This window comes from Flavobacterium sp. (assembly GCF_043722275.1).
Taxonomy (GTDB): domain Bacteria; phylum Bacteroidota; class Bacteroidia; order Flavobacteriales; family Flavobacteriaceae; genus Flavobacterium.
Map to the genome: position 1 here is coordinate 1 of NZ_JAYSPC010000119.1, position 57,671 is coordinate 57,671.

Sequence of the window (57,671 nt, forward strand, 5' to 3'; positions counted from 1 at the left end):
CTATTAACTTTATGGAAAAAAAACTACTGGATTCTTCATAATTGGTATTCAATACATTACCAATCATACTTTCATCTATTATTACACTATAGGTGTTGATAAAGTAAACTGCAATTGCATTGATCATAAAGAATAAGACCAATAAAAATTTCCCAAAATAACGTGAGAGAGAAAATATCAGAAAAAAAACAAAAGCATTTAAAACCAACATTAGAATTACCAAACTGGCAACCAAAATTATACCGTTGAAACTTTTATAATCAACATTATTAAAGACATATGTGTAAAATGGTAAATGAAAGAATAAAAAGTTCAAAAAACTCATCAGTAAAGCAAAGTGAGTTATTCTTAAGTTATTTTTTAACATAAACAGTGATGATTTTATAAAGTGATACAGCTAAACTAGTGAATGCAAAATAAAAAATTATTAAGTTTTCATGAATTATTCTGTTGATTAATGAAATACCGCAAATCACAAACAATAAAATAAAAATGGGATAATATTTTTTATTATTAATCCAATTCCAGATTTTGTATTTTCGGCTGATAAAAATACCTGAAAGCCCTGAAATATACCCAATAATAGCTCCTATAATAACATCAAGCGGATAATGTGCTCCTATACCTACTCTTGTAAAGGCAACAATCAATCCTATAATAACGATTAAAAAGATCCATAAAATTTTAAATTTTAATCCTCTGGGCATAAGGGCAAACAATAAAACGGTAAGTATTGTAAAAACGGTTATGGAGTGTCCCGATGGCAAACTATTATGCCCGCACAATGCTTTCCCGACGATAATGACATTATCATTATTAAACACTGCGTCGGGTCTTGGTACTGCAAATACACTTTTTAGCGGACAAGAAAGCAGTATCGAAACCAGTAGAGATGATAATAAAGCTTCCCAAATTTTAGGGGCATAGAGAATCAAAATACTTAAAAAAGATAAAAAGATTAGCGCATCTCCTAATTGGGTAAGATTATATTCAAGATTTGGATATTGACCCAAATGATAATTGATAAAAAAGAAACTAGTCTTCTGAATTTGAATATATCCGTCAGTGCATAAGGCACCTTTACTATACAAAAATAAAACAAGGACAATTAAGAGAAACAGAGGTAAAAAAAACAGAAACGGTTTAAGCTTTGAGTAATTATTAATAACACGTGTATTCATTATTTTCTTTATTGATGTTTTTAAATTTCAAATTGGTTCTCAAACAATTGATCTGCCTATGAACCAATCCATCTTTTTGGGAAAATCGTTAATAATACATCAAATTTGCCATCTGCAAGCTCAACTAATCGTTTCCTGGTGTCCATGTTTTACTTTTTAAAAACAGGTAAAGCAATTGATGAATTCTGAATAAATTTAGAATTTATATTGGTGTAGCATATTTTTTTAAGCAAAGCTTAAATTCGAGTAAAAATTTAAACAGCGAATAATATTGACTTAACATTTACTTAATTTCCACCTCATTAGAGATAAGATTAATCTGTTATTTTTAAGAATTATATAACTTTAAATCATTACTTTAGATTTGTTAGAAATAAATGTAAATCATCTAAGATTCAACTTTTCTTCAAAATTCATTCATAAACTTGCCGCATGAAAATTTTAATTATAGAAGATGAGCTTGAAATTGCTCAAAGCATCAAAAATTATTTTAGAACTAATGGAATCCAGTGCGAAACCGCTGAAAACTATGATTTGGCGCTAAGCAAAATTGATTCTTATGACTATGATTGCATACTTCTGGACTTAATGCTCCCTGATGGAGACGGGTTTGATATACTAAAGGAGCTTAAAAGAAAAAACAAAACTGATGGGGTTATTGTGGTTTCTGCCAAAGAAACACTCGAAACACGTTTGGAAGGATTTAATCTTGGCGCAGATGATTATTTAACCAAGCCTTTTCATTTATCGGAGCTTCTGGTTCGAATGCAGGCGCTCATCAGACGAAAGAATTTTAAAGGAAGCAATAGCATTACTTTCAATGAAATTGTAATTGACATATTCTCCAAATCAGTAGCAGTAAATAATACAAAATTAGACCTGACAAAAAAAGAACTGGATCTTCTTCTGTTTTTAATTGGTAATGAAAATAAAGTCCTGTCCAAATCAGCCATTGCAGAACATCTCTCCGGAGATATGGCTGATATGCTTGACAATCATGACTTTATCTATGCGCACATCAAAAATTTAAAAAAGAAACTTCATCAGGCAGGAAGCGGCGATTATATCAAAACAGTATACGGCCTGGGATATAAATGGGAAAATGAATAATAAAAAACTGCTTAACAAAACTACAAACAGCTTTCTAGCTTATGCTATCGTCATTTTATTGATAGCGGCACCATTATTTTATTTCATTAGCCAGCAGCTTTATATTTATGAAACTGATGAAGTGCTGCATTTTCATAAAGGCGCTTTTGTAAAGGAAAGCCATCAGGATTTTACACAAACTGATATTGACTTATGGAACAAATACAATCATGAAGTAATGATTGTGCCTGATATGGGTGTTAGCCGTGATTCGATTGTTGGCAAAATGCTGTATGATTCTATTGCAAAAGAAAAAGAACCTTTCCGCGTACTGTATGCTCCTGTTACTATAAATGGAAAAAGATATACCTATACAGAGAGAATAAATCTATTAGAAATGGAAGGAATGGTTTTTAGTATTGCTGCCATGTTTTTATTTATCATCATTGTACTTTTGATTGGAATTATCTGGATCTCAAAAGCCACTGCCGCTAAAATCTGGAGTCCTTTTTATAATACGCTGAATCAGATTCAGGATTTTGAAATCGATAAAAATAAACCGCCCCATTTCATTACTACTGATATCGACGAATTTGACCGCCTAAATAAAAGTCTTGAAAGGCTTATCGAAAAAAATACAGCCATCTATAAAAGCCAAAGAGAGTTTGTTGAAAATGCGGCCCATGAGCTTCAAACTCCTTTAGCTTTGTTCCAAAATAAAATTGATACTCTTAGTCAGCTTCATTTAAATGAAGAACAATCTTCTCTGGTTGCATCTTTAAATATGGATGTATCAAGGTTAAACAGGCTTAATAAAAACCTGCTGCTGCTCTCTAAAATTGACAACGAGAGTTTCCTTGAAAAAAATACGATTGTCCTTAATGAATACATTAAAAAACATTTGGACTTTTTTACCGAACAGGCAGATGCTAAGAACCTGACGATTATCACCGAATTTACTTCCACTTTAAGTGTAACAGGAAATACGGCGCTTACCGAGGTACTTATCAATAATTTGTTTTTAAATGCGATTCGTCACAATGAAAAAAACGGCAAAATTATTATTACAATCCTTGAGAATGAATTGATATTTTTAAACAGCGGTCAAAATACTCCTTTAAAAATTGAAAAACTCTTTAATCGATTTTCAAAAGCTAATCCTTCATCTCCGGGAAATGGTCTTGGTCTGGCAATCATCAAAAAAATAACGGAACTTAATCATTGGAAAATAAGCTATACTTTCCATAATAATTTACATAGCTTCAGCGTCAAATTCTAAAAAATTCAAACTTCCTACAGATTCGTATTTAAAATTTGTATTAGATTTTTTATCCATTAAAAAAAATAGTACTTATGAAAAATTCAATCCTGACATGTTTAGTCCTGCTTTTTTCTTCCTTTGCCATAGCGCAGAGTGTACGTGAAAAAGACATTCCTAACATTGTAAAATCAACCTTTTTAATATCCTATCCTAACCAGACCAATGTGAAGTGGGAAAAGGAAAAAGAAAATTATGAAGCCAGTTTTACCATTGGTAAAACAGATCGCTCCGTGCTTGTAGATTCTAGTGGTAACATCATAGAAACCGAAGAAGAAATCAGCGTAAAAGAACTTCCGGCCAAAGCCCTGGCTTACATCAGACAAAATTACAAAAACACAAAGATCAAAGAAGCTGCAAAAATAATCGACGCTCATGACGTTGTTTCATTTGAAGCTCAGGTAACCTCTATTGACCTGATTTTTGACAAAGAAGGTACATATATAAAAAGCATAGCAGACTAAAACCATAAAAATGAAATTAAAAATAATTTTGGTGCTGTCATTCCTTGTAATGAAAATTTTTAACGTAACAGCACAAAACAACTCCGCAACACTATCAGGATTAATTAAAGACAAAACTTCTAAGGCTCCTCTGCCTTATATAAACATAGTTTTAAAATCAGCCAGGGACCAAAAATTTCTTTTTGGAACTGTTACAGCTGAAGACGGCCGTTTTAATTTGGCAGCCGTTCCTTCCGGAAACTATTTATTGGAAATTACTGCCACAGGCTACAAACTCAAACTGCAAAAAGTATTTGTAGGTACGCTATCAGACTTTCTGGACTTGAATACCATTGATCTTGAAGAAGATATTAACGCCTTATCTGAAGTTGTAGTCACTTCAAAAACTGCTGAGATAAGTGCGAAAATGGATAAAAAAGTATTTTCCGTAGCCGATAATATTACCCAAAGCGGCGGTTCTGTTTTGCAATCTATGCAAAGTCTTCCGGGCGTTACCATTAATGACGGAAAAGTACAGTTAAGAGGAAATGATAAAGTAATGGTTTTAATTGATGGAAAACAGACTGCTTTAACAGGCTTTGGAAATCAATCCGGTTTGGATAATATTCCGGCTTCGGCAATCGAAAAAATCGAAATTATCAATAATCCTTCTGCAAAATTTGATGCCAATGGAAACGCAGGAATCATCAATATTATTTACAAGAAAAACAAACAGGAAGGATTAAACGGAAAAGTAGGCATTAGTTCCGGATATGGGGCATTATGGGAACGCAAAGCAAATTTACCTAGCATACGTCCGCAATATCAGATGACTCCAAAAATGAATCCTTCGTTTTCCTTAAATTATCGCAAAAATAAAATAAATGCTTACGTTCAGGCAGATTATTTATATACGGAAACGCTTAATAAAAATGAATTTGTAACGCGTACTTATGATGATGGAACTATCATCAACCAACAAACGGTACGAAACCGCGATACTCATTTTACAACACTTAAATCCGGTATAGACTGGAATTATAACGAACATAATACATTTGCTTTTTCAGGACTTTTTGGAAGTGAAAAAATTATTGATAACGGAGATGAACCCTTTTTTAATCAGGATTATTCAGAGCGTTTACGTCTTTGGCGTTTTCTTGAAGATGAGCTTAAAACAACTGTTATGGCAAGCGCTTCGTACGAACATAAGTTTAAGGAAGCTGGACATAAATTAAATGCCGGAATTAATTATACCTATCACAGAGAAGACGAAAAATATTTCTTTACCAATATTTTACCAACATTTACAGGACAAGATTCTTTTAAATTACTTTCTGATGAAAAAGTGATTGATATTAATCTTGATTATGTTCAGCCATTGAAATATGGTCGTTTTGAAACCGGTTTTAAATTCAGACACAGAGAAATCCCGACCAATATGCAATTTTATCCGGGGCAGAATTCTCCAATTGATGCCAATGCCGGCGGATGGGCAAATTATAAAGAAATCATTCCGGCTCTCTATTCTAATTATATCTACGAAACCAATAAAATTGAGGCAGAACTTGGACTTCGTTATGAATATGTAAAATTACAATATGATGTAAACCCATATCATCCTACTTATAAAAGTAATGGTTATCATTATACAGAACCTTTTCCGAGCGTTCGTTTTGGGTATAAAATAAATGAGAAAGATAAAATCACCGCTTTTTATAACCGCAGAGTCGACAGGCCAAGCGAAGTTGACATTCGTATTTTTCCTAAATATGATGATGCTGAGATTATAAAAGTAGGAAATCCGGCACTTCGACCTCAATTTACCAGCGCTTTTGAAATTGGCTATAAAAAGAATCTTGAAAAAGGATATTTTACTTCTTCTCTTTATTACAGAGTAATCAACGGAACTATAACACGAATTGCGACAACTGTTCCCGGAAGTACATTAATTTATAATGTATTTCAAAATGCAGATGAAAGCAGTTCATTTGGAGTTGAAGCTACTTATTCTAAAGAAGTTACTTCGTGGTATTCTTTCAATATCAACGGAAATCTGTATAAAAATACCATAGATGCTTTTACAGTTACCAACTTATATCCTGTACCAACCACTTATTATGGTAAAAGTCAGGAAATGATTTCCGGAAATGCAAAATGGAACAATACTTTACAATTTGATAAAACTCTAAAAGCTCAGGTATCAGTTATTTATCTCGCTCCGGATATTATTCCGCAGGGAAAAGTATCTTCAAGGTTTTCTGTTGATTTAGGATTAAAAAAGACAGTTCAAAAAGGAAAAGGAGAAGTTTTTCTAAATGCTACAGATATTTTCAACACATTAGTCCTGGAAAAAAACATAAAAGGACAAGATTTTAGTTATATAAGTAAAGATTATTATGAAACACAAGTAGTCCGATTTGGCTATAGTTTTAAATTTTAATTCTCTTAAATGGACAAATATAAAAAGTAAATCATAAATGTGCGCATCTTGCTCAAAGCTTTGAAGGTACTGATTAATTATAGATTTAATTTATCTCTGAATAAATCCTTAGCAGGAAACTTATTCAGAGATTTTTTCTGAAATTAATTCAATAAAATACGGTCCATTTCCAGTATGTATAAATTTTTGTTGACCTTGATATTAGTATCAATTCCAATGCTTCCGTCACCGTAAGGCTCATATTTTTTACAATTAGAAACCGAAAAAAGCCCAACTACCGGTACATGAACCGATTTTGCTAAATGCATAATACCACTATCGGCACCAATAAAAATTGCCGTATTAGCTATTACTGAACCTATATCACGAATGTCCTTACTGTAAAAACTGGTAGCCTTAAATCGAATTTGAGAAGCATTTTCCAAAGGCAGAATTTCAATAATATTATAATCCCTTTCATATTTTCTTTTTAACAACTCATAAAAATCAGTCCACCATAACTCCGAATAACATTTATCACTTGTTGCATAAGTAAATATGGCAATTGTCTGCTTTTGGTTTTCAAATTTTCCGTTAAGAATTTTTCTGCCATGAGCGATTTCTTCCTTACTTAATTCAAGATCGATAGTAGCAACTGGATTAGAATTTGTGTTAACACCCAAAGCCTTTAGATATTCCCTGAAATTGTACACCGGATATTTGGCAATATGATGATAATCGTCTTGCTTTACCTCATCATCATTTATTGTATCACCATAAAATTTATAAGCTGCGTTAGAGATTTCTACAGCTAATCTACCTGATGAAGAATCTTTATCTACATTTAGCACCATATCATATTTTTTGCCCTTAATGTTTAACCATACTTTTAAATACGCAAAAAGGTGATTAAAAGGCTTTTTTGGAAGCACAATAATTTCTCCAATCTGCGGATAATTTTTTAAAATTATCGGCATTAAACCTCCTTTTACAAAAAGATCAATTCTGGCATTGGGAAAAGTGCTGCTGACTTCTTTAATTAAAGGCGTAATGAGCAAAAGATTTCCTAATCTGGCATTTGGTCGGCAAATCAGTATTTTTTTTATTTGAGCAGGATCTTCAATATTCCTTGAAGAAATTTTAGAGGTGCTCATATTTTTGGTGAAAAAGCGCATAATACTTCTTCTTATACTATTTATGTTTTTCGAAATTTTCATTTTTGCAATAAGGTTTTAAATGCTACTGTTATAGCTTGTGGTATTTTGTTTATTGTCTAAAATCAAATAATTAAATTATCTTAAAACTGTACTACCATTCCGCCTCCAAATTGTTTTCCGTTATAAAACGGCATCACCATTGAGGTAACTTTATTTTCTTTTGAAGGGAAAATGCTGTTTTTTACATAAGGAAAAAGCCAATAAGCTGCTTTAGTACTTAATATTCCAATCCCGGCTCCGGCAGCTACATCAGTAAGCCAATGTCTGTTATTATACATTCTGAAAAGCCCTGTTCCAGTCGCTACGATATAGCCGCTTATTCCGTACCAGATTGACTTGTCTTTGTATTCCTGCCAAAGAAATTCGGCACCGGCAAAAGCATTTGCGGTATGTCCCGAAGGAAAAGAATTATAAGATGTGCCGTCCGGCCTTTGCACATGTGTAATCTTTTTTAGGGCAAAAACCGTCGTACTCATCATAAGATAAGAAGTAGCCAAAATGATCGATCTGTCCTTAAGATTGTTTTTACCTTTTATACCCATCGCATTAAGCGCATATACGGAGGCTGCGGGCGCATATTGAGAAAAATCATCAATTGTGATTTTGTTATCAATATCCTCTTTTACCTCATCACGAATTTGAGAATTAAAGCCTTTAAGCCAGTCACTTTCCAAACCAATAAAACCGTAACCAATCAATACGCCGGGAATAATTAGCTGTTTGTAATTAAACTTTAAATTGTGCACAGTATCCTTAACCATAAGAGTATCTGCCACATGTTTTTGTGCCTGAACTACTGTATCTTTAACTACTACAATAGAATCTGCTACATGTTCTTGTGCCTGAACAGCAGAAATACCCAGAACGAATAATAAAAAAGCTTTTAGCATTTTAATAGAGATTAGAAATTAATATTACATTGACAATCAAACAAGTAGTTTTCTCTCATAGTAAATAAGTATGGTGTTTAGGGTTTTTATAGACTATTGCCAAAAGACTCGGCAGCACAATTAATAATAAAGGCATGGCCACAATAAATCCTCCAATTACCGCAATTGCTAATGGCTGATGTAATTCTGAACCAGTTCCAACTCCAATAGCCAGAGGCAGTAAGGCAATTATAGCCCCAATAGCTGTCATTAATTTGGGTCTTAATCGTGTTGATATCGAATAAATTAAAGACTGATTAATATCAGAAGTCAGTTTGTAGGTTTCGCGAAACTGCAGAAAAGTAAAAATGGCATTTTCGCTAATAATCCCAACAATCATAATGATTCCGGTATAACTTCCCACATTCAGCGGAACATTGGTTACAAAAAGCAATAAATAACTGCCTGAAATTCCCAATACAGATATTAAAAGAATAACCAAAGCGGCTCTGAAATCTCTGAATAAAAATAAAATCACACCAAAAACCAAAAGCGATGAAGCAATCAAAATCAATAATAATTCGCTAAAAGCCTGTTGCTGTTCTTTATAAGCGCCGCCGTATTCAATATAATAACCTTGGGGCAATTTGATATTCTGATCTATTTTGTTCTTAATTGCTGTCATCACACTTCCAAGACCTCCATTATCGAGCCTTCCCGTTACAACGCTCATCATTTGCAGGTTTTCACGCTGTACTTCTGCGCTTCCTTTTTGTGGTGTAATTTTAACCAGATTTGAAAGCGGTACAGATTGCCCGCCCGGAAGAAATACCTGCAATTGCTTAATTTCTTCAAGACTTCTTTTATCTGAATTTTTATAGATAAGACGAATTGCCGTGCTTTGCTCCTGCTCTAATAAAGTTCCAATAATATTGCCTTCCAGCTGAGTTTGCATCTGAAACTGCAAGTCAGCAGGCGTAATACCATATTGGGCAAGCAAAGTATAATTGGGCTCAATATTAATGCTTGGACCAGCCAGAACGATTCCATCAAAAACATCCGCCGTTCCTGCGGTATTCTCCACAAGTTTACTTATATGTTGTGCGATTTCATTGAGTTTCTTTTGATCGTTTCCGTAAATTTTTACTTCAATAGGAGAAACTGAACTCATCAAATCGCCCAGCATATCCCCTATAACCTGTCCAAAATCAATTCTTAAAGCAGGCTGGCTGTTTTCGACTTTGGCTCTTATATCGTCAATAACATCATTTGTAGTTTTGGTACGGTCTTTTTTTAATTGAATTAAATAATCTCCTGTATTGGGTTCGGTAATAAAAAAGCCCATTTGAGTTCCTGTTCTTCGGCTGTAAGCTTCTACATCAGGGTTTTTAATGATTATTTTCTCTACTTCGCGCAACATTCGATCTGTTTCTTCAAGAGAAGTTCCCGGTGGCGATTCATAATCCAAAACAATACTTCCTTCATCCATTTCAGGAAGAAAACCAGTTTCAAGATTAGGCAGAATAAGAAAAATAGACAACACCAAAACGATACAAAATCCTATGCTCAAAATAGGTTTTTTAATAAAAAAAGAAACCCATTTTTGCTCTTTTACATCGTGTGCTTCGTACTGTTTTTTCTTAGAAGATTTTTCGTTTTTGGAAAGCATCAGATAAATTACCGGAAGCAGCAGCCATGTTACCAAAAAAGAACAAACTAAAGTAATGATCATCGTATCTGTCAAAACTTTAAAGTAAGAACCCGCTACACCACTCATCAAAACAAACGGAATAAAAATTACAATGGTACTTATCGAAGAACCCAGCATTGCAGGAAACAAATAATTAACAGCCTTTTGCAACAAGGTTTTTACAGGTTCATCCGGATTTTCTTCATGCGTACGATGAATTTGTTCCACCACCACAATCGCATCGTCTATAATTAATCCCAAGGCAGCCGCAATAGCACCAAGAGTCATAATATTGAATGTTTGTCCTGTAAAATACAATACAATAAGGGTCAAACTTAAAGTAACAGGAATCGTGATTAATATGGTTGCACTTGCTTTTACCGATTTTAGAAAAAGTACCGCAATGATAATGGCCAAAAACAATCCGATAAGCAAACTATCTGTTACGCTTTTTACGGCATCGTTTACAAAATTTGCCTGCTCATAAAATGGTTTTATGGTAATGTCTTTAGGCAATATTGCCTTAAGATCTTCCATTTTCTGATTCATCGCATCAGACATTTCGATAAGGTTGGCATCCGGCTGTTTTATTACTACAATGAGTATACTTTCTTTGCCATTTGCATTGACTTTAATATATTCTTTTGCCTCTCTTATTTCTACCAGACAAATATCACTCAGCCTTACAATTCCTTTACTGTTATTGCGGATTACCAGATTCTCCAGTTCATCTTTTTTATCAAGCTGAGCATCCGTAATAGTTAAATATAAATGGTGATAATCTGCCAGATAACCGTTTGATTTTATAAAGTTGGTTTCGCTCATTGCCTGGGTTACCATTGCCGGAGTAATACCGTAAGCGCTCATTTTTTGATAATCGAGTGAAAGCCAATATTCTTTTTCCTTTCCTCCTACTACACGAATTTCACTTGTTCCCTGAATCTGGGAAAGGAATGGTTTTATTGTGTAATTGGCTATTTTTTTCAAATCAACAGCAGATCTTTCTTTACTGTTAATGGCATACCCAATAACGGGAAGTATCGATGGATTCATCTTTTCGACCGTTACCTGCAGATCCGGCGGAAGATCATTTTTAATTTGATTGATCTGGGCTTCGATTCTTGTTTTACTAAGATCAATATCCGCTTTCCAGTCCATAAAAGCCGAAATTTCACAGCTTCCTCTGCTTGTTGTACTTCTTACAGTTTGCAATCCCTGCACTTTTTTAATAGCGCTTTCAAGGGGTTTGGTCACGGTAATCATCATTTTATCTACAGGCTGCTGACCAGCATCGGCAATGATTTTTATTTTAGGAAATGTGATTTCAGGAAATAATCCGGTCTGCATTTTAGAATAAGAAAATATACCTCCTAAAATAATCAGGAAGATAATCGTACTTAATCCGTTTTTATGGCGGGCAAAAAAAGGCAGCATAACGGCTTATTTATTTGTTATTTTTATTTTGATCGTATCTCCAACTCCATAATTTCCTGTTAGCAGAATTTTATCGTCAGGTTTTAATTTTGGAGATAAAATCTCTACTTTATCAAAGGATTCAATTCCCTTTTTAATGGGAACTTTAACGGCCATATTTTTGCCTGTTACTTTCATAATCCAGAAATCAGTTTGTGTTTCATCGCTCAAAACAGCTCCTTTAGGAAGGCTGATCATTTTATTTGCAGCCGTTTTATTGATTCTAACTTTTACAATTAAACTCTCTGGTATATTTGAGTTTTGCAGTGATTTTAAAATAACATTCTGCGTTTGTGAAGCCGGATCAACCGTAGGCATGTATTTTTCTACCTTTGTTTTTATTGTCGTCCCGTCTGGCAAAGACACATCCAGTAAATCACTTGGTTTTACATATCTTTTTAATTCATAAGGAAGGCTCAGTACAATCGAAAAACTCGCCGCGTCATTAATAACCGCCAGAGCATCACCTTCTTGTACATAATCTCCTTTTTGAACATTAACCGCCGTTACAAAACCATCACAAGTTGCTCTCAGATTTATGGCACCGCCAAAATGCAGATTCGGATCTATTTTATTAATGGTGTTTCCCAGCACTTTTGCTTCACGCGTTTTAAGAGAAAATAGAAGCTGATTCTTTCTCACAAAATCATTCGATGCCGCATTTACAATTTCTAAATACCCCGTTGTATTGGCTTTAATGGTATTTTTAATCAAATAAGTTGTTGTTGCATTCAGGTCAACATAATTCTCAATTGCCGTAGTATCAATACTTGTTACTGTAACCGGAACGCTCACTTCTGCCGGAGCTTCTGCCGGAGCGGTTTTGTTGCAGGAATTTAAAATAAGTGCAATTGCCATTAAAGGCATTACTATGGTGGATATCTTATTATTCATTTGCTTTCCAGTAATTTATTTCATTAATAATCTGCAGTTTATTTACCGTGTTTTGTGAAATGGCATCCTGAATCGAAATAATATTACTTAAGGCAATAATGTATTCGGTAATTTGCGCATCTCCGGTAAGCAGTAATTTTTTATTGGCTTCGATTAATGTTTCTGCTACAGCTAATTGTGATTGCAATACTTTATATGTTTCTGTACTTTGATTGAATTTTTGATTCAGCAGTAAAAGTTGTTGGTCATACTGTCTTTTAAAATTCTTGTTATAACTGTCGATCGTAGCCAAAGCCATACTGTTTTTTTGATGCTGAAGGCTTCTTTGGTTTCCGTCATAAATAGGAATATTTAATCCAAGACCAACACTTACTCCAAAGTTTTTATATCCCTGATAAATAAAACTAGAATTGTAACCTGCATCTCCCAAAAGTGATAATGACGGTTTATAAGCATTATCAATAAGTTTATCTGAGTTTTTTATCTTTAAGCTGTCAACTTCAAATTGTTTGAAGAAAATACTGTTTTGTTCCTGATCTGATTTAATGGTCAAATCCGGCGTTTTTAGTTTTACAAAAGTGGTATCTGTTTCTCCCGTCAGGTAATTTAACAAAGCCAAATCATTCTGATATTGCTGTTTGAGCTGCAAAGCTGTTAATTCCTGCTGTTTCACCGTTGCATTAAAAATGAGATAATCTGTTTGTTTATAGATCGAATTTCTGGCTAGTTTTTTCAGAATAACTTCTTCTTCTTTTAAAAGAGACGTTATTTTGTTATTGTACGTCATTTGCGTTTCAGTACCAAAAGCAGCAATATATTGTGCAATAATGCTTTTGTCTAAATCCTTAACTGCAATTTTTTTATTGATAACCAGCGCGTCTTTAATCAGTTTAAAAGAATCTGCCTGTGAATTGATTTGATTTTTTCCTAATATTCTTTTATTCACGCCAACTAAAGCCGAAACCATTTGCCCGTTACTCAAAGCAGTATCATAACCATATCCGTTAATTACGGGCGCATAATTTGCATTTAAATTTCCTGCTATTTGTGTTTTATAAGCAGCTCTGTTAAGAAGACTGTCAAGTGTTGAAATCTTAATTTGATTTTGATAATCAGCCAATAAAGGAGAATTTGTTCTGGCCTTCTCAATGAAGTAAATCAAATCTTTCTCCTGCGAGAAAGACCGGATACCAATCAAAACAAGTATGAAAAAAAAATACTTTTTCATTTTATGAAGATTTTCAAAATTGATGTGAAATTATTTTACCGTCAAAACTTTAAAAGTCCCGGGAATAATGACAGCACGCGGATTCGGGTTTTCTTTCGTTGCATCAGGTGTTTTTCCAAAAGAAGCTGTTGGCATATAAATCGTACCGGTCGCTTTACTCATTGTAATTGTTCTGGCGCCTTTTATCGTAGGAACAGTTTCTAAAACAGCATAGCTGTCTTTGTTTTTTTGCTTGATTACGGTTAAAGTTCCTTCACCATTTGAACTAAAGATCAGTTTTCGTTTTTCATCATAAAAAACACCGTCAGAGCCTTCGCCTATTGGCAGAGTTGTAACAACTTTTCCTGTAATAGCATCTGTTACCACCATAATTGAGTTTCCGCAAACGCTGAAAAGTCTATTATTAACCACATCAAAAGCTAATCCTGAAGGTTCGTCTCCCGGACTTATATCAAAAGTTTTTACGACTTCAAGTTTGATGGCATCTATAACTTTTATTTGATTTTTATCTTCAATGTTTACATAGATCAAACCTTTTGCATTTGTTGCAGAAAATTCAGGTTTTCCGTCAAGCGGAATTGATTTTAGAACTTTATTAGTAACAGCATCTATAACCGTTGCATCATTGCTTTTGGCATTATAAACAAAGACTTTTTTAGAAAATTTATCATATAATATAGCATCCGGTTTAACGCCCTGAATAGCTACTTTTTCGATCAGTTCAAAAGTGGTAAGATTAACGATTGTAAAAGCATTATCAGCTCCGTCAGATATAAAAGCCTTATTAAGATCATTAGCGATAGTAATACCGTGAACTCCTTTTGTATCAGGAATTACAGCTATTGCCTTATCCGTTTTTAAATCGATAACATTAACAACATTGCCATGAGATACAAATAATCTCTGGGCCGGTTCATCAACAGATAAATAATCCCATCCAAGATCTCCCGCAACGGAAATTTCGCTGGACAATTTTAGATTTTGAGCTTGTGAAAAAGAGACAAAAAGCGCGAACAAAAGCACAGATAAACATTTCATAATAAGCAATTTAAATTCTAAACAAAGTTGCTTATCAATCCTGAATTAAATCTGAATTATTCATTTGCCGATGCTTAATATTGCATTAAGAAATGCTGTGCTTTTGATTAAATTGTTGGTAATTGCGGTTCATTATTATGATCTGATTCTCCTTTTTTGAATTCTAATTTTCCAAATTTATAGCTAAGCGAAATCCCGAATGACTGAACAGGAACTTCCCTAATATTGACCTGATTAAAACTTTCGCCAAATTTGGTAGCTTTTTGATTCATGTATTTATTAAAAGGATTTGCCATTGTAACTCCTAAACTTGCAGCCTTATGCCAGAACTGTTTTCGAACTGCCAGATTATAGAAAAATGAAGACGGACGCTCTCCCTGCAGGTTCTTTTGAGAAGAACGGTAATTTCCAAAAATTTCTGCCGTCATAGTAGGTTCAAACTGGTAACTTAAATTCAAATTCGCCCTGTAATTAAAACCACTTACACTTGTAAAACCAGGATTTGTAGTTGTTCTTTCTCCAAGTTCAATAGTCGATCTGATATTTAATTTTTTATTTATGGACAATGATCCAAAGATGCTGGCGCCAATATCAGTTTGAGAACCAAAATTATAACGCTGCGTTAAGGTTACATCTGTATAATCTGTTCCGTTGATATTTAATGTTGGGTTAAATGTGGTAAAACTCTGAATATCTTGCGTATTACGGCGATAATATCCTGAAAAATAAACATTTGCTTCATTAGTAAACGTTTTACTGTATCCAAGTTCGAAACGATTACCAATTTCAGGTTTTAAAAATGGATTTCCTGTACTGATATTATGTGGATCACTAATGTTGAAAAAAGGATTCAACTCTTCATAATCAGGTCTTTCGATACGATAACTATAGGCAAATTTTATAGACTGGTCTTCACTAAATTTATGCTGAATCATAAAAGATGGCGCAAAAGTATCATAGTCCGGTATGCTCACACCAACAAAATCTGCTGTTGTATTAGTCCGCTCATAACGAAGTCCTGCTTTACCGTTTAAAAAACCATTAAATAAAGCAAAGGAACTTGAAAAATAAGCCGAATAAATATTTCGTTTATAAGTAAAACCATAAGTCTGACCTACATTATTTATATAAGAACCATCCATGTCCAAAGTATCTGTAACAACATTACTGTTTATGGTTTCTAATGCTACTTTAGATCCTGTTTCAAGCGTAAATCCCTTTGCAATTGGGGTTACAAAATCTAGCGCTATTTCTGTTTGATGATCTTTTCCGGGGTTGTAACTTCTAAGTCCTGAAACAGGATATACATCGTCCTGATAAAGCGTTTGCTGTCCGGCATCATTTTGGCTTCTGCCGTAACTTGATGTCACTAAAAAATCCAATTCCTGATCTTCTTTTTCGAAAGTCTTTTTATAACCTAAACTCCAGTCAACAGCATTGTTTTTAAAATTACTTGTTGAGTTTCTTTCGCTGTTAATTTGGGATAAAATAGTTCCATCAGACAAAGACGCTATTTGATTTTGCAGCGTCATTCCGGATGAATTATTTTCAAAATGATTATAGCCAAAAGTTCCCGTCAATTCATCTTTTGGGGTGATGCTCCAGTTTAAATTGATTCCGGTTTGATATCCGCTTCTGGTAAACGGACTTACACCATTTTGATATAATCTATTAATACTGTCTCTTGCAGCATTATAAGAAACACGGTCACTTATACTTTTCGTTTTTGTATTTAATTGTTTGTTGCCGCTAAAATAAATTCCCATTCCAAAATTTCCCTTGCGCGCATTTAGATTAAATGAACCATTCTCTAAGCGTGTTCCGGCAGACAAATTAATACTGCTGTTAATTCCCTGAACTTTGCTTTCTTTAAGAATAATATTGATAATTCCTCCTGTTCCCGAAGCATCATATTTTGCACCAGGACTTGTTATCACTTCTATACTTTTAATCTGACTCGCTGGTATAGCTTGTAAGGCATCTGAAACACTGGCTCCAAATATACTGGAAGGTTTTCCGTTAATTAAAAATTTAATATTTGGATTTCCCTGTAATTCAACATTTCCATCAATATCAACGCTTACCATCGGAACGCTTTTCAAAACATCAGTCGCAACACCGCCCTGACTTGTAAGATCGTTCGCGGTATTGTAAACCATTTTATCAATTTTATTTTGAATTGTTGCTGTCTTTGAAATTATTTTAACCTCATCAAGCTGATTTGTTGACGGCTGAAGTGAAACATTTCCTAAATTGACCGCATTTTGACTTGCCGCAATAGCTACATTATTTAAAATAATTTCCTTGTAACTAATAAATTCTATGGCAATTCTATACGATCCTTCGGGAAGGTTATCTATCAAAAAAGAACCATTTTGATTTGTTGTAATTCCGTTAAAAGCTTTGTTCTCACCCGTTTTATAAATACTGATGATTGCCATTTCTATAGGTAGTTTTGTTTCGGCATCCATCACTTTTCCTGTGATTTTTCCTTTATTGGAGTTAGATTGTGCAACAGTAGCAAGTGAAATAAAAAAAGCCAGAGTTAATATATAATAGCGCATATCAAAAATTTATAACGCCAAAATAAGATCTTAATTCTGAATATATCCTGAATCTGTGATTTGTAATTATTTCTTAACATTCAGATCAGAACTTAGCAAAGAAAAAAAAGATTTTAACCTGAATTACTTTAAACAAAATTCAGAAAAAATTCAACTTTTATCACTTAATTGCATAAATTAGATTTCATCGATATCATTTGAATAGTTTATGAATTAAAAAACAAAAATTATGTGGTGGATATTTGCTCTGCTTTCTGCTTTTTTTGCTGCGTTGACAGCTATTTTCGCAAAAATAGGAATCAAAGGCGTCGATACGGATTTAGCAACCGCAATTAGAACTGTAATTATCCTGATTCTTGCCTGGGGAATTGCTTTTTTCAGGGGCGGAACTAATAGCATTCATTTATTAACGAAGCAAAACCTGATTTTTCTCGGTTTATCCGGAATCGCCACCGGACTGTCGTGGATATTTTATTTTAAAGCTTTACAAATAGGAAAAGTTTCTCAGGTTGCACCGGTAGATAAAATAAGTGTTGCCATCGCAATTATACTTTCTGTGGTGTTTTTAAATGAAAAGATAAGTCCTCTGGGTATTGTTGGCGTCATTATGATTATTGGCGGTACGATAATCATCATATATAGTTAAAAAATAAACACTATATATAAATTTCTAATCCTATTGGTAATGGCAGTCGTCTTGTCATCACCCACAAGTACTCAGGTTTTTATTTGTACCAAGAGCTAAGAATTGTAACGCAGAAGCTTGTAAAGATTTTTTATGATAAAAGTAAACCAAAATTGAAGCGTTTTTGTTCTTTGCTTTTGTAAAGAAAAGATTTCGGATTGAAATTTTTCCCAGGAAGCCATTTTTATATCATTGGTATGCACAGGATAACTGTCATCCCATATTTTTTTCAATTCTACTTCAACTCTTTCTTCATTCATCATCTGAAAAGCTAGATCTGTCCATAATTCTAAAACTTCAAAGCAATATTTTTTTTAGAAAACATGTAAAAACAGCATAAAATTAAACAGACATTCTGAATTAATTTTGAACTTCAGCAATATGGGTATAATTAAAATTCTTAAAAGTAAGACTTCCTTTTTATAACTATAGCAACTATTAAATATAAACATTAATATAGGAATTAGGTGTTCGATTGTAATCCTGTCAGTTCCACAAAAAAAATCCTGTAATTTTTACAGGATTTTTTTGTTTGAAGTTATTTTGAGAAGTTATTAAAGTCTACATTTCCTTATTGTGTTCGGTAGGATCTATTTGATCGTAATTATTTATTTTGGCAATTCAAAAGTGAAATAAATTCTTTGTACAATACTTGACAGTCTGCGTTCTTCACTTCCATCGCCTTTTCTTTTCAGATCTCCAATATTTAAAAGAAGCACTAAAGATTCTCTTGATGTTTCATTGTAGATATATCCTTCCAATTTTCCGTTTCTAATTCGTACCAAAGCAAAGGCTCCGCCTATAAATATTTGTGCTAAATTAGAATCAAAATGTTTGTCAAGACTTTCAATGGCATAAGTTAGAGTTGGACTAAACTCTAAATCAATTTTTAATTCCTGACTATCAGGTTTATTAACAAAGTCGTAATTGGTTTGTCTCAATAATTTTAAAGTTTCCTCCATGATTTCCTTAATCATTCGGTCTTCTAAAATCGCTTGTGCAAATTTATGTTGGCGAAAATCAAAACTCCTATCTTTCGGTCCTTTACCTGTTGCAAATTCATAAAGCAAAATAGCAACTGTAGCTTCGTAACTTTTTCTAAATAATGATTGTTTTTCCCCTTCAACTTCATTTTCATCTTTATTAATCAGTCTTCTAACTTCGGGATAAATACGGATTGCTGTTTTAGCTAATACATTTCCAGCTATTTCATTGGGTAAATCAGTAATTTCCTGTGTGATTTTTTTCCCTACTTTGATTCTTTTTTCTTCTATTTTTTCTTCTATTTTTTGCGTTAATCTATTTTTAATTGCATTAATTTCGGTTATATCATCATATAAATTTTTAATTTTATCAACATATGTTTTAGTATAATAATGATCATTTAATGTTGTTCTTTCAAATTCTTCCTTAATTTCATAGTAAAGTCCTACTAAGTCATTAGTAACTTCTTCTCCAATATCAATTATTGAGTATATTATTTCTTCAATTGTTGCTATTTCGGTATGCAAAAAAAGTATGACAACTTCATCTAAATTTGATAATATATAGATCGTTTTTTCAGCAAGTTTATTTTTTATTCTTGATAAGCGCTCTAGTAATTTGTATTCCTTTAAGTGTTTTGACTCTTCTTTTACTGCTGTTTTTTGGTCAATCCTAAAATAATTGAAAGTCTCTATGCTATTTTTCATAGGGTCTTTGATTATTTTATCAAGAGTATCACTTTTAAAAGTATCGCTCAGTTTTAAATAATACAATTCTTTAACCATCACTTGCCCAAGCTTTACCCTGTCCTCATATTTCGCAAAATTGAAAGTTGATTTTCCATTTGTGGTAAAATATTTACTCATGATATCTTCCGCCAAATCCGGAGCCATCCAAAGTGTAAAATTGTCATTAATTTGTTTAATAACAGCATCAAATTCCCGGTTCCAAGTAATTTCAGTTACTTCATCTAATGATTTTTTAAGAAAACTGTGATTTAAATTACTAAAAGAAGATTTTATATAATCCTGAACGATAGTTTGTTCAAATTCTACTAATTTAAAATCTAAGTCTTGTTGAGATAAATCTTTAAAACTTTGCTTATTTCCTTTGGCATCTATAAATTCTCCACTTAATTTTCCTTTTCCTTCTAATAGTAGTTTTACATTATTCATATTGTCAGAAAATAAATACCTGTTTCCTCCTTTTAAAAACTCATCAGTTTCATTAGATAAGAACCAAAGATTGAAACGCATTTCTGGGGCTCCTAATGCCATTTCACCATCTATCGCAGTTTTAATCGACCCCATTGTTACTCTTGCCGCAGCATCAAACCACTCAGATATAATACCTACAGTTTTTAAATAAGCATCAACGAATTGATAATAAGCGTGACGTTGTGCAATGGTATGATAAAAATAATGCTGTCCATTTATAGTATTATACAATGAGGCATTCCAAAAAGTAGATCCTTCTTTTGTTGGATTGTCGATTCTGTCATAATCATACCATTGACCTTTTTTTAATGTGGGGTAAACACCATATATATCACTTTTTATTTCACCTTTACCATACTTAATCTCTACGTTATCCAATAAGGTTTTTGACCAAATAAAGTACATACTTTCTACCCCAATGTCAGGATACATTTTTTGAGGACTTAAATCAGGATATAGTACTTTTTTAGTTTGTATGGTTATTTTACCAGGCAAATTAGGAAAGAGGGATTTTAGCAATAAAAACAATTCATCATGTTCCGAAAATAGTTTTTGAATATTTACGTCGGGATTTTTAATTTCCCGAATCATTCTTTTGAAATATCCTTTCAAATCTTCATTTGATTCTTCTTTGGATAATTGCAATAGTTTCAAAATCATCAAGTGACTTGCTTTAGTCCAATTTATATTATTAATTGACTCATCAATTGTAGCGAGACGCCATTTTTGAAAATCAAAATACATTTTTGAAAAAAGTTCCTGGCCATCTTTACCATTAAAATCCTGAACCTTTGCTCCTTCATCAAAAGCTTTTGAAATATTTTTCCAATATGCTATTTCTGCAGTAACATTCTTTTTAATAGCAGCATCTAATTTTTTCCTGATTGCTGCTTTAATAACTTTTATAGTTGGTTCAACATTATTTCCCTCAAGTGTTTGAGGCACAGTTATGGTTTGTTGTGATGCAACACTAGCATAAGTTTGAGATGTTGTGCCACGGCTAAAATTCAGAGTATTGTTTTCCACTCTTAAATTCGAAGGGGTATTATTGACTAATGTCGAAGAAATCGTTTTTGTTCCTGCATTGTTATTAGTAACGCCTCCTTCGATTAGAGTGTTTGAAGTTAAGCCATTAAGGTTTGGAATTTTTGCCTCAGTATCCGAAGAAGTATTGCTAATTAATTGAATTGTTTCAGCAGAGGTATTGATAGCGCCTTCCTTAGAAAAGGTATTGAAATTGTTTACAGCCGGAGCAGCATTTTGATTTTTTTGCTCCTGCCATTTTTGCACTATATCTTTTTGCTGGCTCATTTCTTTTGAAACTTTGGCTAACTCTTTTATGATCGCTTTAGTTAAGTCTTCTGAGCTTTTTATATCAGCACTATTTTTTATTGAAAGATTGAAATTGTGAATTGAATTTTTACTCATTGCTAGTTGTTTTTCTGAGTGTAAAAATACGATGCAAACTTGTGATTTTAAAATTTCAACTCCTTTGTATTCAGTAGTTTCAGCAAGTTATCTTTCTACTGAAACTACTGAATAGTGAAGTGTTTTTTTGGTGCTTTTTCTATAGTTCTGTTCTACTTTTACACCCTCAAAATAAAATAGCGAAGTTGCTTTTATATACTATTAAGGTGCAAGATTCTCCTCTTATTTTCACAAAAACAATCAACTTATTTCATACAATTAAACTAAAACCACAGCCATTATGGATTATTTATTTTTAAAAGGCAGAAGGAAAAAACCTAAAATTCCTGACAAGAACAATTTTCATATTTGGAGCATCTACCAGAAAAATCCACATTAAAAAATCAATAATTAATTTATATAATTTAAAAGCAAAAAATATGGCTATACAAACTTTAAACACCATAAAACAATGGTTTAGAACGGGCTTAAAACCAACACAAGCACAATTTTGGGATACTTGGGATTCTTTTAGGCATAAAAGCGAAAAAGTTCCTGTTAAGGATATCGAAGGAATTAACGAATGGCTTACAGAAGCTATTCCGGAAATACCCAATATAAGTGGAAATCCAAACAGGCTAACAAAAATAAAGCAGGATTCAAAAGGTAAATCAAATTTAGCAGAGTCAAATATCACTGACACAGGAGATAAAATAAACATTAATTCTATTACAGAAATTGATAGTCAGATTAATGGTGAAAGCGGTTTAAAATTTACTCAATTAAAAAACGAATCAAAAACGATAAGTGAAATTGTATTTACTCAAGATGTGATTCCAACAGCTGGGATTGATGGAACAGCTTATTTTCCCTATGGAAATACAGTAAAAAAAGTAAACTTAGATAAAACTATTATTGATTATTATTCTTTTCCCGAAGGATATTTAATACGTGGTAAAATAATAGCAAGTCCTAACAATGGAGATTTATTTCTAATTTTATTTGATGGAATTTCATCCTATTCTTTAATAAAATTCAATGAAACTGGTATTTTATCTGTCCTAAGATCTTCCATCTTGAGTTATTATTTTTTAGATATTGATAAAAATGATAATATTTATATACAAGAAATAGGTTCGCAGAAAATATTTAGAGTAAATACGATAACATTAAATAATAGTGAATATTATACCGGTAATTTAACACTAGGCACTTTAGGATTTGATTTGGAATCGAATGGTTATTTTTTCGATTATGATAATCGCAATTTAATTTATAAAATAGATGCAGAAGGAAGAGTATCGAATTTTGCAACTCTCAACTTTGAAATAGGAACAGGCTGCACAAAACCAGATGGGTCGCTATATGTTACATCAAATAATGATGATGACAAAAATATTTATTCGGTAAATAGTACTCAAAACAATGTATTTGCCTCATTGACCTATAGATCATTCGAACTTCATGTTGCAGAAAATGGTTTTCTATATGTCCATAATAATGACTATGATAATGGTTTAGTCTATAAAATTTCTCCTAGAGGTGCGGTTCGTCTTTTTGGCAGTGCGGGAAATTCTCCCAGATATATGGCAGTAACTAAATCTGGAATAGTTTATATCAGCAATAGCGCTTCATATAATCTTATAAAAATTGCCAATCATGATGCTGAAAATTTATTGACATTAGATGAAAATGGAAATGTTATATTATCTGATAAAGAATTTACTGCAAAATCTGATTTTAAAACTATTAATGGAGAATCAATAGTTGGTGCTGGTGATATAGTCATAGATTCTCAAGATATAACATTACAAAACCTGATAGAAACTGATAGCAACGTAGCAGAAAAGAAAAATGAGAACGGCGATATTGTAGGTAATGTTGTTTTATTACAAGGGTCAGGACTATTTTTACAGACTTATTTTACAGTGGAAACCGGCTCTGGGGATTATAAAACAGTATCGGATTTAAGTCTGACGGGAGGAGCTTTGAAGATGGGTGTATATACTGGAGTTAATGGAGAAAATTATGGAAACATAACTGTTGGAGGGGGTGGTATATTGTTTCAAGCTAAAATAGGTGCAAATCAAACTCAATTAACTTTTGAGACGCCAATGTATAATGATGGGGCTACTATTCTTATTCCATCACTACCAACTACAAGAACATATAAACTTTCAGTAGCTGAAGTTTTTGATAGCAATATAACGACAAGGCTTAATAAAGACGCTTTAAATTCTCTGTACACACAAGCTAGAAAAGGTGATAAGATTCATTGCTTAGACATAGAGGAAGGTGGAAGAATTTACGAAAAAACCTCTACAGGATGGGTAGAATATGTAATAAATGTGCTTCCTTAAAAATTTAAATCAAAATTAATCATATGAATAAACAAAAAATTGCAGTAATCGTTAGTCTTTTAATTGTCATAACAGGATTCCTCGACACAAAATTCGATCTTTTACAAGAGGCAGGATTATCATTGGTATTTATCAATAGAATTAAACTACTGGGTCTGTTTTTATCAGCAGCATTGCCAGGAATTACTCCGTTATTTTCTAAAGAAGAAGAGTAAAAACTAATTTTAAAATGAACGAATAAAAATCTAATCTCATTTAGGCAATACACCCGGAATTCTAAGAGAATAAGTTTTTTCTAAAAATCTTGGGTGTATACAGAACATTGAGCTTATCAATCTATCACATATAATTTAAAAGAAAAAACATGGCTGTACAAACATTAAATACCATAAAACAATGGTTTAAAACTAGTTTAAAACCAACTCAAGCTCAATTTTGGGATACTTGGGATTCATTTCGTCATAAAGATGAAAAGGTTCCTGTACAAGACGTTCAGGATTTAAACGAATTGCTTTTAACTAAAACCGGAAAGGATGATTTTAAAACAATTAACGGACAACCAATATTAGGATCAGGAGATTTGGTTATTAGTAACCAAACCTCGACATTAAATGAGATTTTAGCTTCTGGAAATCAAGGTCTTGACAAAACAATAAGTCTTTCAAACGGACAAGAGCAGTTTACCGGAATATCAGGAGGATCAGCAAATTACAGCAATTTACCTTTTCAGAGAACGGGTGGAATATCATTTAATGAAGTTTATTTTCAGGACAATATCAGCAGATCACAATTAAACTTTGGAATTAATGGTGATTACACTGGTAGAATTGGCATTATAAATCTTGATGCCGTTGAAGGAGAATATTCTTTTTTTGATAAAGAAACTGCAATAAATTTAAAGTTGGGAGATAATAAAGTTAATTACACTTTTAATAGCACCAACAGACCTGCCGGAACTTACGAAGTTGCCACATTAAGCGATATTGCCGGGGGAACACCCGTTTCTGAAACAAAGTCCGGTATAGTTGATAATACCTCTTTGCAAGAACTTGGAGGCGCTGATAAATTAGTCAACGGCATCAGAATTGGTCAGGGTGAAGGCACCGGAACTTCAAATACTGCTTTTGGTATGAATGTTTTATCTGCAAATACTAGTGGTTCAAGTAATACTGGTATTGGCTCTGGAGTATTAAAAACAAACACCACAGGAGAATCAAATACCGGATTAGGAGATTCTGCCTTAAACACAAATACAACAGGATCTTACAACGATGCTTTTGGAGGATATGCCTTGAGCAAAAATACTACAGGTTATGCTAACACCGCAGTTGGTGGATATGCACTAGCAGAAAACCAAACATCACAATACAATGTAGCGATTGGCTGTAATTCACTATCAACTATGATATCAGGATTAGGGCAATCTACTGCTATTGGAGCATATTGTATGTCTGATGCCACAAGTACAGATAAAAATGCCGCTATTGGCACCTTCGCTTTGCGTTACAATACAGCAGGATTTTCTAATACAGCTGTTGGGCATACTGCTCTGGGGTTAAATACCACTGGAAATTCAAATAGCGCATATGGTAACTATTCTTTGGGAGCTATAACAACAGGAGTTGCCAATATTGGAATTGGAAAATATGCTGGAAGATATGTTGCCACGGGAAACAGCAACATTTATATTGGTTCAGAAGGAGTTGTAGCAGATGCTCAGGCTTCCGGCATTATAAATATAGGAAATAAATTTATTTCAAAAGATGCAAAAATATCCTTAATAGGAACTCTTAATGTAGGAACAGCACACGTTTATGAAAATAATACAACGGCTTTAGCAGGCGGTTTAATTGCCGGAGATATTTATCGAACATCTACAGGAATATTAATGATCGCCTATTAATATTTATGGAAAACAAAAAATAGTTTTCTATCATAAAATCATATTCTTTTCTATTAATACATCGAAGTCTATTAAAGCGTTAAATGCTCTTTAGACTTTGATGTATTTTTATTAAACGCCAAATACAACCTATCCGAATAGTAACAGATACAAGATCAAATTACTCTTCAACATACCTAATCAGGATTGATTGGTAAAAACTTTAAACTACTAAAAAACAACAGTTTAAACCAGTTTTATTTCTACTGAAACTACTGGAAACGAAGGTTCAGTTTTTCGTTTTTCACACTCTTCTGCCCTATTTTTACATACTGTAATTTTCAATATCAGTCTCTGTTACAGATACGAAGTTACCTCCTGTTTTCAGAATATTCAGAAAGTTCAAACCTCAACTTTAGAGATCATCCTTAATTATCATATTAACAATTAACACTAAACCAATCATGGATTATACACCAAGAGATTTAGGAGAAACGCCTAAAACACCAGACATGAGTAATTTCAAAAATCCTCTGGGACAAACATCTGAAGCAAGCATTTTTATAGAGAGTTTCAATATTACACCTCTAAATGTTTCCGAGAAAAATGAAAGCCTTTCCGATGCCCTAAAAAAAGAAAGCAGAGACAGCGCAATTTAGATCTTCAAGAAATATCAAACTTATTTCAGCTTAAATAAAATCTCTAAAAACCATAAAAATGCCTGACAAAATAGCCATCCAAAAACTAAAAGAAAAATACGGTACAGTATTAAAACTTACCTCAAACGATCAATCAACTACGACTTACTGCAAAAAACCATCCTTCGACACATTTTTAAACTACCAAAATAAATACAACGACAATCCGCATGAAGCGATCCTGTTTTTATTTAAAGAATGTGTATTAGATCAAGAAAATTATGATGACGAATTCATGCTTTCTGCAGGGAATTCTATTGTAGAAATAATCAAAAAAGATAGTGAATTCACAATAAATGCAACGCCACAAAAAGATGAATTCAAAAAATCGGCTGCACTTATCAGGGCTGCTTTTCAGGTAGATCCCTATCAATTAGCCATAGACGAGTTTTATAAATTACTGGAAGAAGCGCTTTGGCTACAAAAACATACCGAAAAAAGAATGGAAAATACGCTCATGACCGCATTTGCACAAACATTTTCAAATTAAAATAAAAATAAATAATTATGAAATTCAATTTTAACGTAAACGAAATTTTAGACACTAAACAAACCGAATATACGGGCATTAATTATAACGATTCTGAATCAAAGGATTTTATTATTGATAAATCAGGTGGCGAATTCAATCTGAGAGTTTTTGCTCCTTTGGTTTTTGAACCTCTTGTAAAAAGCGATCTTAATTTACCAAGTCTTCGAATAGATGCTGTTACTGTAAATCTAAATCGTTCAAAAACCATTAAAAAAGAAGGAGTTGAAGGAAGGGATTCAACAATCAAGGAACATATCACAAATGGCGATTTTAGTATTTCTATCGAAGGATTAATCGCCAATGAAACTGGAGATGAATATCCAAAAGAAAAACTTTTCCTGTTGAAACAATTCCTAAATGCGCCATATTCTTTACGAATTACACATGCAATCCTAAACCGTTTTGGTGTTTATGAATTAGTAATCGATTCCTACTCAATTCCTTCTATTTCAGGAACAAAAAATATTCAAAAATTCACTGCCAGCGCAACATCAGATGAAACTGTAGAACTAATAATTAGAGACAATGCTTAAACTAAATGCTAAAATCAGAGTTTACGAAACAATAGGACTTATCCCCACGCCCAAGTTTTATGAATTTACTTATGTAAAAAATGTAGCGATAAGCAGTTCGTACAAATCACTTACAGATACGGCAACTATTGTAATGCCGCAAAAAGTATATACAGATACAAAGGGATTCGATCAAAGCTTATTTGCAAATGCAAGCGGCGAACAAAAAACAATTCACGACTTTTTTAAACTGGAAAATTTCATAGAAATATTTCTAGGTTATGATGGTAATTACAAACCCGCATTTAGAGGTTATATTACAGGAGTACAATCAGATACAAATGCTACAATATCATGTGAAGATGCTATGTATGCTTTTAAAAAAGTAAAAGCGGTAAAAGATGATGATGTTCAGGACAAAAATGATGTTTTGAATATTGTGGCAACAAATCCAACAACAAATGTTGAGAATTTTAATCCTAAAACTTTCTTTGAAAAAAGAATCAAGGAACTCAATTTACCTTTTAAAGTAAACGCGCTTGACGAAGAATTAGGAAATATCATGATTAACAGAAATCATAGTCTGGCTCAGGTTTTTGAGATGCTAAAAGACAAAGGAATTTACACTTATTTCAAAATCGAGGATGCCGCGCCAGTACTTATGATTACCAACAATCCGCAACAACATACAATAACCGAATTAGCGGGTTTTATTGATCGAAATTTCATTAAAAGTCCTTTAGCAGGAGCACTTGTCAAAAAGTTAATTAATAAGGGACTTAGTCTTTTAAGTTCGAAGTTGAATAAAATAGCTCAAACCCTTACGGGAGGTTTTTTAGGAAAAGCAACTTTTAGATTTCGATATAATATTATTGAAGATAAATTAGTAGTTGTGAACGAATCTACAAAAAATACCCGCATACGAGTAGAAAAATACTTTAAAAATTCTAATACACCAATTTATATTGAATTAGGCGATCCAAATGGTCAATTAATAAAAACACATGTTTTGCATAGTGATTCTGATGATTTGCCTAAAGATCCCACAGCTTTTGAAAATGCAGCAACTAAAGTAGCCTCAGAATTGTATCAATATGCCGCTTTGAGGGCAATGGAATCTAAACCAAGCGGATTTGAAGGCTCTTTTCTCACATTTGGTGAACCATTTGTGCGACCTACAGACAAAGTAATCCTGGAAAATGCAAAGGATAAAGAAAAAAACGGAACATTTCAGGTGGAGAAAGTAGAACGAAGCTACGGCGAAAACGGTTACAGACAAAGGATTTTTATAGGACGAAGAGTAGAAACAATATAAAGAAACATTAAAAATGGGAAATATAACCGATTTAATAAAAGACGTTGCCGGTAAAAATCAGATTATCGAAACTTTTGCGGCAAAAGTCATCGAAATAAATAAGGAACCTGAATCGCTCCATAATCCGGAAGATGCATATACCGTAAACATTATGCGAGCTGACGGCGCAGTCATTAAAAATGTACGACTGAAAGCTTCAATTCTGGACTTGGAACAAGGAATTGTTACAATTCCTAAAAAAGACAGTTGGGTTTTAGCCACAATAATTGACGGAGTAGAAACTCGTGCATTTATTTCGCAATATGCTGAAGTCGAAAGACTAATGGGAAGAATACAAGTTCCAAGCGATCCTAAATTATTTCTGGATTATAGTGCTGATGGCAATAAACTGCATATCCGTTATATAAACACAGATATCGCAACAGAAACTAATGAAACTAAAATTCTTGATGTTGCTAAAATAGAGTTTGACAAAGACAAAAACTTTAAAATTAGTTATTTTGATGACAATGAAAAACCATTGGCAACTACACTTTTTACTCCCGATAGTCTAACAACGACTTTTAATTCTATTGAAAACAACGAAATAAAAGAGCGATTGGCTTTGGCTGTTTCTAAAGATGCTGTTTCTTTCACATTCAAGAATAATACAGGCAAAGAATTAAATTCTATGGTTGCAACTCCTGAAAAGTATACTATTTTATTAAAAAATGATGATGATAAAAAACAATCTTCATTATCAATTGAAAAAAATAAAATAGCAGGATACTTATTTGAAGATGATGAGCTAAAAAAATTAGCTTTTGAACTAAATGGAGAGACAGATAGTATTCGATTAAAAAAAGACGATCAAAATTTAATTGAACTAAAAGGAAAAACAACCATTACTATAAAAACTGAAGGTGATATTAACATAGAAGCAAAAAATATTAATATGAAATCGACTGAAAAGATTAATATTAATGCGACAGGAGATACCACTATTAGCGGAAATAACGTAAAAATCAATTAACATGGCAACCAAATATGTATGTAATGGCGCCTTATGTGCCTGTGACAAAGGTTCTGCGCCAGGTATATTAGATGTGAAATCTCAAACCAACATTTTCATACAGGAAAAATTGATGGCTACAGATGATGATACAACTTTCCAAACTCCTTTTTTTGGAACTTGTGCTGCAAATCAAAATAAACCTTGTAGTCCCGCTATAGTGACTAAATGGGAAAAACCTGCCAGTAATGTAATTGAAATTGATAAAAAAGCACTATTAGAAACCTCAACTGTAAAATGTACAATTGGAGGAACGATTACTATCACAGATCCACTTCAAACCGGAGCGAAAATAGTAATCTTTGATGATTATTCTTCTCCAGCAATAACACTTTTAACAAAGCAGATATTAAGGGCCAGCTGGAAAAATTCAGATTTAGAGAGTGAAATAGATTCTGCAAATATTGGAGACAAAGTGAGTTTAGTTGTAGAAACAAAAAATTACAAAGAAGGAGAAACAATCGTAATTATAATTGATGAAGTAAACGGGAAAGACATCAAAGAAAACACCAAACTATTAAAATTTAGTGGTGACATAAATGCAGATGGTATTGCCATTTTAAAAGAAGAAGTTTTACTTGAAAATATAAACTAGCAACAAAAAATGGATAGAACATTTAGAATAAAGGAAGTTAATGGCGATACTAGTTTTCAAGATAAAACATTAGTTGTTGAAAAAAAGAAAATAAATCTCCTGATAGCTCTCGAATTAGGAGGTAAGTCACAGTTTGACAGAACTTTTAATGATATCTGGAAAGTTGTTAAATTAAATAGTATAGATATTGATTCTATAAAAGAGTTAAACGTAAAATATGATTATAATAATATTTGCATTGTTCATCATGGTAATGTATTTTCGGACACGGCGCTGGGATTCGCAAAAAGGGTAGAATTGATGTCATATCGAATGAAGGAAATAAAAAATGTAATTTCAAAATTAGAACCTCCAATTGAAATAAACGAAGCATATGCTGTCAAAATATTTGATAAAAGCAAGACTGTTTATAAAAAAGGAACTAAATTAACTGAAATAAAAGGTTTTCTGGGACTCAAACTATTAATAGGGCAATTACTGGAGGACGGCACTTTTATTTCGGTAGCTTGTAATGAAGCTGATGATGCAGATTTCTTAAAAGAACTTGCAGATTTCACAGATAAAAAAATTAAAATATTGGGTAATACTAATTTTTCTTTTATTGATGATGGGCGTGGTTTTAAATACAATAATTTAACCCTTGATGCCTATCACTCCATTTTAAACAGTTATTTATCATCATCATGGCAAAATAAAGATGGCTGGATCTATTATGATACCGAAACCAATAAGTTAGAAGTTACTAAAAAAGAACTTTGGCTACATAGTATGGGTAAAAAAATATATACCTTGTTAGCCAGAAATAGTACTTTAACTCAAAAACAAATTGATAAAGAGCATTATGCTCAATTGTACTTTTCTAAGAAATACGAAGTATTTCATAAAAAATATGTCACAACAATTAGTTATGAAAATTGGAAAAAAGAAATGGAAAAAAAATATGAAGATTTTAAATAAATCAGCAATATGAAATTAAAGAAAATCTTATCCGGAATATGTTTATTTCTAACATTAGTAAATAATGCGCAAGAAAAAAAATTAAAGGAATTAAGAGAAATTTACTGCGATAATAATTGTGAATTATATCATGAAAACTTAAATTTACTTAAAAGCATAGTAAACTTGCCGCCACCTCCGCCACCACAATTAATTGAGAAGCATACACTTGTGCCCTTTTTCAAAATTCCATTAGAGAAAAGAAGAACGTTATTCCCTTTTTCACAATACGATTCGATTTATGTTGTAACACCAAAATATTATGAGGATAAAGAACCTCGGAATTATATAAAATCAAAATTCCATGATTCTAAAACATTAGTTACAGAAGAACAAATGAATAAAATTTCAGAAATTCTTTTTAACTATTACGAAATAAAATACAACAACTTTACTATTCTGAGTTATAGAACAACGGGGTGTACTAGCATAGAAGATACTTATCCTAAAATTATTCTGCTATTTGTAAAAAACGGTAGAAACAAAGACTATATCGCATTTCCTAGCCAGATATTTCGAAGAACAAGTTTTACTAATAAGGAAGTAGAAGGTTTAGACGTCTGTGCTGAAAAAGAAAAAATGATAATGGAAATGTTTGGTGTAAGTCTAGAAGAATCAAGTACCGAACAAGTATTAGAAGACGAGCCAGGCGTATTACGTGATGAGTATAAAGAAAAATAATTTTCTTTTTTTTTAACACAGGAAGTATCAAAACACAATGAACTAAAAATGTAACAAAAAAAAAACTGCAACAAATATGTTGCAGTTTTTTTGTTTTAATTCAGTTTCTTCCTAAAAGCCTCTTCCATCTCGTAGAATTTACTTTCTAGATCATGAATCTTTTCATAAATATTTATAGGATCGGGCATTTGTTTAGACGCGTACATACTTGCGTACCAAACTTCCAGAATATCTTCGGCATAAATCGAATACATTGGGTAATTTCCGTCTCTGTTATCTGATTTCAGGATTAATTTTCCGCTTTCCCTAATTCGGTTTAAAACCCTTTTTACCACCACTCCGTCATTCTTACTAATGATAACATAAATTCTTCCGTCGAGAATATCATCAAAATTATCGACATATTTTCCAAAAAGATAATCACCGTCGTGTATTGTTGTTGACATCGAATTTCCTTTTATTTCAAAACATCTAAAAGTTCCGTTTTTTAGCATTGGCATACTAAACGATGGAAGGCTTTCCATATATTCCGGATCGGCATATCCGTCTAAATAACCCGCTCGGGCTTTTACGCCAACAAAATTAATATTTTCTTCACCGTCTTCATTTACGGTAATAATCTTTGGAAGCTTTAAACCAACTTCTGTCGTTGTTGTTGGATTAACAAAAATTTCATTACTCTCTCCAAAAAAATAATCCGGATTAACGTTACAATGAGTTATTATGCTTTGAAGCAGATCAAATCCTGGTTTAGTTCTTTTTCTGTCTCCATCAGCCTGCAATCTGCCAATTGTGATACTATCTATTGTAGTACTGGTTACTCCTATCAACTTCGCAAATGAGTTATTGTTTAACTTCATCTCATCTATAATACGTTTTATCTTAGTATGTATTTCCATGTTGTAATTGCTTATGTTTTTATTGTGTAATATGTTTTGTTTAACATAAAACATTCCACTATATGTTGCAAAATTAAATAATATATAATAAATAATCGCAATCTTTTATAATTATTTTACAAAACACCTGATTTTCAATGCATTTGTAATCACTTTCTTATTGAATTACTTTAATATAAGGCAGGATTCAGTAAATCATATTACTGAAACTATTGCATTTTTTAATGTAATATGTTGTATATTTTAAAACATATGTTGTATATTTGTAAAAAAATAATCCATCATATGATTCTAAAAGACTTTTATACAGAAAAGAAGATCGCGATCGAAAATGAGTTTTCTTCCACAGCACCAACTGTACATTTATACAGTGATGCTATTTTTAAAACTGCAATTACAGAACCTGTAGTAATGTTTAAGTACGATACAATTTCCTGGGAAACATCATCTGAAAAAAACTATAAAGCTGATGTCTCTTTTTGCCTTTATATTGTACTTCCTGTGGGAACTATTGCATCAACAAGTTACGAAAATGTATTTGAAATTGCACACAGAATTGACAAAGCCGTCTTGTCACATACCGCAAGTAATTCTATTATTGATACTAATTCAACATTTAAAGTAAAAGAAAAGCAATGTAATAACGAAGATGTTCATTGGGATAAAAATGATTACTTCATTTGGGAAATAACATATAAAACGACCTTAATAGAAAATATCTTAAAAAAGAAATACATCCTTTTTAATAACGGATTAAGTAATGAAGCTCTTGAAGAACTTGGATATAATTTAACAACAGATATTATAGCAATAAACCCTAATCAGGTTGAAGGAACTATAGATTTAAATACCACAATATAATTCACATAAAATAAAAAAATGTCAAACTTAAATACCACACTTTTACAAAATATGACATAAAACTACCGCAGCATACTATTAACAATTTTAAATAAATAAAATCAAACCATACTTTTTTAAAATCCCAAATATGAAAAGAAGCAGAACACTATTAGACAAAAGGAGAGATTATGTGATCAACTACCTAAATAGAAATCAAGCTAAACAAATGAAAGTTGTAGTATCTGAACTTTCGGATAGTTTGTTCCTGACAGAACGCACTATTTATACTATAATTAATGAAGGGCTTGCTACAGAAGCCAGAGCTTAAAGCACTGAAACTACTGGTTTTGAGAATCAAAAAAATTGGAAAAAGCCATCTTAAGACTTAAATTTGTACACGATGGGAAAAGCAAATTTACGTCTTGGCCAAGAGTAAAATCCAATTAAAACCAGCTTACAAGAAACGTCCAAAAATACTAAATCTACTTTTTGGATTCTACAATAAGAATACTTTTTTAATACATTAAAATCATTTACAACTACAAGTTTAAATACTTGTTACAGCCAATCTTTTGCCTTTTTTTAAGCAAAAACAAATTTTAAACATTTAAAAACAATTTATATTATGAGTACATTAAACGATGTGGTAATTACCAAACTATCAGGCGGATTAGGAAGAAGAAATCCGGAACAAGACATGGTTTCAGGTTTACTTTTTGATGGAGTTGCCACTACAAAATTAACAGTGAACAAAATTGAGCGTTTGGTTTCATTAGAAGATGCTGAAGCATTAGGAATTACGGCTGAATATGATGTTGTTGGACAATCTGCTTATTATCAAATTCAACAATTTTTCAGAATGAACCCTTCCGGTGATTTGTACATTATGGCCACTACAGGAAGTTCATATGAGGATATCGTAGGAAAAGCGATGAATATGCAAGAGCAGGCAAACGGAAACATTCGTCAAATAGCAGTGATTTTTAGTGGCGCAACGGCATTTACAGCAACAAAAGCAGCTGTTACAAAAGCGCAGACACAAGCAGCACTTGGTTATAAAGATTATATGCCATTTGAAGTAATTTTAGAAGGGAAAGGTTTTAATGTCGATGATGCTACTTCTTTAGCCGGATTAAATGCTGAAAACGTATCTGTAGTTATTGCCATGGATGTTGAAAAGGCGTTTGAACAAAAGGTGTATCACGAAGGAACATCAACACTTTATACTTTAGCTCCTGACGAAGAATTAGTTCCTGAAGTAAATATGCCAGGTATTTACAACGTAAAAAACGCTGATGGTTTAAAAGAAGGAGATGAAGGTGTTCTCTATTTTGTTTTAAAATATTCATACAAAAATACAGCAGCAGTTGGATTAGCATTAGGAGCTGTATCAAGAGCAAAAGTATCTGAAAATATTGCCTGGATCGAAAAATTCAATCTTACCGGTGAAGGTTTTGCAAAAGCAGGTTTTATTGGCGGACAGGAAATTAAAACTCTTGGAACTTTAAGCGAATTAAACGAAAAAAGATACGTTTTTACAAAAACGCATACTGGTTTAGCTGGTGTTTATTTTAATGACAGTCATACTTGTACAACTGGTACATCTGACTTTGCCTATGTAGAAAACAATCGTACAATCAATAAAGCAACGCGCTTGTTACGTACCGCTTTATTGCCAAAATTAGCTTCTCCGGTTTTAGTAGATATTGATGGTAAATTACCACAATCAGTGTCAAAAAGCTTTGAAGGCTTATGCAGAAGCGCTTTAGAAGGAATGGTTGCAAATCAGGAAGTTTCTGATTTTGATGTTTATGTAGATCCAAAACAAAATATTTTAGCCACTTCAGAATTAAGAGTTAAAGCAGAAATCACTCCACTGGGAACTGCTCGTAAAATTATGGTTGATTTAGGATTTAAAAATCCTTTTGGAATCGACAAAGCATAATTTATTGAATCTATTACAATTCAAATAAAAATAAAAATTCAACAATTATATCGCCAAAATTCATTTGTTACAAATACAAATGAATTAAGGTGATAGCTCCTGAACGTTATCAGGATTTCTAAAAAAATAAAACTACATATGAATAAATTACCATTAATTAACGGACAACAACACAGCTGGTCATCAATTGAAGTAAGTATTGCAGGTAATATCGTTACCGGAATTACAGCTGTAAACTATAGCGATTCAGTATCTAAAGAAAACCATTACGGAGCCGGAGATATGCCAGTTCACAGAGGTAGAGGAAAATATGAGGCAAAAGCTTCGATCACTTTATACAATTATGAAGTAGAAGCAATTTTGGCAGCTTTACCAAAAGGACAAAGATTGCAGGATATCAATCCTTTCAGCATCATTGTAAGCTACTTAGATGACAGCAACGAAGTAATTACGCACACAGTAAGAAACTGCGAGTTCAATTCAAACAGCAGAGGAATTAGTCAGGGAGATACTAAAATCGCGGTTTCTTTTGACTTAATCTGTTCTCATGTTGAGTGGAATTAATCTGAGAATGAACTTCTTAAACAACTAAACCACAATCCCCTTCCCTATTTTTAAAACCGACTTAAAAGAGATTACCATTATCTATTGCGTTACGCAAAAAAGAAGTTCAAAGAACATGATTTTTGTATGCATACTTTTATATCTGCTCTTTATTCGTCCGTTTTAAAAACGGGGAATTTTCTTCAAGAGGTTGCTTTGAGCTTATTTATCTCAAAAAAAATAACTCAGGCAGCCTCTTTTTTATCATACAATCAAAATTCGATTATTCAATCATAAAATAATACATCCTTTTAAAATGGAAACAACAAACCCAAAAACCGCTGACGTTCTTGACGGAAATATTACTCAGGCTCAATTAAACCAATGGAAATACAAGCATAAAAAAGTAGTAAAACTGACGATTGCAGATGATGACGAAACTATTTTATTTGCTTATTTCAAAAAACCGGATATCAGTATTCGTTCTGCCGTATTACAAGCGTCAAAAATGGACGAATTTAAAGCGCTGGAAGTATTATTCAAAAACTGCTATTTGGGCGGAGATGCTAAAATTGAACAGGAAGATGATTTACGCCTCAATATTACCACAGCATTTTCAGATCATATTCAGCCGAAACCAGTAAAAGTAGAAATACTCTAATAATATCCACTCTTTTGCCTTTCCTTAAAACTCTACCAAATGAATATTAGAAAACATAACATCCAACTCAACGATACCAGCGAATCTGAAATGGCAAGGTTTAGACAAATTATGCTTGGTATTTGGCGTCAGCAGATTGAAGATGATAAGAACTCAATAGAAATGCTTAAATTCGTTAAAGAAAATCACGAAATATTAAATAAATTCGATTCGCAATATACAAATGTGCTTAATGATTCTGATAAACGAGCCTTGGGAAATAATGTAACTATAAATTCTAAAGGATATGTCACGAAACTTATAAAAAAAGAAGGCTCAAATAGATTTTTTGATGAAAATGGAACAGAATTATTTTTTAATGATCCCAAAATTACAGACAAACATATGTTGTATGGATATTTTGAAGTTAAAGATAAAATATTTATTCCTATAATAAATGTGCTGGATAGAATCAAAGCTGCAGGAGAAATTAGTCCGAATGTCTCAGGAAGTTACAAAAATATTTCAGATTATATTAAACTGGCTATAAAATCAAATGAAGATTGGGATTTTCCTATAGGTTTAAAAATGGAATATAAAATCTCAAACGAAGAAATGAATAAAGCAGGGTATAATGGTGGTTCTCGAACTTATTTTAAGTTTGGTAAACATAATATCATTTATAATATTGCCGATGCAGGTCAGTTTTTATGGGGTAATGCTGTGAGTAATTCAGGTTTTCTTTTGGAGTCAGCTTTAGAAGGAGTAAATAATTATGAATATTTGTTCTCAGGATTTCAGAATGGGGATTCGGCAGAAGATACACAGGCGATTAAAAATGGCTACAATTATCAATATTATAATCAAAAAGTAAGAGGATGGGATCAAGAGTAAATCAATTACCACTACTACTATTTTTGCAATCTCCTTTTTTGTGTTTCTCAGGATTTTCAAAAATAAAAGTTGTCTTATTTTTTCTTTTGTTTTTCTGATTATGAATTTAATATTTTTATGCAAAATGTTTTTGTATTTTGATAAATTTCCAGAAAATTAAATACAAATTTGACTCATCATAAACCCGTTTTTCACCGTAGAAAAACGGGAATTTTTTTACCATATCTGAATTTCAAACTACAATATAAATTCAGAAAAAGCATAATACATCTTACTGAAACTACTGACATACAACAACATATTACTTTCAAAACACACAATTTTGGTGTATTTTTACAGTGTTCTTAAAAGATATATCACTTTCTTAAATGTGATGATAAAAAAGAACTTTCTCGGATTTATTTACGGACTTTTTTTAGCTGTATATAAATTTTAAAACACAAATAATCTTACTGAATAATAAAAATCCTGATTGTCTTCAAACAATTCTAAAGGATTTTTATTCTCAAAATTGAAATCATTAATACACACAAATATGGATCAAACAACAAAAAAACACATTGATTTGCTTCATCCTTCGGTTAGGGAAGAAGTTACCAAAATCATAGAGGAATGCGACCTTGCCCTTACGGGAAAAGCAAAAGTGCGCATTACGCAAGGACTCAGAACTTTTCAGGAACAGGAAGATATTTATGCTTTTGGACGAACAAAACCAGGAAAAAAAGTTACGAATGCAAAAGGCGGTCAATCTATTCATAATTACGGATTCGCCGTAGACATTTGCCTGATTATAGATGGAAAAACGGCTTCGTGGGATACGGCAAAAGATTGGGATAACGATAAAATCTCTGATTGGCAGGAATGTGTCAAAATTTTCACCAAATACAACTGGAACTGGGGCGGCGACTGGAAAACATTTAAAGATCTTCCGCATTTTGATAAAAAAGGATATAGTGACTGGAAAATCCTCAGTAAACTAAAACGTGACAAGAAAAACTATGTAATCTTATACAAATAAACCTATGAAACATTCAAAATTAAAACGCCTTGCATTATTAATTGCCGTTTCTTTTGCAATTTCTTCCTGTACCTCAACCAGAACGGCATTATTCGATCAATATTCTTATGAAAAAACAATTGAGTTAAAAGTTGAAGCAACAAAATTAATGAGTAAAGCTACTACGCCTTATAACTCTCATAAAGAAGAAGTTGAAACTCTATTACGCAACATCGAAAAATTATCCGAATATGAAAAAAACAAACCCAATAATGAAATCACTTTTGAAATGTGGAAAGTTTTAAATGACAAAGAAAAAAATCTTCTTGTCGGATTTTTCAAACGCTGGGAAACAAAAGGAATTTTATCTCCGGTTTTTCTGGATGAATCAAAAAAACAGGTTTTAGATGCTTTGGATTTGTTGATTCAATATGAAAGTAAAAAAGACAAAGAATCAAAAGATGCACTTTTAGAATTAATCAACCTCAACACATAAACTATGAATATCGATCAATTAATAGAAGAGCTGAAAAGCAAATTAAAAACTATTATAACAAAAAGTTATAAAGATATCAAACCCGAATTAGAAAAAGATCTAAATGCATTTTTAGAAGCATCCAGGGAAAAACTGGAACGCTGGATTTTTCTTTTATCAACCGGAGATATAACCGAAGAAGAACTGGAATGGCTTTTAAAAAGTCAGCTTGATTTAGTCGCATTACAGGCATTACAAACAACAGGAATTTCAAAAGTAAAACTGAATGCACTGAAAAATAATATTTTAAAAACCATTTTTAAAATTATTCTGGAGCTGATTATTCCGGTTGTTTAAAGTCCTATTTTAAAGAACAAAAAACAAGAAAAATTGCCTCATAACAAATTGACTACAAGGCGTTTTTAACACAAAACACAACTTACTGAAACTACTGATTAGCAAGCCTTAAAATCTTGGTTAACGAGAAATCAAGGCGTATTTTTACAGTATCAAATAAAACATCATCTTTTAATTATGGCGCGCAAATCTAAAGATGATTTTATCCGAAAAAAACATCTTATAAAAACAACAAATAATAACGATATGAAAGATTTTATCATCGAGGATGACTTGTTAATTATAAAAGGGGATTTTGCAATTAATGAGGCAGATCAACAAAACATAGAACATTTACTATTAACTCAAAAAGGAAGTTATAAGGAATTTCCAATTCTTGGTGTAGGAATTAAAAAATACATCAACAGCCCGGACGCAACTTCCAGGCTTAGACTAGAAAACGAAATAGACAAACAATTATCGTATGACAAATTTTATGTAAAAACATTAGATGTCAACGATTTACAAAACATTAAAATCGATGGGAACTATTAAACCACAGGAAAACCAAAACATTTTTGACATTTCTTTACAAGAATATGGAAGTATAGAAAAGGTATTTGACCTTTTAGAAGACAATGATCAATTCAATCTTACAGATGATCTTTCTGTTTATGAGGATTTAAAAATAGGCAGAGAAGCTTTTAAAAAGGATATTGTTGAATATTACAATTCAAGAAACTTAAAACCTGCAACTTCTATCACAGACGAGGAACAATATTTACTGGATAATTTCTCCGGAATTGATTATATGATTATTGAAGATGATTTTATCATTTATTAGTCAATATTCTTAAATATAAATACCGAAAAAGTCGGTGCTAAAACTTCTTCTTTTTAGAATCTCTAAAAGATAAACTACGCTCTGTAGTATTTACAAAAAAATCATAAACAATTATCTATAAGCATTTTATACATGTCTTACAGGCTAATCTATATTAAAAAATTAAAATATGGCACGTACAATTGCTGAAATACAGAATGAAATTCTGAGCGAAAAAGATAAACAATCCTCTTTAAGCGGTTTAACTGATTCAAAAGCTGCGATTTGGAAACTTTGGATCAACATTGTCGCAACTGCGATTTGGGTTCACGAAAAAATAGTAGAAAAAAATGCGCTTATTTCAAGACCTCACACCTTAAACTGGTATCGTGAACAGGCTTTAAATTTTCATTATGGAATTTCCTTAGATCCCGATTCCAGTAACGGAATATCGCTGATATGGAAGGAAGGTGCTTATCAGTTTGATACTACAGGTCTTACAGATACCGAAATTGAAAATTCTAAAATAATCAAACATTGTGCTGTAAGTGAAATTGATTTAGAAACGGTATTAAAACCAAAAAAAGAAATTGAAGAAATTTTCTCTGATTATTTCCATAATAAGGTTGGAGTCGTTTTTATAAAAGTTGCTACTGTAACAGATGATAAAATTTCGAGAATTGATGTTCCAAACGAGCTTTTTGCCTTTAAGGAGTATATCGCCAAAATTAAAGATGCAGGAAATCAGGTTTACATCACATCTGATCAAGGCGATAATCTAAAATTAAGCCTGAATGTTTATATCGATCCTTTAAGCATTTTTATCAATCCAAAAGACATTGGATATTATCAGTTAAAAAGTTTAAACAGAGATTTAAAACCGGAGGAACTAATCAAATTAGAGGAATATGAAACAGCTTTGGAAGCCGAGCCGTTAGATCCAAGAAATGGTTCTTTAATATTAAAAAATGAGGAATTTCCAGTATTAAATGCTATCAAAGATCACTTAAAAAATATTGAGTTTAATGGTGCTTTCGTAAAAACTTATTTGGTTGATGCGATTCAAAAAGCTGAAGGAATAAAGATTCCAATATTGACTAAAATCGAAACTGCCTGGGCAACAAATCCCAGTGATGAACCAAAGGCTCTTGCGGATGTAACAAAGATTGAATATTTCATTCCAAACGCAGGTTATTTTGATATGGATTTGTTTCAGGTTGAGATAAACTATATTCCTTACACATTCTACCGCGATAAACAATAGTCTAATATATATACAATGAATAAATACACCGTTTTAAAGTGGGAAAAGCTGTTGTTATGGCTGATTCCTCCTATTCTTAGAAAAAAAACTCATGTTGACTGGCTCGATGTTTTACTGACGCCTCTTCATACTATTTACGAAGAGATTCTTTATAAAATGCAACATACCGGTCAGGTCATTTATCTTGAAAAAGTACTAAATGATACTTATAATCCAACAAAAATTTACAATCCTAATTTAAGTACTGAGCAAAAACGATTAGAGGAGTTAATTTATATAGACGAATCTGTGAAGCCTACTTTACAATATGTATATCTTCATAAAGAGTATTATGAACCTGATGGTACTTTGATGATTCCGCAATTGAAAGTGTATACAAATGAGGAATATAAAAACAGAAACAACAAACCTGTTTATCTCGCGCATCGCAAAGATTATACAAAAATAACGTATGCCAATTTCAGGGTATTTATTCCGGAAAGTTTAATAGTAAACGGTAATATAGTTATCGAACCAACTAAAGACGGTTCTGTAAAAACAGAAGCTATTAAAATAGCGAATATAGAATACCACAATTTGCTTAACTTTTATAAACTGGCAGGTAAAAGTTACGAAAGTTACTCTTATTCAAAAGGTTAGAAAGAGAAACTAAATATCAGAGATTCTAAATAAAAAAAAACCGACATTTAAATAAATAAAAATGAAACAAATAAATTTTAGTCATGAAGGGGGATTTCCTCTTGAGCAAGAAACTTTAGAGAGACTTCAAACCGCTTACAGATCTGAATTATTCGGAGCTTTAAAAGCACATTTAAGCATTGATACACAGACTGATTATATCTTAGCTCCGGCAACAATCAATACAAAAGGCTGGGCTGTAATTCGTATAAAAGAAAAAGATCCAAAAGATCCTGCCGGAGGAACAAAAATGCAAGGAATTTTATACCCTATTAAAGAAGCTGCTCCAACAGGCTTTTTAAAGGCAACCAGAACCGGAACAAATTTAGTATACGGAACAGGAGTTTCTCAAACTGCTTATTTTGATTATGAGGCCGAATACATTAGCGCACAAGATTATACAAATCGTCCTGAATCTCCTGAAAATAGTGATGCAACAACGGTAAATTATTATGATTTGGCACAATTTCAAATTGTGAAAGATCGTAAGGCTATTGAAGGAATTCTGGAAGCAATAAATGCAAATATCGATGCAATAGAAAGAAATATTGGTACAATAGAAAGTAACATTGATTCTGTTGAAACAGCTATTAATGTGATTAATCAAACCTATCTTCCGCTTGACGGCTCAAAAGCAATGACAGGAGATTTTTCAATGAGTAGCAAAAGGTTACTACAACCTACAAATTCTACTGGAAGAGCTTTAGTAAATAGCAGTGACACAATAATCTCAAGTCTTTCTCTAAACTATCAATCTGATTGGCAGAATACTTCCATTGGAGGAAAAGTATATTTAGAGAATTTAAGTACAACAAACTCAGTTGGTTCTTTATTGGTTATAGATGATTATCATCAGGTAACGAAAAGCAATTCGCTACCAGAATTACTTAATCGCATCACTGTTTTAGAAAGTAAAATATCGACAGCAACAGCAGCTGTACCTATTGGAATGGTGGCTATTTGGGGAAAACCTGCACCATTTCCTGATGGTTGGAAAGAATATCTGCCATTGAGGGGAAGAATGCCGTTGGGATTAAATCCTGATGATCCCGATTTTAGCCGACTTCGAGACTTCGCTGGCTCAAAAACTAAAAAGCTAGAGGTTTATGAAATACCTTCACACTCTCACAACTTCGTTTCTGATAACAATGCCCTTGAGGATGGTTTAAGATTCGGATCAAATGAGAGCTATCAGACTGGAGTAGCCAGTCAAAAAACAGAAGAAACGGGAGGAGGTCAACCTTTTTCTATCATGAATCCCCATACAGTAATTTATTTCATAGAATATACAGGACTTTCAAGTGATACAACAGCACCAACAAGTCCAACAAATTTGATAGTATCAAATATTGGGACTACAGGTATAACTTTAAGCTGGACAGCATCAAGCGACAATGTAGCTGTTAGTGATTATATTTTATATCAAAGCGGTGCTGTGCCGCTTCAGTTAGGCAACGTTCTTTCACATAATGTTTCCGGATTATCGCCAGGTACAAATTATAGTTTCTATGTTATAGCACAAGACTCGGCAAACAATTCATCAATTGCCAGTAATATTGTAAACGCAACCACAACGTCAATTGTAGAACCAACAGGACCAATAATACCAAGATACATAAATGCCCGTTTTACAGGGGTAAATCGTATTCTAATTAATTGGAGTATTGAGCCAAATAATACTGGGAATGTTCTTTATCAAATTTTAACAGGAGATCGCTATTTCGAAAATTATGTAGCAATAGGCCAAACCTATGAGAATGGCTATATTGATTTAAATGTAACCAAGTATAATTCTTACTATTATAAATTGCGAATTATAAATGAAGCTGGAGAGCCTCTTTCAGATTTTTCTCAGATTCTTGAAGTAAAAGCAAATCCAAGTCTGGAAGATGAATAGAATTGATAGAAGGTTTTGAATATTCAAAAACCAAATATCTCTAAGCAATCTTTTGGGCCTAAAACCCAAAAGATTACTTTATCAAAAAACTTAAAACGTACAAAAACATACATGAAAATTGTAAAATTTATTTTTACGGCCTCAGCATTGCTGTGGCTTTTATTAACAATTCTGGCAATGATGCCGATAGCAGCTTTACTATCACCAACCCTTTTTATATCAAAAAAACATTACACAGAATGGATCCTTTTTTTATTTGCATTAATTTGTTCTTTAGGGATCTACCCTATTTGTTTTGTGTATTCTGCCATCAAATGGAACGGCTTTTTAAGCTATTTAAGAAAACTTAGTTTAGGTATTGATATTAATGGAAATATGATTGCCGGAGATTTGCTAAATGACAATTTTATTATTGCATCCTCAACCAATAAATTTGGTGCTGTTCAGGAAACGATAAGCGATAATTTAGGAGAAAATGAAAGAGACAACACACTATCGATTTTTGGCAAAAGATTTACCAACTTACTGGGAGTAATTGATTTTGAACATGCCAAAAAATCAATAGTAAAAGATTAACATAAATAAAAACGATATGCATAAAATTTCAGAATACTCAAACGAAATGAAACTATTGCTATATGGATTTTTTATTTACTTAGAAATGGATATAGAAATTGTTAAAGTATTGTTTTATCTCATGGTAATGGATACTTTTTTAGGCATTATCAAAACCATAGTATTAAATAACCCATTTAGCTTTAAAAAATTGGCTTTAGGATTTGTATCTAAACTAGCCGTATTACTAATACCAACCGCTTTGGCATTAATGAGTATAGGACTTAATTACAACTTTAAATGGTTTGTAACTATAGTAATGGACTTACTTATTGTTAGCGATGGTATTTCAATTATAAGCAATATTATTGCTATAAAAACAAAAAAAGAAGTCGAAAATTTCGATGCAATGACATTAATTCTAAAGTTGGTAAGAGATCGTTTGATACAGCTTTTTAAAAGGCTTTTGATCACAATAGATCCTAAGCTTCATATAGAAAAATAGACTCGCATATTAAAAGAATAAAAATATACGTACAATAACTTAACGATCGGTTATTTCTGATAATACAAATAAAACAATCAGAGTTATAAGACTCAACAAATCTACAATTGCTGAGCAGGATTAAATAGTTTGTTTAATAGTATAACCTCTGAAGTTTTGCTTTAGAGGTTTTTTATGAGATTATAAAGCCCGAAAACCGCAATAAAATACTTTCAAATAATAGAATCCAATTTTTAAATTTCTACTTTTAAGAAGTATATTTTTTCAATATATTTCACAAAGCTATGCTAAAAAAATACAGCTCATTACTTTTATTTACGGCAATTGAAATTGAAATTGCGTCCATAAGTTTAAATAATTACATTACTAATAATTCGGCTTTACTTTCTGTTTTAACCGCTTTATTTTTAATGGTAATCCCTGCATTTTATTATTTTCTAACTAAGAAAAAAGAAACTGAATTCACTTTTTGGTTTATTTTCTATTCCGTTTTTAAGATTACTCCTTATATCTTTCAGATGGAAAAACAACTTTTTTCAAGTCATTTTTCAGTGGAAAATTTATTTCAATATTGCATTTCTGATTTTCTTACTATTGAAAGCTTTTCAATTTATTCGAAACTTTAGAAAAGCTGCCAGACAAAAAGACACTATCGAACAAGACGAATATTCTATTATTTCTGATTATTTAAAAGAATCAATTCCATTCAAAAAATTAGGAAAAACAATCGCTTTTGAAGTTTGCTCTTTCTATTATTGTTTTATAAAATGGACAGGAAATAAAAACAATCAAAATAATTTTTCAGGATATCGGGAAAGTGGCGTGAGTGCTCTTTATATTGGTTTAATGTTAGCTTCGGGTTTTGAAGCTATTGGTTTGCATGTATTTTTAATTTCACGAAGTAAAATTGCTGCGATTCTTTTTCTTGTACTTCATATTTATTTAATTATTAATCTTACGGGTCATTTAAAAGCTATTTTCTTCAGAAATCATCTTATTTTATCTCAAAAAATTGTGATTCGTTACGGACTTTTTGATACTTTAGAAATACCTATTGATTCGATTATTACATTACAAAAATTTGAAGGTGATTATGACAAAAGTAATCAGCTTGTAAAATTTGCATTATTAGGAAAATTAGAACCTCATAATATTTCGATTGAATTAAAAAATAGTATTAAAGTTAATTTACCCTTTGGAATCACAAAGCAACCTAAAAAAATATTGCTTTATATTGACAACGCAAATGATTTTATTAAAATAGTTAAAGACAAAATTGAAGAGAACAAAACTCTTCTTAAACCAAAAACGCTACAAATGGAAAAAAGCATGTAAAACTACTATTTCACATGCTTTTTAATTTTAAACCAACAACTAATTTATATCTTTATTTCTTTCGCAGCAGCGTCTTTCTTTTTTGCCAGCTGATTTACTCTCCACATTAATAATATGGTCGAAAGCGTAATCACAGCAATAACATATCCTAAAATATCATAGTTTTCCAGCGGAGATGATTTCGTTTTTTGATGAACAATAAAACCTGCACAAACAGCCGCGATTCCACCCGCAATTTGTTGTAAAGATGAAGTAATCGACATATAAGCGCCACGATCTTTCATTTCTGGAATGGCAGTATTTAAGGTCGTTGCCGGAATCATACGACTCATGATTCCCATAAATAAAATCATATTAATTACTACAATTTCCCATAGCGGAATCGGATTCAGATTCGTATAAATTAATATCATAATCACAGAAATTACAGATCCTGCGGCAAACAATTTGAACTTACTGATTTTATCACTTAATTTTCCAACCAAAGGCATAATAAATAATACCGAAAGTCCGGTGAAGAAAAATACCATTGGCAATTCGAGTTGGCTAATATGAATATTGTTAACCAAAAAGGCACTTCCAAAAGGCTGTAACATAAATCCTCCCACCGATAAAAATGCAATAGCGGTAAAACCTACCTGATAATGTTTATTACTTAAGGTATGCCACAAATGCAGAAAAGGATTTTTATCTGATTGTAATTCTAAATGTTTGGTAATTGGCTGCATTTGAGTTATAATAGCTATAAGAATTAAAACTCCTAAAACGGCAATCATATAAAATGCCGAATGCCATCCCCAGTTATTTGCAAAATACAAACCTACCGGAATTCCTAAAATCTGACTTGTTGCAAATGCCATTTGTATGAATCCCATAACGCGTCCTCTTTGATGTATAACAAATAAATCAGTTACGATTGCTAGTGAAACAGAACCAATTACACCGCCAAAAAGTCCGGTAACGATTCTTGCCATTAGTAAAATCATATAACTGGACGAAAGCGCACAGAAAACAGTTCCTATAATGAAACCTGTATAAAAGAAAATCAGTAATTTTTTTCGATCAAAACGATCTGCAAAACCCGCAGCCAGTAATCCCGAAATTCCGGCACTAAACGCATAAGCTGAAACGGCAAAACCAAAGTTGGCTGTTGTCATATCAAGGGTTTTCATTAAGATATCTCCTAACGGAGAAATAACCATAAAATCAAGTATCACAGTAAACTGCAAAAGTGCCAAAATTGCAATAATGATTTTTTGGTGAGAAGTAAAAGCGGGGTTATCCCCAATTGTTTTTTCCATATAAATGGGTTGTTTTTTATTAATTTAATTCCTGGCATTCGTGACCAAATTCGTTGATCATACCAATGATTGTTTCGGGTTTAAGCACATTTGAAACAACGCGAAGTACGCAATCGACATCTTCATGATCGATACTCCATTGCTCAATATCCTGATGCTCGTCCAGCGTTTTACGCATCTCGCAGGCTGGATCAATATTCGTAATATTCGTTTTAAAAACGTAGATTGAGTTTAAATCTGTTTCCATAATTTTTCATGGTGTTAAGGCTTTTATGGTTCGGCTAAAAGCTTCTTTCATAATTTCTTTGGTAAGTTTAAATGGCTTTCCTCCCATACTCTTACCTTCAGTATGCAGGTTCAACAACGTATACAACGGTCCGTAAGCCACAGACCAAAAGGCTTCAAATGTCATTGGAACAAGTTCTTTCTTACGAAGTCCGTTATCAATAAACTCTTTCATAATCATTCTAAAATCTGCAAACTCTTTAATAGAATCCAGAATGACTTCTGAGTGGGGAGAATGTTTGACGATTTCAAAAAAAGCAACTTCCTTGGGGTATTTCATGGTAAACGCCGCCCGGTTTTCCCATTGCTTCCATAATCCTTCTTCAAACGACATTTGGGGTGAAAAATCTTTTACTGTTCCGGTAAAAAATTTAAGTGCAATCACAGCACCTATTTTTTGTATTAAATCATCTTTGTCTTTGTAATAAATATATAATGTTCCAACAGAAATTGAACAGGCTTTCGCCAGCTTATTCATACTGAAACCCTGAAATCCGTCACGAACGATTTGATCGATTGCAGTTGTAATTACCAGCTTCTCCTTATCAATATCCCGAATTCTCATATGCTAATTTTTTCACAAAGATAAATTAATAAATGAATAAGCATTCTTTTATTAATTATTTTTTGTTGATTTTTTTTTTTTAAAGAAACCCGATAGATTAAATATTATGTTTTGAGAAACTTTCTTTTCTAAATCCACTCAAACGACAAACCCGACAGGTTTTTAAAACCTGTCGGGTTTAAAAAAACGGATTCTATAATTACTCCATAAAAAAAACTCCTGCTCAAAAAATGAACAGGAGTTTCAAAAACAAATCTAATTTCTATTTCTAATCTAAATTTTCTATTTAATTATGCTAATCCACGAGTTAACCAACCACTTTTATTGGCAGTAACAATAGCATAAGGTGTAATCCAGAATAAGCTAAACGTGTAAAAAAGACTGTATGAATACGCCCAAAGCGAATCTGAAAAACTATATCTTTTAGCATAAAATAAAACCGGGAAACTCGAAACAATCAATATTCCCAATAATGTCGAACTTAAAAACAATAACGGATGCATTGCGATAAAAATAAACATAAAAATCATAAACGGATAAGCCATAACAATTTTCAATGCCTGATTTAACCATAAAAGTCGGGCTCCAAATTTAGATTCTTTTCTAAAATCTGTAAAAACATATTTTGCCATTGCAATATTTTCACGCACATTACTTCTGCTCCATCTTATAAACATTTTATACAATCCCGTATATTCTTCCGGTACGTTTGTAAGTACATATGCATTACGTTGAAACAATACATGTTGACCTTGTTTCAAAATCATATTTGTCATTGCGCGATCTTCTCCAATATCAGATGGCTGTCCCATAAAAGTTTGATTGATCCATTCATCAAGACAAGCAAAAACCGCAGTTTTACGATATGCTGCTGCTGCTCCGGGAGTACAAAGAACAGAGCCCAGTTGACTTTCGGCAGAACGCATGAATTCAAAACTCATTACAAAACTAACATTAAGCATTTTTGGCAATATTGCTTTTTTACTGTTCAAAACATGAACATTTCCTGCTACTGCGCCACATTTTTCGTTTACTACAAACGGACTAACCAAGTTACGTAAAGTGTCTTTTTTTACGATTGAATCACTATCAACCGTTACAAAAATTTCACCTGTTCCTAATTCAAATCCACGGTATAATGCATGACGTTTTCCTGCGTTTTGTGGTTGTTGAAAAATCGTTAAACGATCTCCTAATTTTATTTTAGCTTGTTGCATCCAGTACCAGGTATCATCTTTACTGCCATCATCAACTGCTAATATTTCTAATTTATGTGCTGGAAAATCACTTTCTGCCAAACTCAATAAAGTATCCCAAACCAGTTTCCCTTCGTTATACGCAGGAACGATTACTGTAACTGTTGGCAACATTTCATCAGAAACTGATTCGATAGGTTTGTATTTAAAATACAAGTATAAGTTATATAGAAAAACTCCTGTCTGGAAGAAAAATAAAAGTCCCGCAACTATCAAAAACGGAAGTCCCCAGGTAGAGTTCATTCGGTCAATTTGAAACTGATCAAAGTCGGGTTGTAATTCATAAACCGAATACGCTCCAACAAACATCAAAATAAATGTACTTACAAGTATAAATAATCCAAATTTGCTTTTGGTACGCTCATTTACTTTTTTGGCTGATACATTTGAATTGTTGATACGAAAAATAGAACTATTTAAGGCTTGTTCACTATTAAGATCTGTACTTGAAGTATAAAATTGGTCTGTTGTTAGGGTTTCACTTTTCATATGACACTACTTTTTGATTGCTTTGTATGGCTTTTATATAATTTGATTTCCTCCCGATTCTTTATTTTCATTTATCGTCAAGGATTTTACATTATCCCATTTTGCAAGCCTTGTGCCATTATCACTTTTTACTGGTTTTAAGCGATTTACCTATTTCATATATTTGTGATGTGTATAATATTTATACGTTTTTAGGATACAGTATACAGTTTTATTGAGCTTATGGAGTAGTCAGATGAGGTTATTTAAGATATTTTCGCTATACCTAATGGCTATTTCCAAAATTTATATTTCATTTAATATTTCTATTATTCTTAACACATTCTGTCTTTATAAAAAACCGTAATATAAATTCTATAATGAAAACTCATTTTTTGTATCATCATTATGAAACAAAAAAAATGCCTTGCTAATAAAGCAAGACATTTTTATATTTTATTCTTTATAAAACTTAGCACAAAGTTTAAAGAAAACCAGTGCAAACTCGTTTAAATCTATCAAAATCCGTGGGCAAATTAACTTGAAACTTAAACCTGAAACCCGGCTTTTATTCTTTAGGCTTCGTTAAGTAATATACCGGAATTCCCGTTAACATAATCAAAACTCCCCAACCACAAGTTGAGAATTTTGTCAATAATAACGAAATACAAACTGCCGTTGCAATCACGATGTACAACATTGGTAAAAATGGATATCCAAAGGCTTTGTAAGGTCTTTCGACATTCGGCATTTTTTTACGTAAAATGAAAATTCCGTAAATGGTTAAGATGTAAAAAATCAAAACTATGATAATTACGAAATCCAATAAATCACCATATTTCCCTGTCAGACACAAAGCCGAGGCCCAGATACATTGCGCCCAAAGTGCCCACGCAGGAACACTTGATTCATTTAAAATAGCTGCTTTTTTAAAGAACAAACCGTCTTTTGCCATTGTATAATATACTCTCGCACCCGCCATAATTAATCCGTTGTTACAGGCAAAAGTCGAAATCATAATCATAATTGCGATTATCAAAGTTCCTATATCGCCAAAAATATATTGTGAAGCCACAACCGCTACTCTATCAGATTTTGCTGTTGCAATTTCGTCAAGCGGAATTACAGCCAAATACATCAAATTAGTTAAAACATAAATAATGGTCACAATAAAAGTTCCTAAAAATAAACTGAAACCAACATTACGTTTTGGGTTTTTAATTTCTCCTGCAATAAACGTAACTCCGTTCCAGGCATCACTGGAAAATAACGATCCAACCATAGCAGCCGAAATTCCGGTAATCAAAGCTGTTCCGCTAATTGGCAACCACGATCCGGTATCTTTATTATACGAACGCGTTGTCCATGCATCAGTCCAGTTTGCATCCCAAACCGAAGCTTTTGCAGCCAATGTCAATCCGAAAACGATTAATCCCAATAATGATAAAATCTTAATAATCGTAAGAACCGTTTGTAGAATTTTTCCATTCTTCACACCACGACTGTTAATATATGTCAATACCACAATCGTGAAAATCGAAACAATCTGTGCCGCGTTGAGTTTAAAAGAACCCAACTCATACAATATATTCTCATCGCTTAAAGGTTCATATAAATAAGCGGCAAACTTGGAGAACGCTACGCCAACGGCAGCAATAGTTCCGGTTTGAATTACAGCAAAAAAACTCCAGCCATACAAAAAGGCTATTAATTTATTATACGCTTCTTTCAGGTAAACATATTGTCCGCCCGCTTTTGGGAACATCGCACTCAACTCGCCGTAACTCACAGCGGCAATTATAGTAATTAATCCAGAGATTAGCCAAATTAAAGTTAGCCATCCTGCTGAGCCTACTTGTCTGGCAATATCAGCACTCACAATAAATATCCCTGATCCAATCATAGAACCCACTACAAGCATGGTTCCGTCTAATAATCCGAGTTCTCTTTTAAAATTTTCCTGATCGTTTTCTTGCATTGTTTTTGGTTTTTTGGGTTGGCTAAAGATATACTTTTTTCTCAAATTCCAAATCCTGAAATTCCAAATTTCAATTCTTATTTGCCACTTAATTGTAATCAACGGCAAAACTTTGAAGAAAGTAATTTTTAAGGTAATTTTTTTCAAAATCTAAATCTAAAATAATATGGGCGTATCCCTTCGGGTCGGGCTTTCGGCTTTATCTTTTACAACGCTTCGCTGGTAAAAGGATATCGCCTCTATCCCTTACGCAAATCTCATTTCATAAGAAGTTTGAGAAATAATTCATTTACGGATTTCCATAAAATTATACTTTTTGATGTGTTTACATTTGAAAAAACAATAGTAATAAAAAATCCACATGAAAAACTACAAAGTAATTTTGACAATATTCTTAATAATTTCAAACATTTCGTTTGCACAAATTTCAACAAAAGAAAAAGAAATCAGTAATGCTGAAAAGTTTACAGATAAATCTGGAACATTAATTCAAAAAGAATTCATTGATATAGGTGATCTAAAAAAATGCAAAATTCAAACAGCAAAATTTACTGATTTAATAACCACTCAAAAAACAAGTGCTGTACGATTTGAATATAATTACATTAGTTCTTATTCAACAGATAATAAACTTGCTTTATTGGACTCTGATGAAATTGATGGACTAATAAAATCTTTAAAATTAATTCAAGAGAAAATTCTTCCTACAGTGCCTACTAATTATACAGAAATCTCATTTAGAAGTAGAAGTGGATTTGAGGCTGGCTGCTTTTCAAAAAAAGAAAGCTGGGATATATATTTGAAATTAGAAAGATATGATGGTAAATCTTATGTCTTTTTAAATAAAGAGGATTTACCCAAACTTTTATCACTTTTAGAACAAGCAAAATTAAGTCTCTAGAAAAAACAAAAAAAGACGGTAAAGCTGAAAACCGAAAGAGTAGGTATAATTAAAAAAATAAAATTTATGGCACTTTTAGATCACAATGGAGAAAGTGAATTTCCAATGTCAAAAGAAAAAGTTTTTAAAGCAATGCAAAGGGCAATACCAACAATCAAAGGATTGACGATTGAAATTGCAGACAAACTACAAGGGAGATTTATAGTAAAAGCAGGAGTTAGTTTATATAGCTGGGGCGAAAACATACCAATTCAATTAACTGAAATTTCTGAAAACAGAACTAGAGTAAACCTTACTTCTTCCCCAAAAACAGGCAATATGTTTGGAGGTTCATCTGATATGGGGAAAAATAGAAAAAATATTGAGGATATTCTTTTCAACACTTCAAAAATTTTATCTGATGAAAACGAACAACTTTCCACTGAAACAATTTTAGACAAACCACTAATGAATAATCAGGTAAATAATTATCAAACAGTTAAAAATTCAAACTTAATGCAAACTAACAATTCAAGTTCCTGGTATGAAAAAAAATGGTTAGTTATAATTCTTTGTATTATATTTTTTCCAATTGGTCTTTATGCCCTGTGGAAAAACACAATTATTTCAAAGGGCTGGAAAATTAGTATAATAATAATATCTTTAATTGTTTTTACAAATTTTAACAATAAAAAACCAACACAACCTACACCAAATGAGAATACAAGTACAGTTCCGATTCAGCCGGAAATGGCTACTGAAGAACAAGAAAAATCTCCCACTCAAAAAGAAGCTATCATAACTAAATTAAAAGAAAAAGCAAAAAGAGATTGGCCGAATGATTATACAACACAAGAATTTTGGGTTAATCAACAAATTGACGATTACGAATATATGTTAAGCATAGAAAACAATTCAATAAAAGCGAAAGCAGAAAAAGATTGGCCATTAGATTTCTCAACGCAGAAATTTTGGTATAACGAACAAATTGACGCTCAAGAAAGAATGGAGTAGACAAAACACTTTTCTATTTTTAGGATAACTATTCTGTTCTATTTTTGAAATTATTAAAAGCTACATTATAAATTTGTAGCTTTTTTCAATAGCAATAATATATCTTTGAATTCTATTAAAAACCTCAGGATAAAATCAGTTTTCTAAATGTATATATCTTTCATCATAATAAGCTTAAATAGAAAAAGAGAAATTAATTTTTACTAAATGATAACGTCTCAAAAGGAACAGATAATCAACAAAATTGCCCAAGATAAAATTGATTTCAATTTTGGTCTAAAACTTTTATTAGAAGATTCCGAATTTAAATTTGAGGATTTTTTTGCAACTTTAAAAAATTACATATTTAATGCTATTCCCGATAAGACAGATTATAATACTGAAACGTATCAAAATGCTATTAATACAATTCCGTTAAAAGCGACTTATACTCCAATTGCAATTCTAAGATCTTTTTCGACAAAAATTGCCTTTAATAAATTAGCTGAACTTCCTGAAAACGAAAATGTAAAAGTAGTAACCTCATTACTTTGGATTTTTAAAGTTATAGACACTCAAAGAAGAAATACAGAATGTAAAAATGGTTGCGGACATTTTTGGCATGAACTGGAATAAAAAAGTCATTATTTCAGTTTAAAAACTTAAAGCAATCATAGTAGTAAAAACAATAAATATTATTGCAAAATACGATTTACCTGTGAAAAGGTTCTTTGATAATAAGCTTCTTTGGTTGAAGAAATCATAACGCCTCCGTGAGTCGAAGAATGAACAAATTTAATTTCTCCATCTGCTACTTCTACTACCATTCCAACATGATTAATTTGGCGTCGTCCGTTAGTTTTAAAGAAAATCAAATCTCCTTTTTGTGCTTCGTCAGTATCTACTTTAGTACCAATTCTGGATTGTTCGATAGAACTTCTTGGCAACTTGATATCAAAATTATTAAAGGTACAAATCATTAAACCTGAACAATCAAAACCTGCTTTTGTGGTTCCGCCTGATCTATAACGCGTTCCGATATTTTCGGTTGCATTCATAATCAATTGATTGACTAATTCAGAATGATTGCTTACTCTAAATATTGTCGTTGTGTCTTTTTTAATTTCTGAATTATCTGCGACCTCAGATGATGTTGGTACGTTATTTTGTAATTCGGGAGTAGGATTTAATGCTTGTGCTGCATCTGCTTTTTCTTTTGATGTATTTATTTTCAATACATAACCTACCGGCAACTTTCCTTTTATAAATGGATTTTGTCGTTCCAGTTCTGCAACTGTTAGACCATATCTTTTAGCAATAGCAAATTTTGTTTCTTTTGGCTGTACTTCAACAACTATATCAACGTTGTTGTTAGCGGATACTAGTTCAGGTTGTAAATCACCGTTTTTAGTTTTGTTTTCTGAATTTACGACGGCTTTTTCAGTAACCTGAGTTTGATTTGCATTTAATGCTTGCGCTAAACCTGCTTTTTCTTTTGAAGTTTTAATTTTTAAAACATATCCTACAGGTAATTTCCCTTTAATATACGGATTTTGTCGCTCCAGTTCTGCAACTGTAATTCCGTATTTTTTGGCAATAAGATATTTTGTTTCCTTTGGTTTTACTTCAACTATTACCTCAACATCTGTTGAAGGCATTAGTTCTGTTTTTTGTGTATTCTGATTTTTTATAGTAGTTTCAGTCGACGCGATAGTATTAGACGTAATATTAAGCTTTTGCCCAATTTTTAAACCATCATTTTCTAACGAGGGATTTGCTTTTTTTAAATCCTCAACAGTAACATTGTATTTTTTTGAAATAGACCAAAGGGTTTCTTTTTCCTGTACTTCGTGTATATCTGAACTTAATGTTGCTGCGGGGATTGTACTTGCAACTGTTTCAGTTTTTTTTGTAGTGGCTTTTTTATTGGTATTCGGAATCAATAAAACCGAATTTAACTTTAAAACCTTGGGAGCGTCAGGATTGGCTTCCTCGATGTCTTTGGCTTTTACACCGTATTTTTTAGCAATTACAGTAAGATTTTCTCCTTTTGATATTTTGTGCCTGATAAACTTTTCCTGCGAAAACACTCCAACACTGAAAAAAAACAACACTATAATTAATCTAACAACCATACCTATTAAAGTTTAATGAATACTTCTTTAAGTTTAAATAATATAACTTTTAACCTGAATAATATAAACTAGAAAAATGTAAATATATTATATAAAAAGCGAATTTACCCTTTTAATGTAAAAGAAACACGTTTTTTAACAACAAATTTATCTCAAATTAACTACCGCAGTATAAAACCCGTGCCAACATTTTAAAAATATGTACTTTAAGCACGCTTTATTTTTTTCGAAAACGAGACTTAAACGGAAAAAAAAATTGAACAACATTCTTATTTGGATTATAAGACAAAAAAACTGTTTAAAATTGTCACAAAATCTTCTGATGAAAACAATTGTCCTAGCCATGATGGAAGCGGCATCCTTTTTATTTTTTCTTTAAAAATAAAAAGATACAGCGAATCCCGAAGCTTCGGAAGAATAAGCTCCTAAATAAAAAACGCCCTGTTTTCACAGAGCGTTTCTAGTATAATCTAAATCTTAAAGATTAAGCTTTTCCGGCAGCAATTAAGTTTAATGCTGAACCTGCAACGAACCAGCCAATTTGTCCAGCGTTGTAAGTATGGTTTGCTAAAATAATATCTTTTGTACCATCTGCGTGAACGAACTCTAATGTTAATGGTTTTCCCGGAGCGAACTCGGTTAAATCAGTGAAGTTAATTGTATCGTTTTCCTGAATTTTATCGTAATCTGATTCAGTAGCAAAAGTTAATCCTAAAAGACCTTGTTTTTTAAGGTTTGTTTCGTGGATACGAGCAAAAGATTTTACTAATACCGCTTTAACTCCTAAGAAACGTGGTTCCATTGCGGCATGTTCACGTGATGAACCTTCACCATAATTGT

Annotated in this window: 54 protein-coding genes (1 of these 54 running past the window's edge); 36 read left to right on the forward strand and 18 right to left on the reverse strand. The window is 32.2% G+C overall.

Annotation, left to right across the window (positions count from 1 at the left end; translation table 11 throughout):
* Both ACHZDT_RS14775 and ACHZDT_RS14780 read right to left on the reverse strand, forming a co-directional pair.
* Positions 1 to 367, reverse strand: a 367-nt coding sequence (locus tag ACHZDT_RS14775; protein WP_394775389.1) for a phosphoethanolamine transferase domain-containing protein, incomplete at its 3' end; no start/stop codon positions are given.
* Positions 354 to 1,181: a phosphatase PAP2 family protein gene (locus ACHZDT_RS14780; RefSeq protein ID WP_394775390.1), complete on the reverse strand. Its 828-nt coding sequence runs from the start codon at positions 1,179 to 1,181 to the stop codon at positions 354 to 356. The genes ACHZDT_RS14775 and ACHZDT_RS14780, both read right to left, overlap by 14 nt.
* Before the next feature lie 432 nt (positions 1,182 to 1,613).
* Between ACHZDT_RS14780 and ACHZDT_RS14785 the strand changes: the two genes are divergently transcribed.
* The 4 genes from ACHZDT_RS14785 (at position 1,614) to ACHZDT_RS14800 (ending at position 6,474) form a co-directional block, all read left to right on the forward strand.
* Positions 1,614 to 2,291 carry a response regulator transcription factor gene (locus ACHZDT_RS14785; RefSeq protein ID WP_394775391.1) on the forward strand — a complete coding sequence of 226 codons (678 nt, stop codon included), beginning with the start codon at positions 1,614 to 1,616 and terminating at the stop codon, positions 2,289 to 2,291.
* Positions 2,284 to 3,549 (forward strand): sensor histidine kinase, encoded by a 1,266-nt coding sequence (locus ACHZDT_RS14790; RefSeq protein ID WP_394775392.1) that lies wholly within the window; start codon positions 2,284 to 2,286, stop codon positions 3,547 to 3,549. Before ACHZDT_RS14785 ends, ACHZDT_RS14790 begins: the two co-directional genes overlap by 8 nt.
* A gap of 74 nt (positions 3,550 to 3,623) precedes the next feature.
* The gene (locus ACHZDT_RS14795) at positions 3,624 to 4,052 is read left to right on the forward strand and encodes a PepSY-like domain-containing protein (RefSeq protein ID WP_394775393.1); all 429 of its coding nucleotides are present in this window, start codon (positions 3,624 to 3,626) and stop codon (positions 4,050 to 4,052) included.
* A 10-nt stretch (positions 4,053 to 4,062) separates the two neighbouring features.
* A complete protein-coding gene (locus ACHZDT_RS14800) occupies positions 4,063 to 6,474 on the forward strand; it encodes a TonB-dependent receptor domain-containing protein (RefSeq protein WP_394775394.1) in 2,412 nt (803 codons plus the stop codon).
* 143 nt (positions 6,475 to 6,617) lie between these two features.
* Here ACHZDT_RS14800 and ACHZDT_RS14805 read toward each other — a convergent pair whose 3' ends face one another.
* The 7 genes from ACHZDT_RS14805 to ACHZDT_RS14835 all read right to left on the reverse strand — a co-directional run bounded on the left by ACHZDT_RS14805 (position 6,618) and on the right by ACHZDT_RS14835 (position 17,426).
* Positions 6,618 to 7,607, reverse strand: a complete 990-nt coding sequence (locus ACHZDT_RS14805; protein ID WP_394775395.1) for a glycosyltransferase family 9 protein — start codon at positions 7,605 to 7,607, stop codon at positions 6,618 to 6,620.
* A gap of 143 nt (positions 7,608 to 7,750) precedes the next feature.
* Positions 7,751 to 8,431, reverse strand: coding sequence for a phosphatase PAP2 family protein (locus tag ACHZDT_RS14810; RefSeq protein WP_394775455.1), 681 nt, complete (start codon positions 8,429 to 8,431; stop codon positions 7,751 to 7,753).
* Between the two features lie 184 nt (positions 8,432 to 8,615).
* Complete coding sequence (locus ACHZDT_RS14815; protein ID WP_394775396.1) at positions 8,616 to 11,663, reverse strand: efflux RND transporter permease subunit; 3,048 nt, start codon at positions 11,661 to 11,663, stop codon at positions 8,616 to 8,618.
* A 6-nt stretch (positions 11,664 to 11,669) separates the two neighbouring features.
* Positions 11,670 to 12,596, reverse strand: a complete 927-nt coding sequence (locus ACHZDT_RS14820; protein WP_394775397.1) for an efflux RND transporter periplasmic adaptor subunit — start codon at positions 12,594 to 12,596, stop codon at positions 11,670 to 11,672.
* Positions 12,589 to 13,824 carry a TolC family protein gene (locus ACHZDT_RS14825; protein WP_394775398.1) on the reverse strand — a complete coding sequence of 412 codons (1,236 nt, stop codon included), beginning with the start codon at positions 13,822 to 13,824 and terminating at the stop codon, positions 12,589 to 12,591. Before ACHZDT_RS14825 ends, ACHZDT_RS14820 begins: the two co-directional genes overlap by 8 nt.
* A 30-nt stretch (positions 13,825 to 13,854) precedes the next feature.
* Complete coding sequence (locus tag ACHZDT_RS14830) at positions 13,855 to 14,862, reverse strand: YncE family protein (RefSeq protein ID WP_394775399.1); 1,008 nt, start codon at positions 14,860 to 14,862, stop codon at positions 13,855 to 13,857.
* Between the two features lie 107 nt (positions 14,863 to 14,969).
* Positions 14,970 to 17,426, reverse strand: a complete 2,457-nt coding sequence (locus ACHZDT_RS14835; RefSeq protein WP_394775400.1) for a TonB-dependent receptor domain-containing protein — start codon at positions 17,424 to 17,426, stop codon at positions 14,970 to 14,972.
* 229 nt (positions 17,427 to 17,655) lie between these two features.
* Between ACHZDT_RS14835 and ACHZDT_RS14840 the strand changes: the two genes are divergently transcribed.
* Entirely contained in the window at positions 17,656 to 18,072 is a 417-nt protein-coding gene (locus ACHZDT_RS14840; protein ID WP_394775401.1) for an EamA family transporter, read from the forward strand.
* Positions 18,073 to 18,719: 647 nt separating this feature from the next.
* Here the strand turns inward: ACHZDT_RS14840 and ACHZDT_RS14845 are convergent.
* Positions 18,720 to 21,740: a hypothetical protein gene (locus tag ACHZDT_RS14845; RefSeq protein ID WP_394775402.1), complete on the reverse strand. Its 3,021-nt coding sequence runs from the start codon at positions 21,738 to 21,740 to the stop codon at positions 18,720 to 18,722.
* 419 nt (positions 21,741 to 22,159) lie between these two features.
* Between ACHZDT_RS14845 and ACHZDT_RS14850 the strand changes: the two genes are divergently transcribed.
* The 11 genes from ACHZDT_RS14850 to ACHZDT_RS14900 all read left to right on the forward strand — a co-directional run bounded on the left by ACHZDT_RS14850 (position 22,160) and on the right by ACHZDT_RS14900 (position 32,341).
* Positions 22,160 to 24,079, forward strand: a complete 1,920-nt coding sequence (locus ACHZDT_RS14850; protein ID WP_394775403.1) for a hypothetical protein — start codon at positions 22,160 to 22,162, stop codon at positions 24,077 to 24,079.
* Positions 24,080 to 24,102: 23 nt separating this feature from the next.
* Entirely contained in the window at positions 24,103 to 24,294 is a 192-nt protein-coding gene (locus ACHZDT_RS14855; RefSeq protein ID WP_394775404.1) for a hypothetical protein, read from the forward strand.
* A 149-nt stretch (positions 24,295 to 24,443) separates the two neighbouring features.
* Positions 24,444 to 25,982: a hypothetical protein gene (locus ACHZDT_RS14860; protein ID WP_394775405.1), complete on the forward strand. Its 1,539-nt coding sequence runs from the start codon at positions 24,444 to 24,446 to the stop codon at positions 25,980 to 25,982.
* A gap of 443 nt (positions 25,983 to 26,425) precedes the next feature.
* Positions 26,426 to 26,620, forward strand: a complete 195-nt coding sequence (locus ACHZDT_RS14865; protein WP_394775406.1) for a hypothetical protein — start codon at positions 26,426 to 26,428, stop codon at positions 26,618 to 26,620.
* 58 nt (positions 26,621 to 26,678) lie between these two features.
* Complete coding sequence (locus tag ACHZDT_RS14870; RefSeq protein ID WP_394775407.1) at positions 26,679 to 27,149, forward strand: hypothetical protein; 471 nt, start codon at positions 26,679 to 26,681, stop codon at positions 27,147 to 27,149.
* 17 nt (positions 27,150 to 27,166) lie between these two features.
* A complete protein-coding gene (locus tag ACHZDT_RS14875) occupies positions 27,167 to 27,724 on the forward strand; it encodes a DUF6046 domain-containing protein (protein WP_394775408.1) in 558 nt (185 codons plus the stop codon).
* The gene (locus tag ACHZDT_RS14880) at positions 27,717 to 29,018 is read left to right on the forward strand and encodes a hypothetical protein (protein WP_394775409.1); all 1,302 of its coding nucleotides are present in this window, start codon (positions 27,717 to 27,719) and stop codon (positions 29,016 to 29,018) included. The genes ACHZDT_RS14875 and ACHZDT_RS14880 overlap by 8 nt, the downstream gene beginning before the upstream one ends.
* 13 nt (positions 29,019 to 29,031) lie before the next feature.
* On the forward strand, positions 29,032 to 30,030 hold the full coding sequence (locus tag ACHZDT_RS14885) for a hypothetical protein (RefSeq protein WP_394775410.1): 999 nt from the start codon (positions 29,032 to 29,034) through the stop codon (positions 30,028 to 30,030).
* A 1-nt stretch (position 30,031) separates the two neighbouring features.
* Positions 30,032 to 30,664 carry a DUF4280 domain-containing protein gene (locus tag ACHZDT_RS14890; RefSeq protein ID WP_394775411.1) on the forward strand — a complete coding sequence of 211 codons (633 nt, stop codon included), beginning with the start codon at positions 30,032 to 30,034 and terminating at the stop codon, positions 30,662 to 30,664.
* Between the two features lie 9 nt (positions 30,665 to 30,673).
* On the forward strand, positions 30,674 to 31,621 hold the full coding sequence (locus ACHZDT_RS14895) for a hypothetical protein (protein ID WP_394775412.1): 948 nt from the start codon (positions 30,674 to 30,676) through the stop codon (positions 31,619 to 31,621).
* A 9-nt stretch (positions 31,622 to 31,630) separates the two neighbouring features.
* Positions 31,631 to 32,341, forward strand: a complete 711-nt coding sequence (locus ACHZDT_RS14900; RefSeq protein WP_394775413.1) for a hypothetical protein — start codon at positions 31,631 to 31,633, stop codon at positions 32,339 to 32,341.
* Positions 32,342 to 32,436: 95 nt separating this feature from the next.
* Here ACHZDT_RS14900 and ACHZDT_RS14905 read toward each other — a convergent pair whose 3' ends face one another.
* Positions 32,437 to 33,240 (reverse strand): S24 family peptidase, encoded by an 804-nt coding sequence (locus ACHZDT_RS14905; protein ID WP_394775414.1) that lies wholly within the window; start codon positions 33,238 to 33,240, stop codon positions 32,437 to 32,439.
* A 285-nt stretch (positions 33,241 to 33,525) separates the two neighbouring features.
* On the opposite strand from ACHZDT_RS14905, the gene ACHZDT_RS14910 reads away from it, so the two are divergent.
* From ACHZDT_RS14910 to ACHZDT_RS14990, 17 genes are all read left to right on the forward strand, one after another.
* Positions 33,526 to 34,101 (forward strand): hypothetical protein, encoded by a 576-nt coding sequence (locus ACHZDT_RS14910; protein WP_394775415.1) that lies wholly within the window; start codon positions 33,526 to 33,528, stop codon positions 34,099 to 34,101.
* Positions 34,102 to 34,231: 130 nt separating this feature from the next.
* Positions 34,232 to 34,411, forward strand: coding sequence for a hypothetical protein (locus ACHZDT_RS14915; RefSeq protein ID WP_394775416.1), 180 nt, complete (start codon positions 34,232 to 34,234; stop codon positions 34,409 to 34,411).
* 297 nt (positions 34,412 to 34,708) lie between these two features.
* Positions 34,709 to 36,028 carry a DUF2586 domain-containing protein gene (locus tag ACHZDT_RS14920; RefSeq protein WP_394775417.1) on the forward strand — a complete coding sequence of 440 codons (1,320 nt, stop codon included), beginning with the start codon at positions 34,709 to 34,711 and terminating at the stop codon, positions 36,026 to 36,028.
* A 138-nt stretch (positions 36,029 to 36,166) separates the two neighbouring features.
* Positions 36,167 to 36,592 (forward strand): hypothetical protein, encoded by a 426-nt coding sequence (locus tag ACHZDT_RS14925; RefSeq protein ID WP_035684757.1) that lies wholly within the window; start codon positions 36,167 to 36,169, stop codon positions 36,590 to 36,592.
* Positions 36,593 to 36,887: 295 nt separating this feature from the next.
* Positions 36,888 to 37,232, forward strand: coding sequence for a hypothetical protein (locus tag ACHZDT_RS14930; protein WP_394775418.1), 345 nt, complete (start codon positions 36,888 to 36,890; stop codon positions 37,230 to 37,232).
* Positions 37,233 to 37,271: 39 nt separating this feature from the next.
* Positions 37,272 to 38,105 (forward strand): hypothetical protein, encoded by an 834-nt coding sequence (locus tag ACHZDT_RS14935; RefSeq protein ID WP_394775419.1) that lies wholly within the window; start codon positions 37,272 to 37,274, stop codon positions 38,103 to 38,105.
* Positions 38,106 to 38,640: 535 nt separating this feature from the next.
* Positions 38,641 to 39,123, forward strand: coding sequence for a M15 family metallopeptidase (locus ACHZDT_RS14940; RefSeq protein ID WP_394775420.1), 483 nt, complete (start codon positions 38,641 to 38,643; stop codon positions 39,121 to 39,123).
* Positions 39,124 to 39,127: 4 nt separating this feature from the next.
* Positions 39,128 to 39,598 carry a hypothetical protein gene (locus ACHZDT_RS14945; protein ID WP_394775421.1) on the forward strand — a complete coding sequence of 157 codons (471 nt, stop codon included), beginning with the start codon at positions 39,128 to 39,130 and terminating at the stop codon, positions 39,596 to 39,598.
* A gap of 3 nt (positions 39,599 to 39,601) precedes the next feature.
* Positions 39,602 to 39,934 carry a hypothetical protein gene (locus ACHZDT_RS14950; protein WP_394775422.1) on the forward strand — a complete coding sequence of 111 codons (333 nt, stop codon included), beginning with the start codon at positions 39,602 to 39,604 and terminating at the stop codon, positions 39,932 to 39,934.
* A 246-nt stretch (positions 39,935 to 40,180) separates the two neighbouring features.
* Positions 40,181 to 40,468 (forward strand): hypothetical protein, encoded by a 288-nt coding sequence (locus ACHZDT_RS14955; protein WP_394775423.1) that lies wholly within the window; start codon positions 40,181 to 40,183, stop codon positions 40,466 to 40,468.
* Complete coding sequence (locus ACHZDT_RS14960; protein ID WP_394775424.1) at positions 40,425 to 40,757, forward strand: hypothetical protein; 333 nt, start codon at positions 40,425 to 40,427, stop codon at positions 40,755 to 40,757. Before ACHZDT_RS14955 ends, ACHZDT_RS14960 begins: the two co-directional genes overlap by 44 nt.
* Positions 40,758 to 40,926: 169 nt before the next feature.
* Positions 40,927 to 42,000: a hypothetical protein gene (locus ACHZDT_RS14965; protein ID WP_394775425.1), complete on the forward strand. Its 1,074-nt coding sequence runs from the start codon at positions 40,927 to 40,929 to the stop codon at positions 41,998 to 42,000.
* A 15-nt stretch (positions 42,001 to 42,015) separates the two neighbouring features.
* The gene (locus tag ACHZDT_RS14970; RefSeq protein ID WP_394775426.1) at positions 42,016 to 42,639 is read left to right on the forward strand and encodes a hypothetical protein; all 624 of its coding nucleotides are present in this window, start codon (positions 42,016 to 42,018) and stop codon (positions 42,637 to 42,639) included.
* Positions 42,640 to 42,700: 61 nt separating this feature from the next.
* Positions 42,701 to 44,575 carry a fibronectin type III domain-containing protein gene (locus ACHZDT_RS14975; RefSeq protein WP_394775427.1) on the forward strand — a complete coding sequence of 625 codons (1,875 nt, stop codon included), beginning with the start codon at positions 42,701 to 42,703 and terminating at the stop codon, positions 44,573 to 44,575.
* A gap of 111 nt (positions 44,576 to 44,686) precedes the next feature.
* The gene (locus ACHZDT_RS14980; RefSeq protein ID WP_394775428.1) at positions 44,687 to 45,151 is read left to right on the forward strand and encodes a hypothetical protein; all 465 of its coding nucleotides are present in this window, start codon (positions 44,687 to 44,689) and stop codon (positions 45,149 to 45,151) included.
* 16 nt (positions 45,152 to 45,167) lie between these two features.
* The gene (locus ACHZDT_RS14985; protein ID WP_394775429.1) at positions 45,168 to 45,635 is read left to right on the forward strand and encodes a phage holin family protein; all 468 of its coding nucleotides are present in this window, start codon (positions 45,168 to 45,170) and stop codon (positions 45,633 to 45,635) included.
* A gap of 594 nt (positions 45,636 to 46,229) precedes the next feature.
* Positions 46,230 to 46,970: a hypothetical protein gene (locus ACHZDT_RS14990; protein WP_394775430.1), complete on the forward strand. Its 741-nt coding sequence runs from the start codon at positions 46,230 to 46,232 to the stop codon at positions 46,968 to 46,970.
* 44 nt (positions 46,971 to 47,014) lie between these two features.
* Here the strand turns inward: ACHZDT_RS14990 and ACHZDT_RS14995 are convergent, their stop codons facing one another.
* The 5 genes from ACHZDT_RS14995 to ACHZDT_RS15015 form a co-directional block, all read right to left on the reverse strand.
* Complete coding sequence (locus ACHZDT_RS14995; protein WP_394775431.1) at positions 47,015 to 48,271, reverse strand: MFS transporter; 1,257 nt, start codon at positions 48,269 to 48,271, stop codon at positions 47,015 to 47,017.
* Positions 48,272 to 48,290: 19 nt separating this feature from the next.
* Positions 48,291 to 48,518, reverse strand: coding sequence for a hypothetical protein (locus ACHZDT_RS15000; protein WP_394775432.1), 228 nt, complete (start codon positions 48,516 to 48,518; stop codon positions 48,291 to 48,293).
* Positions 48,519 to 48,524: 6 nt separating this feature from the next.
* Positions 48,525 to 49,121: a TetR/AcrR family transcriptional regulator gene (locus tag ACHZDT_RS15005; protein ID WP_394775433.1), complete on the reverse strand. Its 597-nt coding sequence runs from the start codon at positions 49,119 to 49,121 to the stop codon at positions 48,525 to 48,527.
* 290 nt (positions 49,122 to 49,411) lie between these two features.
* On the reverse strand, positions 49,412 to 50,866 hold the full coding sequence (locus tag ACHZDT_RS15010) for a glycosyltransferase (protein WP_394775434.1): 1,455 nt from the start codon (positions 50,864 to 50,866) through the stop codon (positions 49,412 to 49,414).
* 547 nt (positions 50,867 to 51,413) lie between these two features.
* The gene (locus ACHZDT_RS15015; RefSeq protein WP_394775435.1) at positions 51,414 to 52,823 is read right to left on the reverse strand and encodes an APC family permease; all 1,410 of its coding nucleotides are present in this window, start codon (positions 52,821 to 52,823) and stop codon (positions 51,414 to 51,416) included.
* A gap of 361 nt (positions 52,824 to 53,184) precedes the next feature.
* Here ACHZDT_RS15015 and ACHZDT_RS15020 point away from each other — a divergent pair, with 361 nt between their 5' ends.
* From ACHZDT_RS15020 to ACHZDT_RS15030, 3 genes are all read left to right on the forward strand, one after another.
* Positions 53,185 to 53,724 carry a hypothetical protein gene (locus tag ACHZDT_RS15020; RefSeq protein WP_394775436.1) on the forward strand — a complete coding sequence of 180 codons (540 nt, stop codon included), beginning with the start codon at positions 53,185 to 53,187 and terminating at the stop codon, positions 53,722 to 53,724.
* Positions 53,725 to 53,829: 105 nt separating this feature from the next.
* Positions 53,830 to 54,717 carry a hypothetical protein gene (locus ACHZDT_RS15025; RefSeq protein WP_394775437.1) on the forward strand — a complete coding sequence of 296 codons (888 nt, stop codon included), beginning with the start codon at positions 53,830 to 53,832 and terminating at the stop codon, positions 54,715 to 54,717.
* A 207-nt stretch (positions 54,718 to 54,924) separates the two neighbouring features.
* The gene (locus tag ACHZDT_RS15030; RefSeq protein WP_394775438.1) at positions 54,925 to 55,332 is read left to right on the forward strand and encodes a DUF5958 family protein; all 408 of its coding nucleotides are present in this window, start codon (positions 54,925 to 54,927) and stop codon (positions 55,330 to 55,332) included.
* Positions 55,333 to 55,391: 59 nt separating this feature from the next.
* Here the strand turns inward: ACHZDT_RS15030 and ACHZDT_RS15035 are convergent, their stop codons facing one another.
* Positions 55,392 to 56,831, reverse strand: coding sequence for a LysM peptidoglycan-binding domain-containing protein (locus ACHZDT_RS15035; RefSeq protein WP_394775439.1), 1,440 nt, complete (start codon positions 56,829 to 56,831; stop codon positions 55,392 to 55,394).
* Between the two features lie 484 nt (positions 56,832 to 57,315).
* A protein-coding gene (locus ACHZDT_RS15040; RefSeq protein WP_394775440.1) for an aconitate hydratase crosses the window boundary here: on the reverse strand, positions 57,316 to 57,671 show its 3' end. It continues 1,909 nt past the right edge of the window; 356 of the gene's 2,265 nt are visible here — the last part of the coding sequence; the start codon falls outside the window, past its right edge; its stop codon occupies positions 57,316 to 57,318.

Coding starts and splice junctions, on each gene's coding strand:
- ACHZDT_RS14875 (WP_394775408.1), top strand. CDS start 27,167: ATGAAATTCAATTTTAACGTAAACGAAATTTTAGACACTAAACAAACC.
- ACHZDT_RS14945 (WP_394775421.1), top strand. CDS start 39,128: ATGAAACATTCAAAATTAAAACGCCTTGCATTATTAATTGCCGTTTCT.
- ACHZDT_RS14810 (WP_394775455.1), bottom strand. CDS start 8,431: ATGGTTAAGGATACTGTGCACAATTTAAAGTTTAATTACAAACAGCTA.
- ACHZDT_RS14830 (WP_394775399.1), bottom strand. CDS start 14,862: ATGAAATGTTTATCTGTGCTTTTGTTCGCGCTTTTTGTCTCTTTTTCA.
- ACHZDT_RS15035 (WP_394775439.1), bottom strand. CDS start 56,831: ATGGTTGTTAGATTAATTATAGTGTTGTTTTTTTTCAGTGTTGGAGTG.
- ACHZDT_RS14925 (WP_035684757.1), top strand. CDS start 36,167: ATGAATAAATTACCATTAATTAACGGACAACAACACAGCTGGTCATCA.
- ACHZDT_RS14795 (WP_394775393.1), top strand. CDS start 3,624: ATGAAAAATTCAATCCTGACATGTTTAGTCCTGCTTTTTTCTTCCTTT.
- ACHZDT_RS14930 (WP_394775418.1), top strand. CDS start 36,888: ATGGAAACAACAAACCCAAAAACCGCTGACGTTCTTGACGGAAATATT.
- ACHZDT_RS15015 (WP_394775435.1), bottom strand. CDS start 52,823: ATGCAAGAAAACGATCAGGAAAATTTTAAAAGAGAACTCGGATTATTA.
- ACHZDT_RS14940 (WP_394775420.1), top strand. CDS start 38,641: ATGGATCAAACAACAAAAAAACACATTGATTTGCTTCATCCTTCGGTT.
- ACHZDT_RS14900 (WP_394775413.1), top strand. CDS start 31,631: ATGAAATTAAAGAAAATCTTATCCGGAATATGTTTATTTCTAACATTA.
- ACHZDT_RS14835 (WP_394775400.1), bottom strand. CDS start 17,426: ATGCGCTATTATATATTAACTCTGGCTTTTTTTATTTCACTTGCTACT.
- ACHZDT_RS14970 (WP_394775426.1), top strand. CDS start 42,016: ATGAATAAATACACCGTTTTAAAGTGGGAAAAGCTGTTGTTATGGCTG.
- ACHZDT_RS14790 (WP_394775392.1), top strand. CDS start 2,284: ATGAATAATAAAAAACTGCTTAACAAAACTACAAACAGCTTTCTAGCT.
- ACHZDT_RS14975 (WP_394775427.1), top strand. CDS start 42,701: ATGAAACAAATAAATTTTAGTCATGAAGGGGGATTTCCTCTTGAGCAA.
- ACHZDT_RS14845 (WP_394775402.1), bottom strand. CDS start 21,740: ATGAGTAAAAATTCAATTCACAATTTCAATCTTTCAATAAAAAATAGT.
- ACHZDT_RS14980 (WP_394775428.1), top strand. CDS start 44,687: ATGAAAATTGTAAAATTTATTTTTACGGCCTCAGCATTGCTGTGGCTT.
- ACHZDT_RS14825 (WP_394775398.1), bottom strand. CDS start 13,824: ATGAAAAAGTATTTTTTTTTCATACTTGTTTTGATTGGTATCCGGTCT.
- ACHZDT_RS14920 (WP_394775417.1), top strand. CDS start 34,709: ATGAGTACATTAAACGATGTGGTAATTACCAAACTATCAGGCGGATTA.
- ACHZDT_RS14895 (WP_394775412.1), top strand. CDS start 30,674: ATGGATAGAACATTTAGAATAAAGGAAGTTAATGGCGATACTAGTTTT.
- ACHZDT_RS14805 (WP_394775395.1), bottom strand. CDS start 7,607: ATGAGCACCTCTAAAATTTCTTCAAGGAATATTGAAGATCCTGCTCAA.
- ACHZDT_RS14955 (WP_394775423.1), top strand. CDS start 40,181: ATGAAAGATTTTATCATCGAGGATGACTTGTTAATTATAAAAGGGGAT.
- ACHZDT_RS14850 (WP_394775403.1), top strand. CDS start 22,160: ATGGCTATACAAACTTTAAACACCATAAAACAATGGTTTAGAACGGGC.
- ACHZDT_RS14890 (WP_394775411.1), top strand. CDS start 30,032: ATGGCAACCAAATATGTATGTAATGGCGCCTTATGTGCCTGTGACAAA.
- ACHZDT_RS14885 (WP_394775410.1), top strand. CDS start 29,032: ATGGGAAATATAACCGATTTAATAAAAGACGTTGCCGGTAAAAATCAG.
- ACHZDT_RS15005 (WP_394775433.1), bottom strand. CDS start 49,121: ATGAGAATTCGGGATATTGATAAGGAGAAGCTGGTAATTACAACTGCA.
- ACHZDT_RS14865 (WP_394775406.1), top strand. CDS start 26,426: ATGGATTATACACCAAGAGATTTAGGAGAAACGCCTAAAACACCAGAC.
- ACHZDT_RS14800 (WP_394775394.1), top strand. CDS start 4,063: ATGAAATTAAAAATAATTTTGGTGCTGTCATTCCTTGTAATGAAAATT.
- ACHZDT_RS14820 (WP_394775397.1), bottom strand. CDS start 12,596: ATGAATAATAAGATATCCACCATAGTAATGCCTTTAATGGCAATTGCA.
- ACHZDT_RS14960 (WP_394775424.1), top strand. CDS start 40,425: ATGTCAACGATTTACAAAACATTAAAATCGATGGGAACTATTAAACCA.
- ACHZDT_RS14785 (WP_394775391.1), top strand. CDS start 1,614: ATGAAAATTTTAATTATAGAAGATGAGCTTGAAATTGCTCAAAGCATC.
- ACHZDT_RS14950 (WP_394775422.1), top strand. CDS start 39,602: ATGAATATCGATCAATTAATAGAAGAGCTGAAAAGCAAATTAAAAACT.
- ACHZDT_RS14870 (WP_394775407.1), top strand. CDS start 26,679: ATGCCTGACAAAATAGCCATCCAAAAACTAAAAGAAAAATACGGTACA.
- ACHZDT_RS14815 (WP_394775396.1), bottom strand. CDS start 11,663: ATGCTGCCTTTTTTTGCCCGCCATAAAAACGGATTAAGTACGATTATC.
- ACHZDT_RS15000 (WP_394775432.1), bottom strand. CDS start 48,518: ATGGAAACAGATTTAAACTCAATCTACGTTTTTAAAACGAATATTACG.
- ACHZDT_RS14965 (WP_394775425.1), top strand. CDS start 40,927: ATGGCACGTACAATTGCTGAAATACAGAATGAAATTCTGAGCGAAAAA.
- ACHZDT_RS14860 (WP_394775405.1), top strand. CDS start 24,444: ATGGCTGTACAAACATTAAATACCATAAAACAATGGTTTAAAACTAGT.
- ACHZDT_RS14855 (WP_394775404.1), top strand. CDS start 24,103: ATGAATAAACAAAAAATTGCAGTAATCGTTAGTCTTTTAATTGTCATA.
- ACHZDT_RS14995 (WP_394775431.1), bottom strand. CDS start 48,271: ATGGAAAAAACAATTGGGGATAACCCCGCTTTTACTTCTCACCAAAAA.
- ACHZDT_RS14910 (WP_394775415.1), top strand. CDS start 33,526: ATGATTCTAAAAGACTTTTATACAGAAAAGAAGATCGCGATCGAAAAT.
- ACHZDT_RS15010 (WP_394775434.1), bottom strand. CDS start 50,866: ATGAAAAGTGAAACCCTAACAACAGACCAATTTTATACTTCAAGTACA.
- ACHZDT_RS14905 (WP_394775414.1), bottom strand. CDS start 33,240: ATGGAAATACATACTAAGATAAAACGTATTATAGATGAGATGAAGTTA.
- ACHZDT_RS15020 (WP_394775436.1), top strand. CDS start 53,185: ATGAAAAACTACAAAGTAATTTTGACAATATTCTTAATAATTTCAAAC.
- ACHZDT_RS15025 (WP_394775437.1), top strand. CDS start 53,830: ATGTCAAAAGAAAAAGTTTTTAAAGCAATGCAAAGGGCAATACCAACA.
- ACHZDT_RS14840 (WP_394775401.1), top strand. CDS start 17,656: ATGTGGTGGATATTTGCTCTGCTTTCTGCTTTTTTTGCTGCGTTGACA.
- ACHZDT_RS14880 (WP_394775409.1), top strand. CDS start 27,717: ATGCTTAAACTAAATGCTAAAATCAGAGTTTACGAAACAATAGGACTT.
- ACHZDT_RS14935 (WP_394775419.1), top strand. CDS start 37,272: ATGAATATTAGAAAACATAACATCCAACTCAACGATACCAGCGAATCT.
- ACHZDT_RS15030 (WP_394775438.1), top strand. CDS start 54,925: ATGATAACGTCTCAAAAGGAACAGATAATCAACAAAATTGCCCAAGAT.
- ACHZDT_RS14915 (WP_394775416.1), top strand. CDS start 34,232: ATGAAAAGAAGCAGAACACTATTAGACAAAAGGAGAGATTATGTGATC.
- ACHZDT_RS14985 (WP_394775429.1), top strand. CDS start 45,168: ATGCATAAAATTTCAGAATACTCAAACGAAATGAAACTATTGCTATAT.
- ACHZDT_RS14780 (WP_394775390.1), bottom strand. CDS start 1,181: ATGAATACACGTGTTATTAATAATTACTCAAAGCTTAAACCGTTTCTG.